Here is a 57,099-nt window from a genome sequence, read left to right on the forward strand (position 1 = left end):
CCCGCGAAGCGCGCGCCGACGGGATAACCGACGTCGTGCAGCTGCGTGGTCGGCAGCTGGGTGGTCATCAGCTCGATCGAGGACGCGACGAGGTCACCGAGGTCGGAGTGGGCCGCGTCGGCGGAGACGACGCGGTAGTCGAAGCTCTGCGCGCCGTTCGACGCGGTGGCGACCAGCGCCGAGCACACGACCTCGGACCCGGCCGAGATACCGAGGGATGTTCGCATGTTCATTCACCTCCCTTCGAGCGGATGATCCTGTGCGGCACGAGCACTCGCCCCTTGCGAGCGCGCTGTGTCGCCGACCATCTCGAATGGACTGCCGGTCGCCGGGTACTCGACGAACGATTCGGATTGCGGAACCGGTGCGGTCCCGTAGTCCGGATAGGTCGCGGGGACCGGCGATGGATCACGTGTGGCTAGCTCTCTGATGCAGCTCTGTGGCGCGGGTACTTCGGGTGACGCTGGTTCTTCTGTGACGCAGGGTGTTCGATGACGCCGGAACTTCGGATCACGCTGAGGTATTCGGTGACGCCGAGCGCTGTAGCGACGTACGTTCTGTGACAACCCCTGGTCTCCGACGGCACTGGTTCGTGACGAACACAGCGGTCGGACAGCGACCGTCGTCAATACTGTCACAATCCGTTATCCGAACGTTACAGTTTTCCCGATCCGATGAAAACCCCTCCGGGCGTGCGTTGGGCGTGTCGGCGACCACGCGTGTCTGTCGGAGCGCTCGCGCGAGCGAATGCGGGAAGGCCGCGCAATCTGAAATTGGCACATCCCGGCCTTGAGCGCTGGCACTCTCATGTATAGAGTGCTAGTCGGCACTGCTGAACGCGTACGGGCGGTTCTTCCGTCCGGCGCACTGTGCTTGTGCCAAGCAGTTTTGACTTCTGAGCAGGGGTCCCGGCACCCGCGACGACGGGGCTATGCGACAGGGTCAGCACCAAAACCTGATACCGATGGTCCGGAACAACAGTTGCGGACGACATCCCCTGAAAGTGGAGGGCTCAACGTGGCGAGCGTGAACATCAAGCCGCTCGAGGACAAGATCCTCGTCCAGGCCAACGAGGCCGAGACGACGACCGCCTCCGGCCTGGTCATCCCCGACACGGCGAAGGAAAAGCCGCAGGAGGGCACCGTCATCGCCGTCGGCGAAGGACGCGTCACCGACAAGGGTGACCGCATCCCGGTCGACGTCAAGGAAGGTGACACCGTCATCTACAGCAAGTACGGCGGCACCGAGATCAAGTACCAGGGCGAGGAATACCTCATCCTGTCGGCGCGCGACGTGCTGGCCGTCGTCACCAAGTGACCCGCGCTCCGCGCGGTCGTTCCGGCGTGAGCCGGGATCGAGTGGTGACGTTCCATGCTCACCCGACCGCCGGGATCGAGTCGTCATGACACTGCCCCGGTTCCCCTGAGCGGGGACCGGGGCAGAGTCGTCTCAGCTCTTAAATCCAAGGAATAGGACTTATGGCAAAGCAGATCGAGTTCGACGAGAAGGCTCGCCGGGCTCTGGAACGCGGTGTCGACAAGCTCGCCGACGCCGTCAAGGTCACCCTCGGCCCGCGCGGCCGCCACGTGGTGCTCGCGAAGGCCTTCGGCGGCCCGACCGTGACCAACGACGGTGTCACCATCGCGCGCGAGATCGACCTGGAAGATCCGTTCGAGAACCTCGGCGCGCAGCTGGTGAAGAGCGTCGCCACCAAGACCAACGATGTCGCGGGCGACGGCACCACCACCGCGACCGTGCTGGCCCAGGCGCTGGTCCGGGCCGGCCTGAAGAACGTTGCCGCGGGCGCGAATCCGATTTCGCTCGGCTCCGGCATCGCCAAAGCGGCCGACGCGGTCTCCGAGGCGCTGCTCGCCGCGGCCACCCCGGTGTCCGGCGAGAAGGCGATCGCCCAGGTCGCCACCGTGTCCTCGCGGGACGAGGAGATCGGTGAGATGGTCGGCAAGGCGCTGACCGTCGTCGGCAAGGACGGCGTCGTCACCGTCGAGGAGTCCTCGACGACGCAGACCGAGCTCGTGGTCACCGAGGGCGTGCAGTTCGACAAGGGCTACCTCTCGCCCTACTTCGTCACCGACACCGACAGCCAGCAGGCCGTGCTGGAGGATGCGCTCATCCTGCTGCACCGCGAGAAGATCAGCTCGCTGCCGGACTTCCTGCCGCTGCTGGAGAAGATCGCCGAATCCGGCAAGCCGGTGCTGATCATCGCCGAGGACGTCGAGGGCGAGGCCCTGTCCACGCTGGTGGTCAACTCCATCCGCAAGACGATCAAGGCCGTCGCCGTGAAGGCGCCGTTCTTCGGTGACCGCCGCAAGGCGTTCCTCGACGACCTGGCCGTGGTCACCGCGGGCACCGTGATCAACCCGGACCTGGGCATCACCCTGCGCGAGGCCGGCCTGGACGTGCTCGGCCAGGCGCGGCGCATCGTCGTCACCAAGGACGACACCACCATCGTCGACGGTGTCGGCACCAAAGAGGACATCGCGGCCCGTAGCGCGCAGCTGCGCCGGGAAATCGAGGCCACCGACTCCGACTGGGATCGCGAGAAGCTCGAGGAGCGCCTGGCGAAGCTGTCCGGTGGCGTCGCGGTGATCAAGGTCGGCGCGGCCACCGAGACCGCGCTCAAGGAGCGCAAGTACCGGGTCGAGGACGCGGTGAGCGCGGCCAAGGCCGCCGTCGAGGAGGGCATCGTGCCCGGTGGCGGCTCCGCGCTGGTGCAGGCGGCCGCCAAGCTGGTCGAGCTGCGCGACTCGCTCTCCGGCGACGAGGCCGTCGGCGTCGAGGTGGTGCGGACCGCACTGTCGGCGCCGCTGTTCTGGATCGCCACCAACGCGGGCGTGGACGGCTCCGTGGTGGTCAGCAAGGTCGCCGAGGGCAAGGAAGGCTTCAACGCCGCCACCCTCACCTACGGCGACCTGCTGACCGACGGTGTCGTCGACCCGGTGAAGGTGACCCGCTCGGCCGTCGTGAACGCGGCGTCGGTGGCGCGCATGATCCTCACCACCGAGAGTGCGATTGTGGACAAGCCCGCCGATGAGGCGCCCGACCACAGCCACCACGGCCACAGCCACTGAGCTGGGACCGAAACCAGAGAAGGCCCTCGGACGTCGAGTCCGGGGGCCTTCGTTTTTCCTAGATCAAGAGGCGACGGGCGGTTGTTCGGCGGCGATGGCGGCGAGCAACCTGGTGCGCAGCGTGGCAGGCGGTGGGGTCGCCGTCGCGGTGGCGAGCACGGCGAGTGCTTCTCTCGTCTGCCCGATCTCCCTGAGGAACTCCGCGCGTAGGGCGGGGTCTTCGGTGTCGAGCAGTTCTTGCACCTCATGGTGGTCTACGTCGTCGATCGATCCGAGCGCGACGGTGTGCGCGAGATCGACCTGGCGTTCGTTCATCTCACGTCACCCCCAAACTTCTTTTGAGTCGTGTCAATCCGTCCCGAATTCGGGACTTAACGGTCGGTAACCCTACTCCGAGGTAATGCGCTACCTCCGCGTAGGTCCGCCCGCCGTAGTAGGCGAGCGAGATGGCCTCCCGCTGGGTCTCGGTCAGTGTCGCGAGTCCCTCGAGGACGGCCTGTTGTTCGAGCCTTCGCTCTACCTCTTCGGTTACTTCATCGAATTCGTTACCGAGCACCCGTATTCCGTAGGCGACCTCGCGTTGGGTGTGCGCCTGCTCGGCGCGAACCCGGTCCACCGCGCGCCGATGGGCGAGCGTCATCAACCACGTCACGGCCGACCCCTTGTCAGCGTCGAAACTGGCTGCGGTGCGCCAGATTTGCAGGTAGACCTCCTGCGTCGTCTCCTCGGCGTAGCCGGGGTCGTGCAGCACGCGCAGCACCAGACCGAAGACGCGCGCGGACGTCCGGTCATATAGCTCGGCAAAGGCTTCCTGGTCGGACTCGCCGCAACGATGTAGCAGGAGGGCGAGTTCGATGCTCTCGGCGGCGCGGGCCGTAACCGCAGAATCCACACCGGGTGGGAAGGCATCTCTTCGGAACGAGTCGCCCTCTGCGGCCGGCTGCCGCGTTGTCACAACGCTCCATTCTGTGTCATCGGTCACCACCGTAGCGTGCCGCTATAACCTCCTTTCGGCTGGGGTGTCGGCAAACCACCTGTGGCCCAGCGACTTTGCGGAAAACTTCGACACGCCAGGTGGCTCTAACAAGAGACACGCCGTGACACGCCGATAGCTAACCGCGAAACGCAGGGCTCGACAGGGTGTGCGGCTTCGGGTGGTCGCCGCCGCAGGCGGGGCGGTGGTGACCGCGTATCGCCTGCCGGTTGTTTGCTAGGGATTCGGCGCACCGCGCCGTATGGATGGGAAGAATTTCAACTAAACCGCCATCCGGCGCCGATTGCGCCGGGCATGCATCTCGCGTTCGGTCTCGGACATGCCGCCCCAGATGCCGTAGGGCTCGCTGACCTTCAGTGCGTGACTGCGGCACTGCATCAGCACCGGGCAGGCCCGGCAGATCTCTTTGGCGCGCATCTCGCGCGCGGTACGGGCTCGGCCACGTTCGCCGTCGGGATGGAAGAACACGGCCGAGTCCTGCCCGCGGCAGGACCCTCGCATCTGCCAATCCCAGACATCGGCGTTCGGCCCGGGGAGGTGGGTCGGCATGGGCATTGTGTGAACTCCTCGTGGTGCGAGCTCGTCAGCGTTGTCGAGCAGTTGTTCTGCAAAGTGTGGTAGGCCACGGCGCTGTGTCGGCGGGTGCCCCTGTGCTCGCCCGTTGCGGTCGCTGCAATTTCGCGCGGCGCCGACCGTGGCGATGAGCTACGTTAGGTCCAGCCGCGAAATTCCGTCAATAGTTCGGCGCAGTAGTTTCCCAAATCTTAGGCTGCGAAATTTAACCTCCGAGCTGTTTACTTTTCGCATTGGTTCCGGCGATACTGATCGGTTGACCAGTGGCCGATGGCTCGGCCCTGCTCCGAAGCAGGACGTATTTCCGCTGGTAGACCCTATTTTCAGGGGCATCGGCTCGGTCAGAGTCCATTGGCCGCCGGGTGGGGGTGGTCACAGTGCCGCACGACGGCATGTGCTGCGAGCAGATCCGAGATGGCGGAAACGGGGCGCAGAGGTTAATTGCGCGAAACGCGTGTGAATTCCGATCGTGAGCGCTCGGGGATTGCCGGGACGAGATTTACCTGATGGAAACATCGCAAAGTGTTGGAAATGCTGAGTGGTTGCCGGTTGGTGGGCTCAGGTCTTTCTCCCGGCCATCTCCTGCGCACCCCGGCTAGAGTTTCGGCCGTGTTCGTACCTGCTCCGCTCGGAGATACCCGATTCGAGATCCTCGCTGAGAGTGCCTTCGGCGCGTGCCCGGGCCGCGCCGCTGCCGAGTTGCCGACGGCGCCCGACGCGCTCGGATCCTGGTATCGAGCGGTGATTCTCGGCGGCCAGGGTCGTTATGCCGCGGCCCGTGCCGAATTGCGCATCGTCCGCGCCCGCAGCACCGATCCGGTGCTGCTTTCGCTGGCCGCGAGCACCGAGGGTTCGCTGCTGCGTCAGCTCGGCTGGCACGCTCGCGCTGCCGCTTGCGACGGGCGGGCCGCGGCCTTGGTCTCGGCGCGAGCGCTGGGTGACCGCGCGGTGGATGCCGTCCGCCCCGAGCTGCCGTTCGAGCGCGGCGACGCGATCAGTGACGCGCTGACCGGTCTCGCGGCCGACGCGCTCGGCATCGGGCGGGTGGCGTTGGCCTGGCGGCTGCTCGCGCGTGGCGAGGCGGTGCGGCCCGCGGCCGAGCTCGGCTGGCGGCCGGCCATCCGCCGACAGTGGGTCAGCGCCGAAACCGCGCTTGCCGCAGGCACTGTCGAGCCCGCGACCGAACATGCGGCGGCGGCGCTCGAGCTCGCCGAGCGCGCGCCGTCGGTGCGGCATCTGGTCAAATCCCGGTTGCTGGTCGCCGCGGCGGCCGCGGCGGCGGACGACCATGACCGGTNAGCCGTGCGGCGACGGGGGGTGAGCGCGGACCCGGAGCTTGGCGCGGGCACTGTCGAGCCCGCGACCGAACGTGCGGCGGCGGCGATCGAGCTGGGCGGGCGCGCGCCGTCGGTGGGGCAGCTGGTGAACTCCCGGTTGCAGGTCGCCGCGGCGGCCGCGGCGGCGGACGACCATGACCGGTCGCGCGAGCTCGCCGGGCAGGTTGCCGAACAGTGCCGCGAACACGGTCTGCTGCCGCTGCGCTGGGCGAGCGCGATGCTGCGTGCGGGGCTGGCCGTGCCGGGCGCCGCCGCGGAGGCCGAGCACTGTGCCGCGACCATCGTTCGACGTGGCGGCCGGTTCCGGCCGAGCACGGCGGGGTAGCGGACCGTAGGGCGTTAAGCCCGGCTGCATCAGGTTGCGCGGTGCCCATGGTTCCAACGGTGACCGTGTTGCCTTGTTCCGGGCGCTGTATCGCTATTGTTAGTTCCGTTCCGCCGCTTCGGCGGAAGCACTGGTCATCACGACCGTGCCACTTGTAACGCCGGGAATCTCTCTGACGATGACGAACATGGGCGAAGAGTTGGACCTCGCCGTCGCTGCGGCTGCGCAGGGCGACAGATCCGCTTTAGCTCAGGTACTGGAGATGATCCGCCCGCTCGTGGTGCGTTATTGCCGCGCGCGGATCGGAGCCGCGGAGCGTGGGCAGCTCTCCGCGGATGATGTTGCGCAGGAGGTCTGTCTGGCTGTGATGACCGCCTTGCCCAGGTATCAAGACCAGGGCAGGCCCTTCATGGCCTTCGTTTACGGAATCGCTTCGCACAAGGTCGCCGACGCCCATCGCAATGCCGCCCGTAACAAGGCGGAGGCAATGGCCGAAGTACCAGATGTCATATCCACCGACCATGGTCCGGAACAACGAGCTCTCGAATCGGAGACGAGCAGGCAGATGAACCGTCTGCTCGCGACACTCCCCGAAAAACATCGAGAGATCTTGATCCTGCGATTGGTCATGGGTTTGTCAGCCGAAGAAACCGCAGTCGCCGTGGGCAGTACGGCGGGGGCGATACGAGTGGCCCAGCACAGGGCACTCGCGAAACTCAAGTCTCAAGTGGCGAGGGCAGGTGAAATGTATGGCTAGGGATGGCGAGCGCGGTCGGGGTGACTGGAAAGCGCGGCTTGGATCGCGAAACAGCGGTCCCTACGCCGACGCGTCCGGAGACACCGGCCCGGTCGATATCGCCGCGGTACGCCGCGACGATGCGTTGATCGACGCCATCGCAAGCGATGGCCCGGTACGGACCGACAGCGCGGAGGAATATCAACTCGCGGCCATGCTCGCGGATTGGCGGGCCGAGATCATCGCACCGCCGATGACCGCGGCGCCGGATCTGGATGCGATCGTTGCCGCGGTGAACCAGGAGATCGGCGCCCGTCAGGTGCGCGTCGGCGCACAGGGCAGTGGTGGCCGGCTGCGGCTGGTTCGCCCGCTGCTCGGCGCCGCGGCGGCACTCGCCCTGGTCTTCGGCGGCGTGACGGCGTTCTCCTACAACTCCGAGCCCGGCGATCCGCTGTGGAACCTCAAGGAGGTCGTCTTCAATCAGGCGGCCCAGAGCACCGTGGCGCAGCGGGCAGACACCGATCTGAACGAAGCGGCGAAGCTGATCACGCAGAACCCGGTGCAGGCCAAGGAACGCCTGGAGCAGGCGCGGGTGAACGCCGATCAGGTCGACAGCCCCGCAAAGCACGACGAGTTGATGCTGGAGTGGAAGCGACTCGTCAGCCAATTGCGTGCCATGGGGTACAACGACCTGGCCGATCAGCTGGACCAGGGCACCTCGACGAAGCCGAGCGACCCGGCGGCGACCAGCACCAACGCCAAGCCGAAGCCGGTCCCGCCGGTCGACACCACGTTGCCGCCGGTGCAGCAGACGAAGCCGGCCGATCCGAGCGACCAGCCGACCGACCCCACCGATCCGCCCACCCCGACCAACGACAAGCCGACTCTGCCGCCGACGGTGACCACACCGCCGCCGACGGTGGAGCCGACCGTCACCCAGCCGCCGCCGACCACCGTGGCCGAACCGACGGCGGTTCAGCCGACCTCGGACAACGGCGGCGCGCCGACTCGGGTACCGACGCAAGGCAATCCGGGCACCACGTTCGTCGTACCCACCGGGTCCGGCGGCGCGGGGACCACCAGTTAGCCGACGGCGCCGGCAACCACCGAGAAACTTTCGAACAGGACGCGAACCGATTGCCAACGGGCAGTCGGTTTTCTGTTTGTCCGGGTGTCACGCCCCCGTGACGGTGCGGTGAAAATCACAGCGTTGTATGCCGCGGTGCGCGAGCCCCGAAGGGCGACGCGTCATCGGTTCGGTGGCTCGAACCTCAGTTGTCGAATCCGTCGAATCCGTCGCCGTGGAAGGCCTCGTTCATCGAGGCATCCGCGTATCCCCGGCAGTAGTCCCAGGTGACATACGCTTCCGGCGTCGGATCGTAGGCGGGCTCGTGCGGGCGCACGGTGCCGTCGACCAACAGTTGAAGTAGGTTGGCGCGCAACATGTCCCAGTCGTGGTAGTGATCCTGCCGACAATCTTCGCAGCTGACCACGAGTCCGCGGATACCGCGGTGCGCTAGTAGCGCCTCGTAGACAGCGAGGTCGGCGAGATCTTCCTCGACCGCAAGGCGCTCGTGGGGATCCAGCGGCTCACCGGGCTCGATGGCGTCGAGCGCGGCGGACGGGTCGGAGGGGTCTCCGGCGAACGGATCCGGCGGCAAGCCAGGTGGTAGATGGTCACGCACATCCCCACGGTACGCAGAACAGGGTGGTCTGCGCCAGCTATGTAGGCCGCAAGTTTCGCCGGTGGGCTCACTTCGTCGATGAGTTTGCGGGACAGATACCATGGTGTCAGGCCCCGGCGAGCACCCGACACGATTCCCGGAGCCACCAGTCCATCCCATCAACTGCGCGCGGCGCCGGTGACCCCGGCGTCGGTCGCTGTCGACGTCCAGGAGGGGTCGATCCGAATGAGTAATCCCGTATCGGGCGAACGCACCGCTGTCCGCCCATCTACGGGTGGTGACGATCCGAACAAGATCGCCATGCTCGGCCTCACATTCGACGATGTGCTGTTGCTGCCCGCCGCCTCGGATCTCATCCCCAGCTCTGTGGAGACCTCCAGCCAGCTGACCAGGGACATCCGGCTGCGGACCCCGCTGGTCAGTTCGGCCATGGACACGGTGACCGAGGCGCGGATGGCCATCTCGATGGCCAGGGCGGGCGGCATGGGTGTGCTGCACCGCAACCTGGCCGCCGCCGATCAGGCCGCCCAGGTGGAGACCGTGAAGCGGTCCGAGGCCGGCATGGTGACCGACCCGGTGACCTGCCGCCCGAACGACACCCTCGCCGAGGTCGACGCCATGTGCGCCCGCTTCCGCATCTCCGGTCTGCCGGTGGTGGACGAGGTCGGCAGCCTTGTGGGCATCATCACCAACCGCGACATGCGCTTCGAGGTCGACCAGAACCGCCGGGTCGAAGAGGTGATGACCAAGGCGCCGCTGATCACCGCGCAGGAAGGCGTGACCGCGGAGGCCGCGCTCGGCCTGCTGCGCAGGCACAAGATCGAGAAGCTGCCGATCGTCGACGGCAACGGCAAGCTGCGCGGGCTCATCACCGTCAAGGACTTCGTCAAGACCGATCAGTACCCGAACGCCACCAAGGACCGCGACGGCCGCCTGCTGGTCGGTGCCGCGGTCGGCGTCGGCGACGACGCCTGGTCGCGCGCCATGACGCTGTCCGACGCGGGCGTCGACGTGCTCATCGTCGATACCGCGCACGGCCACCAGGCGCAGGTGCTGCAGATGGTCACCAAGGTCAAGGCCGAGGTCGGCGACCGGATCCAGATCGTCGGCGGCAACGTGGCGACCCGGGCCGGTGCGGCCGCGCTGGTCGAGGCGGGCGCGGACGCGGTGAAGGGGGGCGTCGGTCCCGGCTCCATCTGCACCACCCGTGTGGTCGCCGGTGTCGGCGCGCCGCAGATCACCGCCATCCTCGAGGCCGTCGCCGCGTGCAAGCCCGCCGGTGTCCCGGTGATCGCCGACGGCGGCATCCAGTTCTCCGGCGACATCGCCAAGGCGATCGCGGCCGGCGCGTCCACCGTGATGCTCGGCTCGCTGCTCGCAGGCACCGCCGAGTCGCCCGGTGAGCTGATCCTGGTAGGCGGCAAGCAGTTCAAGAGTTACCGCGGCATGGGTTCGCTCGGCGCGATGCAGGGCCGCGGCCAGGCCAAGTCCTTCTCCAAGGACCGCTACTTCCAGGACGACGTGCTGGCCGAGGACAAGCTGGTGCCCGAGGGCATCGAGGGCCGGGTGCCGTTCCGCGGCCCGGTCAACCAGGTCATCCACCAGCTCGTCGGCGGCCTGCGCGCGGCCATGGGCTACACCGGCTCCCAGTCCATCGCGCACCTGCAGGAAGCCCAGTTCGTGCAGATCACCGCGGCGGGCCTCAAAGAGAGCCACCCGCACGACATCACGATGACCGTCGAGGCCCCTAACTACACTGGTCGCGGCTAGCCCGCATGATGGTCCTGCACGAGACCGAAAGGTCCGTGCGGGACCAGACCTGCTCGGGATAGGGCCTACGGCACACGAAGCCGAAGGCCCGTGCCCGGACCAGCCCGCCGACACCCGGCCCCGACCGCGCACGCGACGAGCTGCCACCCGCCGACGGTTAGCCTGAGCCGCAGCCTCCCGTCACGAGCACGGCCACCACAGCGCGAGTCTTACGAGCGCCGTTCGTGGCCCGTCGCGCGTCCGAGTGGCCGAAGCGCATGCGCCGCAGGCGCGAGTCTCGGACGCTCGGACGCGCGACACCCGGGGGCCACGAACACGCCGCGCCCGCGCGGCCAATAGATAGGAGACAGACGTGCGCGACATGGTCGAGATCGGCATGGGCCGGACCGCCCGGCGTACCTACGAGCTGGACGATGTCGACATCGTTCCTTCGCGCCGGACCCGCTCGTCGAAGCAGGTGTCGCTGTCGTGGCAGCTCGACGCCTACCGTTTCGAGATCCCGTTCCTGACCCATCCCACCGACGCGCTGGTGTCGCCGGAGTTCGCCATCGAGCTCGGGCGGCTCGGCGGGCTCGGCGTGATCAACGGTGAGGGGCTGTGGGCCAGGCACGCGGATGTCGCCGCGAAGATCGATCAGCTGCTGGAGCTCGTCGGTAAGGGCGGCTACGAGCGTGCTGTCTCGTTGTTGCAGGAGCTGCATGCCGCGCCGATGCAGCCGGAGTTGCTCGCTGCCGCTGTCGCGCAGGTGAAGGCGGCCGGTGTGACGGTGGCGGTCCGGGTGAGCCCGCAGAACGCCCGTGCGCTCACGCCCGCGCTGGTGCAGGCCGGGGTCGACCTGCTCGTGGTGCACGGCACCATCATCTCCGCCGAGCATGTCGGCGACGGAGAACCGTTGAACCTCAAGACCTTCATCGCCGAGCTGGACGTGCCCGTGGTCGCGGGCGGGGTCAGCGATCATCGGACCGCGCTGCACCTGATGCGTACCGGCGCGGCGGGTGTCATCGTCGGTTACGGTTCGTTCCCCGGCGCGACGACCACCCGCGAGGTGCTCGGTATCGGCGTGCCGATGGCCACCGCGATCGCCGATGCCGCGGCTGCGCGCCGTGATTACCTCGACGAGACCGGCGGGCGCTACGTGCACGTCATCGCCGACGGTGACATCGAAACCTCCGGCCAGCTCGCCAAGGCGATCGCCTGTGGTGCGGATGCCGCGATGCTCGGCGTGCCGCTGGCGCTGGCCGCCGAGGCGCCCGGGCGCGGCTGGTACTGGCCGTCCGCCGCCGCGCACCCCTCGGTGCCGCGTGGTTCGCTGCTCGGCGTCGAATGGGAGCTGGAGGAGGGCACCGGCGACGCGGTGCGCCCCAGCCTGGAGCAGGTGCTGTTCGGGCCCTCGGACGACCCGTTCGGCTCGCTGAATCTGGTTGGCGGGCTCCGTCGTTCGATGGCGAAGGCGGGTTACTCCGACCTCAAGGAGTTCCAGAAGGTCGGGCTCAGCGTCCGCGCGTGAGCCTTACCGGGCGTGCGAGGGTGTGATTCGCTCGCGCAGGAACTGCCGCATGGCGACGTTCACCGGCTCGGGGTGCGTCATGGTGACCGCGAGCCGGGCGCCCGCGATCTCGACGTAGCTGGCGCCGGTGAGCCCCTCCGTCAGCTGCTTGGCCCGGTCGGGCGGGATGCCGCTGTCGGTGGCGTGGATCACCAAGGCGGGGCAGGTGATTTCGGACAATCGCTCCAGCACCGAGTCCCGGCTGAGCAGGCAGCCCGCCGCGACCTCGATGCCGCGGCAGTCGCGCAGCATCCAGCGGGTGGTCCAGATGGTCCGGTACCACTTGTCGTCGCCGATCAGCCAGGACGCCAGCTGATTTGCCGCCTGCTGGCGGGAGCCGTCGTCGTACCACTGCTCGAGGAACTGCTGGGTGGCGTCGGACTGTTCGGGTGTCGGGCCGTTGGCCTCGGTGCTGATCAGGATCAGCGCCGACACCCGTTCCGGCGCGATGAGCGCGGTGCGCAGCGCGGTGAAGCCGCCCTGGGCGGTGCCGCCGACCACGGCACGTTCGGCGCCGAGGTGGTCGAGCACGGTCAGCGCGTCGCGGGCCGCGGTCCAGTAGGTGAACGGCAGGCCCTCGTCCCTGGTGCGGCCGTGGCCGCGGGCGTCCCACGAGACGATCCGGAATTCCGGTGCCAGAGCGGCCATCTGAGCCGCGAACATCGTCCGGTCCATGAAGAATTCATGTGCTAGCAGCACCACCGGGCCGCTCCCGCCGCTGTCCTCGTAGTGGATGTCGGCGTCGATCGCGCGGGCGAATGGCACGAGCACGAGGATAGCCAGCGGCGCGGGGGCGGGTGGGGCGATTTGCTGGCTCGCCTTTTTGCTTGCTGGAGCTGGGCTCGACGTCGGTGCTGTGCCGATGGCTCGGGCCCAAAGCGTGCTCACTAAACTGTGGCCGTGGCAGATACACAGAGACCGGTCCTCGTCGTCGACTTCGGCGCGCAATACGCACAGCTGATCGCCCGGCGGGTCCGCGAATCGAGTGTGTTCTCCGAGGTGATTCCGCACACCACCACCGTCGAGGAGATCGCCGAGAAGCAGCCGCTCGCGGTGATCCTGTCCGGCGGCCCGTCCAGCGTGTATGCCGAGGGCGCACCACAATTGGACGCGCGGCTGTTCGATCTCGACGTGCCGGTCTTCGGCATCTGCTACGGCTTCCAGGCGATGGCGCAGGCGTTGGGCGGCACGGTCGCGCACACCGGCACCCGTGAGTACGGCCGCACCGAGATCAATATCGACGGCGGCGTGCTGCACGGCGGACTGCCCACCCTGCAGCCGGTCTGGATGAGCCACGGCGACGCGGTCACCGACGCGCCCGAGGGTTTCGAGGTCACCGGCACCACCGCGGGCGCACCGGTCGCCGCGTTCGAGAACCGCGCGCGCCGCCTGGCCGGCGTGCAGTACCACCCCGAGGTCCTGCACTCGCCGCACGGACAGCAGGTGCTCAGCCGCTTCCTGCACGAGATCGCGGGCATCCGCGCCACCTGGACCCCGGCCAATATCGCCGACTCGCTGATCACCGCGGTCCGCGAGCAGGTCGGCGACGGGCACGCGATCTGCGGGCTGTCCGGCGGTGTCGACTCCGCGGTGGCCGCCGCGCTGGTGCAGCGAGCCATCGGCGATCGACTGACCTGTGTGTTCGTCGACCACGGCCTGCTGCGGGCGGGGGAGCGCGAGCAGGTGCAGCAGGACTTCGTCGCCGCGACCGGTGCCAAGCTGGTCACCGTCGACGCGGTCGAGAAGTTTCTGGGTGAGCTGAAGGGCGTCACCGACCCGGAGGAGAAGCGCAAGGTCATCGGGCGCGAGTTCATCCGGTCCTTCGAAGACGCGGTCTCCGAGGTCGTCGTCGAGCAGGGCGGCGGCACCGTGCCGAAGGTCGAATTCCTGGTGCAGGGCACGCTTTACCCGGACGTCGTCGAGTCCGGCGGTGGCAGCGGCACCGCGAACATCAAGAGCCACCACAATGTCGGCGGCCTGCCGGACGACCTGGAATTCGAATTGGTCGAGCCGCTGCGTCTGCTGTTCAAGGACGAGGTGCGCGCGGTCGGCCGCGAGCTCGGGCTGCCCGAGGAGATCGTCGGCCGCCAGCCGTTCCCCGGACCCGGTCTCGCCATCCGCATCGTCGGCGAGGNCGAATTGGTCGAGCCGCTGCGTCTGCTGTTCAAGGACGAGGTGCGCGCGGTCGGCCGCGAGCTCGGGCTGCCCGAGGAGATCGTCGGCCGCCAGCCGTTCCCCGGACCCGGTCTCGCCATCCGCATCGTCGGCGAGGTCACCGAGGACCGGCTCGTCACGCTGCGCCAGGCCGACGCCATCGCGCGCGAGGAGCTCACCGCGGCGGGGCTGGATCGGCAGATCTGGCAGTGTCCCGTGGTGCTGCTCGCGGACGTGCGCAGCGTCGGCGTGCAAGGCGACGGCCGCACCTACGGTCACCCGATCGTGCTGCGCCCGGTGTCCAGCGAGGACGCGATGACCGCCGACTGGACTCGGCTGCCTTACGAGGTGCTCGAGCGGATCTCCACTCGGATCACCAATGAGGTGCCGGAGGTCAACCGGGTCGTCCTCGATGTGACCAGCAAGCCGCCGGGCACCATCGAATGGGAGTGAATCCCTGCTAACGCAACAAGAATGGCCCGTCCGATGGACGGGCCATTCTTTGTTTCGCCTCGATCAGCCGCGTTTGCGCGGGGAGACCACCAGCACGATGCCGACGATGATGGCGGCGAGCACCACGATCCAGCCGACCGGGACCACGCTGGTCGTCGGCCACGACGACGGGCCGACGAAGGCCCAGGCGCTCACGCCGAGGGCGAGCAGTCCGACGATCAGCAGTGAGGCGGAGGGGCCGCGGCGGGCCTCGGTGGATTCATTGGACTTGTCAGCCACGGTGCACCTCCGCGTTTCCGGCTCGGACATTGATATTCAGATCGAGCACGGGCGCACCCTCGGTGGTCGGGCCGGTCAGGCCGTTGACGCACTGGACCTCACCCATGGTCTGGGTGCACTGGGTGTCGACCTTCATGTTGTTCGGCAGCCACACCTGGAAGTCGCCCATCCGGACCTCGACATCGACGGTGCGGTTCTCGGTGAGGTTCAGCCGGCGCAGATCCAGCGTGCCCGATCCCATGTTGACGGTGTAGTGCGACTGCAACTCGCTGACCGTGGTCGGTGTCCAGTCGTGTTGGCCCATCGCGCCGCGGTCGAAGTCGATCGGTCCGATCGCCGAGGCGAGCAGGACGAATCCGGCCAGCGGAGCGGTCAGCACCAGCAGGCCGTACCCGCGTCGCAGGAACGCGCCGAGGACCAGGCCGAGCCCGATCACCGCCAAGGCGGCCGCCGCGATCCGGCCGGGCGTCATCCACTCGACACCCGAGGCGGCCAGTGCGCCCGCACCGGCGGCGGCGAGAATGGCCAGGCCGAGCACCACCGGCGTCAGCCGGGAGCGTGGCCGCCGCGGCGGCGGCGCGACGATGGTGCGCACCGGGGTCGGCTCGGGCAGATCCCAGGCGAGTGGGGCGACGCCGAGCGGATCCCAGGATGGCGGGGTCGTGCGGCCGAGGGTGGCCGGGGTCGGCGGCTTCAGCACGGCGGAGGTGTCGGCGCCGGACGATCGCAGGGTGCTGCTCGGTGCCTCCTTGCTGAGCGACGGAGTGTCGGTGTCGGCCCGGCCGGGCGCGGCGGAAGCCGTTGGGCCTGCGGCAGTTCCAGGGTCGATGACCTCGGTGGTGTTGCCGCCCTTGTCGAGTCGGACAGTGTCCGGTGTCGCGTCGTATCCGCCTGGTGCGTCACCCTTTTCGGACCGGGTCGCGGAATCGCTTGCCGCAGAGCCTTGATCGCTCGCCTCTCGCTTACGCAGCAGGTCCGTGTCGGCCTCGTGCACCTGGCCGGTGTCGCTCACCTGGTGCGGCAGCACGGTTTCGGTGCTCGACGTTTCCGGTACATAGGCGTCCGGCAGCTTGGTGTACGGCGTGTACACGCTGGTCGGCGGCGCATAGACGTCGCTGGTAGTGCGCGGCGCGCCCTGCGGGAAGACCGCACCGGGGTAGCCGGTCGCCATGATCCCGTTGTCCGCGATGTACCCGCTGAACTCACTGGTGGTCCCCGGCGGTGGCTCCGGATTGCGCAGGTGCATCATCCACCAGCCGGCCAGCATCAACGCCATGCTGATCAGTCCCGACCCGCCGAGGCCGACCCCGACCGGGCCCATCGTGCTCACCGCGATGGCGAGCGCGACGATCAATACGATCGTTTTGGTCTGCGACTGCGAGCTGTGCCCCTTGCCGACCAGCGACTCCGCCGCCGACGACTCGTCACCGGCGGCGCTGAACAGCAGCCAGGCCAGCAGATAGAGCACGACTCCGGAGCCGCCGAAGATCGCGGACACCACGAAGGCCACCCGCACCAGTACCGGATCGACGTTGTACCGCTGCGCGAACCCGGCCGCCACGCCGGCGATCGGTCCCTGCCGAGGCAATCGCGCCGGGCGCGTACGCCAGATCTGCTGGAGCTGATCCCCGAAGCTCGTTTTCGTCATGGTTCCCATAGTGTGCCTGACCAGCACATCCGCACATCGGGGATAACCCTGAAGAATTTACTGATCCTTTTGGACTCGCCCGGTCAGGTCGTCATCCGGGCACAGGCAGAAGATCAGGGGGATTCCTGATGGCTAGCTGTCGGCGGATCGTGCCACTATCGAATGCATGTACCCGTCTGCGCCCTCGTTCGACACCCGAGGGTTCGATACCACGCGGGGGTTCGAGGCCGCGCGCGGTTTCGGGCCCGCGCCGGTGTTCGATCCCGGGCCGCCGCCGCACGCCCGGATGGTGCGGCGTTCGGGCGGCCGGATCATCGGCGGCGTGGCGGGCGGCATCGCCGATCACCTCGGCGTCGACGTGTTCAAGGTCCGGATGGCGTTCGTGCTGCTCGCCGCGGCCGGGGCGGGCTTCGTCGCGTACGGGTTGCTGTGGATCTTCACGCCCGGCGGCTCCGATGTAGCGAAGGCGCCCGGTTCCGAGCGACGGCAGGCCATCGGTCTCGCCATGCTCGGGATCGGTCTCGCCATCGGGGTGTCTTGGCTGTTCAGCGGCACCGCGGCGAGCGTGATCGCGCCCATCATCGTGGTCGCCATCGGTGCGGCGCTGGTGTGGCGGGAGTACGACGCCGACGGCCCCAGGTCGCTGCTCGGTCTGCCCGCGCGCCCCTCGGTGGTGACGTGGGCGCGCATCGTGGCGGGCGGCACGCTGATCGTGGCCGGGCTCGGGGTGGTGGTGCTGGCCAGGATCGATCTGAGCTCGCTCGGGTCCGCGCTGATAGCGGTGGCCGTCACGCTGGTCGGCGCCGGGCTGCTCACGGTTCCGCTGTGGCTGCGGATGATGCGGGCGCTGAACGCCGAACGCTCCGCGCGCATCCGCAATGAAGAGCGCGAGGAGATCGCCTCACACCTGCACGATTCGGTGCTGCAGACGCTGGCCCTGATCCAGCGCCAGGCCGGTGACCCGCAGGAGGTGGTGCGGCTGGCCCGCAGCCAGGAGCGGGAACTGCGCAAATGGTTGTTCGAGGATGCCGGTCCGGCGCAGTCGAGCCTGGCCGCCGCGCTGCGCACCATCGCGGGCGAGGTGGAGGATCAGCACGGCGTGAAGGTGACCCCGGTGACCGTCGGTGATGTGTCGATGGATATCGGCGAGACCGGTTCCGGCCTGCCCAAGGAACATTTCACCGCGCTGCTCGGTGCCACCAGGGAGGCACTGGTCAATGCCGCCAAACACGCGGGCGTCCCGGAGATCGACCTGTTCGCCGAGACCGAACCGCACCAGGTGAGCATTTTCGTGCGCGACCGCGGCGCCGGTTTCGACACCACCGCCGTGCCGCAGGACCGGCAGGGTCTGGCGAAATCCGTCCGCGGCCGGATCGAACGCCGCGGCGGCCAGGTGGAGATCCTGTCCACTCCCGGTCGCGGCACCGAGGTGCGAATCATGATGCCGCGCACGGATTCCGGTGAGCCGGAGCACCCGGCGGCGGAAGCGGCCGAGGCGGCCGTCGACCCAGAGCAGGTGCCGGTTCATCCCGGGCAGTGACCGTTGTTTGCAGTGAGTTCGGTCGACTCACGGCCATATGTGGTACCGATGGGGTGTGGGCGGCCCGTGGGCGGCCCGCGCGCCAGGGTGGGTCGATCCACCGACAGTTGAGGAGAAGCAGGGTGGCCGTGCGGGTCTTTCTTGTTGATGATCACGCAGTGTTCCGGTCGGGTGTGCGGGCGGAGTTGAGCCGAGAGACCGACATGGAAGTGGTCGGTGAGGCCGGGGGAGTCGCCGAGGCGATCGCCGGGATCAAGGCGACCAAGCCGGATGTCGTGCTGCTCGACGTGCATATGCCTGATGGTGGTGGCGTCGCGGTGCTCGCGGGTATCGAAGAGGGACCGGTGTGTCTGGCGCTCAGCGTCTCCGATGCCGCCGAGGACGTGATCGCGGTGATTCGCGCGGGTGCGAGAGGGTATGTGACCAAGACGATTTCGGGCGCCGAACTGGCCGATGGTATCCGCCGGGTGTCCGGCGGCGACGCGGTGTTCAGCCCGCGGCTGGCCGGGTTCGTGCTCGACTCGTTCACCGGCAAATCGCAGGTGCCCGAGCCACCGCTGGACCCGGAGCTCGATTCGCTGACCCCGCGGGAACTGGAGGTGCTGCGGCTGCTCGCGCGCGGCTACACCTACCGCGAGATCGCCGAAAACCTGTTCATCTCGGTGAAGACCGTGGAAACCCACGCGTCCAATGTGCTGCGCAAAACCCAGCAGTCGAACCGGAATGCGTTGACCCGCTGGGCCCATCACCGGCGCATCGACTGATCTGCGCCGGGATTACATCACCGCGATGATGACGGCGATGATGATGACCAGACCGATCAGCAGTCCGATGGCGATGGCCAGCGGCGCGTTGCTGGCCTGCGGTGTTTTGGTCCGCTGCGGCGCGGGGGCCGCGGCAGCAGCGCCCACCGGGGCGCGGTGCGGGCGCGGCAGCGGGGTCGAGTGCGGACTGCGCAGGCCGGACGCCGAATTGCGCGCCGCCCACGCCGGAATGGTGCCGTCCTCGGTACGCACCGGCGCGCCGATGATGTAGGGCCCGGTCCCGGGACCGAAAGCCGCGGTGAGGATTTCATCCCTGGCCTCGGCCATCGTCGGCCGGCGCTGCGGCGCGGGCTCGAGCATGTGCAGCAGTGCGTCGGTGAGCATTCCGCTGCGCGTCGGCGGAATGATCTGCGCCATGGCCGCGCGATGCACCAGCACATCGCTGTCCTCGTCGAGACCGAACGGCGGCTGCCCCTCGATCGCGGTGTACAGCGTGGCGCCGAGGGAGAATACGTCGCTGGCCGTGGTCGGCTGCGCGCCGCGGGCCACCTCCGGCGGCAGGTAGGCGGGGGTGCCGCCGATCACACCGTCGGGATCGTCGGAGTGCTCGCCCGCGCCGCGCGAGATGCCGAAGTCACTGAGCTTGGCCATGCCGACGATCGGACCGCGGTCGGCGACAAGGATATTGCCGGGTTTGATGTCGCGGTGCGTGATGCCCGCCGCGTGCGCGGCGGCCAGTGCGTCGGCGACCTGCGCGCCGATCTGCGCCACCTCGATCGGGGGCAGCGTGTCCACCAGCGCGAGCGCCTTGGCCACGTTGCGCGAGGGTAAGTGCTCCATCACCAGCCAGGGCTCGCCCGCCTCGAGCACCACGTCGTACACGGCGATCGCGTGCTCGTGCGAGAGCTTGGCCGCGACCCGGCCCTCGTGCATGATCTGGCTGCGGATCTCGTTGGCCTCTGCTTCCGGCAGCCCGGCCGTCGAGAGGACCTGTTTGATGGCGACGTCCCGGTCGAGCAGCCGGTCGTGCGCGAGCCACACCGCGCCCATGCCACCGCCACCCAGCTTCGACTGCAGCCGGTAGCGGCCGGCAACCAGATAGTCGGGGCCGACAATGGGACGAGCGCGTTCGGTCACGGTGCGAGGGTAGCGGAAAACAAGGTGCCCTACGGAGTTTGCTGACACGAACCGCGCCCTGGTTTTTGCCGACCTCGAACGCCGGTGCCGCCCTTGGTAGTCGATCTGTCTGCCGCCTCGTGGGTCGTGGTCGGCGGCCGTCGTCACTGTGACATCCGCTCGCGGGCGGGTCCTGACTCGCTGCCGCGATAACGACTGCGTACAGACCGAGCCGCGGTTTACAACGGCATCATTTCGAAATCGCGGGCGCGGGGGTGGGCTCTTGACGGAACCCGGGGGTCGGTTTCTACTGAGCAGATATCGAACGTATATTCGATACGGATCGATAGCTGAATCGGTGCTGACCCCTGTATCTGGGGGTTCGTTCCGTGGCGTCGCCTCGGGTCCATCGTGGGAAGTAGGTGGTAGAGATGGGTTCGGATGCGAAATCGCAGGAGGGGGCACAACCGCAGGCGGTGCCGCGCGGGATAGCTCGGGAGAGCCCGCCCACGGTGGCTGAGCTGCGCAGAAGAATGGCGGCGATACCCGGTCGCGGCGAAGCGGCGGCCGAGCGTATTCCGCTGGACGCCGAACTGCGCCGGGAGTCGCTCGCGGTGCCGCCCGCGCTCGCCGCGCTGTTGCCCGGTGGTGGCCTGACGAAGGGGTCGGTCGTGTCCTACACGGGCGCCCGGTCGCTGCTGGCCGGCCTGCTCGCCGCGGTGACCGAGGACGGTGGGCACGCCGCGGTGGTCGGGGTGCCCCGGCTCGGCCTGCTCGCCGCGGTGGAGATGGGCGCGCAGCTGGAGCGGCTGGCTGTGATCCCCGATCCGGGCCCGGACCCGGTGGAGGTGGCCGCCGTCCTGCTCGACGGCCTCGACCTGGTGGTGCTCGGCCTCGGCGGTACCGCCGTCGCCCCGGCGCGCACCCGGGTGATCGCCGCACGCGCCCGCAGCAAGGGCGCCACTCTGGTGGTCACCGACGGCCGCTGGCCCGGCGCCGCCCTGCACCTCGACGCGCGCATCGCCGGTTACTCGGGCCTCGGGCACGGCCGCGGCCGCCTGCACTCCCTCGGTCTCGAGGTCGAGGTGCGCGGCAAAGCGGGCCCGCCCCGGCGCGGCCGCCTCGACCTCCGTTCGAACGCCGGCCGGGTCGAGTGGGCGGCGCACGAAACACCTACGCGCACCGCCGCACCGGTCGACGCCAGGGAAGCGGCGTCGTGAGGGCCGAGGTGCTTGCCTCGGCTACCTCGAGCGGCGCGGCACCGAGCTCGGCGGGCCTGCCGATCGATGCGGCCGCAGGCGGCGGAGCCGATATGCGCGGTGCGGCACCGTGATCCTGCCCAGCCGAGCGAAGGGCGCGGCGCGGGTGTTGGCGCTGTGGTGCCCGGATTGGCCCGCGGTCGCCGCCGCCGCGGTGGCTGGGCTGCCCGCGAACCAGCCGGTGGCCGTGCTCTTCGCCAACCGGGTGATCGCGTGTTCGGCGATCGCGCGCGCCGACGGGGTGCGGCGCGGGCTGAAGCGGCGGGAGGCGCAGGCGAAGTGTCCCGATCTGTTTCTGGCGCAGGCGGATCCGGATCGGGACGCGCGGTTGTTCGAGCCGGTGGTGGCGGCCGTGGACGCGACGGTGCCCGGGGTGGAGGTGCTGCGGCCAGGGCTACTGGTGCTCGGCGCGCGCGGTGCCGCCCGGTTCTTCGGTTCCGAGGAGACGGCGGCCGAGCGGCTCGTCGACGCGGCGGCCGCCACCGGGGTGGAGGCGCAGATCGGCATCGCCGACGAGTTGTCCACGGCGGTGATCGCCGCCCGGCGCGGCGCGATCGTGCCCGTCGGGGCGGGTGCGCGGTTCCTCGCGCCGATGCCGGTGCGTGAGCTCGCGGTCGAGCCGAGCCTGGCCGCGCCGGAGCGCGACGACTTGGTGGATCTGTTGCACCGCTTGGGTTTACGCCGCATCGGTGATTTCGCCGCGCTGTCGCCCGCCGAGGTCGCCTCGCGGTTCGGCGCCGACGCCGTGCTGGCGCACCGGTGTGCGCAGGCCCAGCCGGAGCGCCCACCCTCCGCGCGGCAGCCACCCAAGGATCTGACGGTGCAGTATCCCTGCGACCCGCCGATCGAACGGGTCGACGCCGCCGCCTTCGCGGGCCGCATGCTCGCCGCCCAACTGCACGCCGAGCTGTCGAACGCGGGCCTGGCCTGCACCCGATTATCGATCTTCGCGGAAACCGATGCGGGGGAGGAACTTTCGCGGATCTGGCGGTGTGCCGAACCGCTGACCCCGGACGGCACCGCCGACCGGGTGCGCTGGCAGTTGGACGGCTGGCTCACCCGGCGCGACCGGCCCACCGCGCCGATCACCCTGCTGCGCCTGGAACCGGTCGAGGTGGTGGCGGCGGGTGCGCTGCAGCTCGGGCTGTGGGGTGGTGTCGGCGAGGAAGAAGAGCGGGCCCGGCGCGCGCTGGTCCGGGTGCAGGGTCTGCTCGGTGGCGAAGCGGTGCGGGTCGGCGTGCTCAGCGGCGGCCGCGGGCCCGTCGAGCGCATCACGCTGGTCGCGCTCGGTGACGAACCCGTGCCCGCCGCCGACCCGGCCCAGCCGTGGCCGGGCCGGTTACCCGAGCCCGCCCCCGCGCTGCTTCTGCTCAATCGGCCGCAGGTCCGGCTGGAAGCGGTGGACGGCACGCCGATCCAGGTCACCGAACGTGCCCTGTTCAGCGCCGACCCGGCCCGCCTGCACTGGGGCAGCAGGCAGTGGCGGCTGACCGCCTGGGCGGGGCCGTGGCCGGTGGACGAACGCTGGTGGGTGCCGGAGCCGACCGAGAACGCCGACGCCCCAATCACTTTCACCGCACGCGCGCAGGTCCAGCTGGACGGTGCGCCGCCCGACGTCCGGGTGCTACTGCTCGTCTACCACGACGAGATCTGGCGCGCCGAAGGACTTTACGACTGAGCGGGCCGCGACCACACCGTCGCCATGGTGAAGGGCTGCCCGCGCAGGTCCCGCCACTTCGGCTTGGCCGCGAGCCAGGTGTCGTCGATCAGCGTCTCGGTGAGTTCGGCGAGCACCCAGCCCGCGTCCAGCGCCGCCGTCACATGCTCACTGAGCAGGTGCAGGTTCGTGCTGATCGCCACCGGCTCGCCACCCTGGGGCGTGTAGTGCGTCGGCATCCCGGTGGTCATCATGAATTGCGGGTGGAAGCTGACCAGGACGCACAGCGCGCCGGGCGCGGCCAGCCGCCACGCCTCGGCGTAGAACGGCGCCAACTCGGGCAGGTGCTCATCGATCAGCGAGGCGATCACCAGGTCGTAGCTGCCGTCGGCCAGCCCGGTGGCGCGCACGTCCGCCTGGGTGAGCGTGGTGTGGGCCCCGCGTGCCGCGGCCCGCTCCAGCATGCCCGCGCTCACATCGACACCGTCGATATGGGACACCCCCTGCGTGCGCAGCCAGGCGCCGGTCCGCCCCGTCCCGCACCCCAGGTCGGCGGCGCGGCCTATCCGTGGCCACTCCGGACGCCGCAGCCGGGCCAGCAGCGCGAGATCCATCTCGTCCATGACGGTCTGCTCGTAGGTCGGCGCCCATCCGTCGTAGCCGGTGGCCACATCGACGGTGCGGTAGTTTCGGCGGTCGTAATCCGCGAATGACGGCATGCGCGGAGTATTTCGCGGCTCCTCGGGATTCGCCAGGCAATTTCGGGTGCCGCACGTGATCCGTGCGACAAGTCGCAGGTCGGAAGCGGACAACCCCAGTACTCTCGAAGATCGTGGATCTCGCGGTAACCAGACTGGCCTTCGGTGACGTGCGGATCGCCTACCGGGATTCGGGGGCGACCGCGGCTGCCGACGTGCCCGTGGTCCTGGTGCACGGCATGGGCGGGGACGGGCACACCTGGGACCGGTTCGCCCGTGCGCTGGTGCAGGCGGGCCGCCGGGTCATCATTCCCGACCTGCGTGGCCACGGCCGCAGCTCACACACCGACTCGTACCGGTTCGACGAATTCGGCGCAGATGTACTGAAACTGTGCGACCGGCTGGAACTGTCCACGGTTGATCTGGTCGGCCATTCGCTGGGTGGCTACGCCGTCTCCTGCGTCGCGCAGGAGCGCCCGGAGCTGGTGCGCCGCCTGGTCATCGAGGAGTGCCCGCTGCCGTTGCAGTCCGGCGCCGAAGAACTGCGGCTGACCCGCCGTTTCCCGACCGTGCCCGAGCTGTGGCACGCCACGAGCAGCCTGGCCAGGCATCCGCGCGCGGTGCTGGCCTTCGACCGGTCCATGACCAGGACCGCGTTGGAGCAGTTCCGCAAGCCGAACCCGGAGTGGTGGGACCGGCTCTGCGACATCACCGCGCGCACACTGGTGCTGCGCGGCGGCCCCGGCGGCATGGTCGATCCGGCGAAGCTGGCGCTCATGCGCGCCGCCATCGCCGACTGCACGGTCACCGCCTTCGCCTGCGGTCACAGCATCCACCGCGACCGCTACCGCGACTTCGCGGCCGCCGTTCATCCTTTCCTCGCGGCGTGAACACCGGTTTCGAGGGGATGCTCTGCTCCGCCGCCGCGGCGCAAACCCCGCTGGCCGGCAGCGCCACCGAGGTGACCGGCTGGTTGTGCATCGAACATCCCGGCGCCTGGGGTCGCGATGTGATCGGCGACGAGGTGCTCGGCCCGGAGATCACGCCCGAGCTGGCGGTGCGGACCGCCGCCGCGCACGTGCGCCCGACCTTGATCCGGCGCCCTGGCCGTAATGAATTCACCGGCACCCGAACGGTTTTGATCGCCAGCTCGCGTCCGGCGGGGTCCTGGTGTGAGCGTTTCGAGATCACCGATCTGAAGCAGCTACTCGATGTCGACCTGACTCTGCTGGCCGGTCCGCCGCCCGGAATCGGTGTGCCCGTTGCCGAACCGCTGGTGCTGGTGTGCGCGCACGGCAAACGCGACCAGTGCTGTGCGCTGCTCGGCCGCCCGATCGCCGCGGAACTCGCGACGAAATACCCTGGGCAGGTGTGGGAGTGCTCGCACACCGGCGGTCACCGCTTCGCGCCCGCCTTGGTGCTGCTGCCGTCCGGGCTCACCTACGGGCGGCTCGATGCCGCCTCCGCCGCGGAGATGGTCGAAGCTGCCCGGCGCGGCGCGGTCTCGAACACCGGCCTGCGTGGCCGCAGCTGCTACTCGCCGGTCGGACAGGTCGCGGAAGTCGCGGTGCGCGAACAGATTTCCGCCGCCGTCGACGATCTCACGGTCACCCTCGACAACGACACCGCCGCGCTGGTCACCCACCGCGACGGCCGTCGCTGGCGGGTTACCGTGCGCACCATTGCTTTTCCGGCACGTCAACCCAGCTGCAACGCCGCTCCCAAGGCGGTGACCGCCCTCGCGGTGGACACGATTCAGGCCTTGCCCGTCGGCTGACCGCGACACCACTGAGCATCCACTTGGCCGGTGCCGCAACGATGTCCCGTTCGGTGCCGAACCGCCGCAGCTCGCTGCTCTGCTCGGGCGACCTGGTACGGCGAGCCTGACATCACCGGGCTCACTCGGCCGATGTCGTGACTACCAGTGGGTGCCGGGGACCCAGCGGGCGGCGCGGCGCAGCGCGGTGCCGGTGACCCGGCGGGCCGCCGAGCGTGGACGCGGGGCAGGTTGGGGGACAGCGGGTTCCGCGACTTCTTCGGTGTCTTCCACCTGCTCGCCCTTGGCGGCGGGGGAGTCCGGCAGGGCGCGGTAGTAGCGGTGCAGGATGCGGTCGCGGAACTTGGGGGTGAGCAGGGCGCCGTATTCGGCGAAGGTGCCCAGCGGCACGTCGATGCGCTTGGGGCGCTCGGTCAGCGCGCGCACGATCGTTGCCGCCGCCCACTCGGGGGATTCGGACGGGCCCTGGTCGCCGCTCGGGGTGATCATCGGGGTGCGCACCAGTGGCATGTGGATGGTGGTGAAGGTGACGCCGTCGGCCATCGTCTCGACCGAGGCCACCTCGGCGAACTTGTCCAGTGCCGCCTTGCTGGCCAGGTAGGCCGCGAAACGCGGCGTCGCCACCTGCACGCCCGCGCTGCTGATGTTGACGATGTGGCCGAACTTGCGCTCGCGCATCTGCGGCAGCAGGGCCAGCGTCATCCGCAGCGCGCCGAAGTAGTTGACCGCCATGGTGCGTTCGAAGTCGTGCAGCCGGTCGGTGGAGCGGTGGATGGCGCGGCGGATGGACCGGCCCGCGTTGTTCACCAGCATGTCGACGTGGCCGTGCTCGTCGAGAATGGTCTTCACGACGTGGTCCACCGAGTCGGAATCGGTGACGTCGCACTGGTATCCGTAGGCGCTGCCGCCCGCGGCCTTGATCTCGTCGACCACCGAGGCGAGTTCGTCGGCGCGGCGGGCGAGCAGGAACACGGTGGCGCCCTTGCCCGCGACGGCGATCGCCGCCGCCTTGCCGATCCCGGAGGAGGCGCCGGTGATGAGCACATGCCGACCCGTGATGTCGCGGCTGCGACGGCCGCGCCGGGTCTCGGGCAGGCCGGCGTCAGCGGATGCGTCAGTCATCGCTGCTCCTTTGCAGGTTGGGTTGGCATGAACTTACTCCGAAGTAAGTTTACCCGCCAAGTGGCACTGCTCACTTTTCGGGGCTGGGGTCGAGGTGGTGAACACGGGTCGAACAACCTCTCGAAATCGATCGAACATATGTGCGATACTCGGCGCATGGCGGACGATCGGATGGCGGACATCTTTGCCGCGGTGCGGCTCGGTGGCGGGGACCAAGCGGCGGCGCGACAGGCGCTGGAGAAGTTGTGGGACGAGATCGGTGAGGGCGGTGATCCCTTGCACCGCTGCGTGATCGCGCATCACCTAGCCGATCTGCAGGACACCGCCGCCGCCGCGCTGCTCTGGGACCGGCGGGCGCTCGCCGCGGTGTTCGGCCCCGGCATCCCGCTGGACGAAGGGCTCCGCAGTTTCCTGCCGTCGCTGTACCTCAACCTGGCCGACAGCCACCGGCGAGTCGGCGACTTCGAGGCCGCCCGCATGCAGCTGGCCATCGCCCGCGGGCACCTCGATGTCCTCGCCCACGACGCCTACGGCGCCCTGATCCGCGCGGGCCTCGACGATGTCGAAGCGGCGCTCGCCGAGGGCTCGACGGCGCCCCTGCCGACCAGCTGACATATGAGGAGGTGAGCCACGGTGGGGTGGAGCAACGGTCCCCCTACCTGGTCCGAGCTGGAGCGGGTGCTGTCGGGGCGACCCGGCCGGACGAACCCGGACGCGATGTACCCCGGCGACGGCGGCGACAGCCCGGCCTGGTCCCGCAAGCGCGGGGAGTACCTGGCCGGGCCCGCGCTGCCCGCCGACGGGCCGACGGTGCCGTACGCGGAGCTGCACACGCACTCGGCGTACAGCTTCCTCGACGGCGCGAGCCAGCCGGAGGAGCTGGTGGAGGAGGCCGTGCGGCTCGGCCTGGAGGCGATCGCGCTCACCGATCACGACGGCTTCTACGGCACCGTGCGGTTCGCGGAGGCGGCCAGGGAATGCGGGATGCCGACGGTCTTCGGGGCCGAGCTGTCGCTGGGCACGCAGGCGGAGTCGACCCCGCGCCGCGGACCTGCGACCACCCCGGATTCCATGCCGCGCACCGGATCTCCCGATCCCGCCGGGCCGCACCTGCTGGTGCTGGCTCGCGGCCAGGAGGGCTATCGCCGGTTGTCGCGGGAGATCGCGACCGCTCACATGGCGGCAGGGGAGAAGGGCATCCTCCGCTACGACTTCGACGCGCTTTCCGCGGCCGCCGAGGGACACTGGCAGATCCTGACCGGTTGCCGGAAGGGCCATCTGCGTCAAGCGCTCGAACACGACTTACGTTCGGGCAGTATGCGTCTCGTGCGGTCCGAGGCCGCGCTGCGTGACCTGACGGAGCGGTTCGGCGCCGACCGGGTGAGCGTGGAACTCACCCACCACGGCATTCCCGAGGACGACGAGCGCAACGCCCATCTCATCACGCTGGCCGACCGCCTCGGGTTGCCCGTATTGGCCACCACCGGAGCGCATTTCGCCGGGCCGGGCCAGCGTCGCCGGGCCATGGCACTCGCGGCGATCCGGGCCAGGCAGAGCTTGGACGAGATCGCCGGCTGGCTGGCCCCCACCGGCGGCGCGCACCTGCGCTCCGGCGCGGAGATGGCGCGGCTGTTCGCCGACTGCCCGCAGGCGGTACACAACGCGGTCGCGCTGGCCCGCGAATGCGCCTTCGACCTGAAGCTGATCGCGCCGAAGCTGCCGCCGTTCGACGTGCCCTCGGGCCACGACGAGAAGTCCTGGCTGCGGGCGCTCACCCTCGCGGGCGCCGCGGCGCGTTACGGCCCGCCGGAGCGAAACCCGCAGGCGTACCGGCAGATCGAGCACGAGCTCGCGGTGATCGACGAGCTGGAATTCCCCGGCTACTTCCTGGTGGTGCACGACATCGTCACCTTCTGCAAGGACAACGACATCCTGTGCCAGGGTCGGGGCTCGGCGGCCAACTCGGCCGTCTGCTACGCGATCGGCATCACCAATGTCGACCCGGTCAGCAACAACCTGCTGTTCGAACGCTTCCTCTCGCCGGAGCGCGACGGACCCCCCGATATCGATGTCGACATCGAATCCGACCGCCGTGAGGAGGCCATCCAGCACGTCTACACCAAGTACGGCCGCGAGTACGCCGCGCAGGTGGCCAATGTGATCACCTATCGCGGCAAATCCGCGGTCCGCGATGCCGCACGCGCACTGGGCTTTTCGCCGGGACAGCAGGACGCGTGGAGCAAGCAGGTGAGCCGGTGGACCGGCGTCGGCAGCGAGACCGGTACCGACATCCCGGCCGAGGTGCTCGGGCTGGCCGCCGAAATCGAGGGACTGCCAAGGCATCTCGGTATCCACTCCGGCGGCATGGTGATCTGTGACCGGCCCATCGCCGACGTCTGTCCGGTGGAGTGGGCGCGCATGCCCGGCCGCAGCGTATTGCAGTGGGACAAGGACGATTGCGCCGCCATCGATTTGGTGAAGTTCGACCTGCTCGGTCTCGGCATGCTCTCCGCGCTGCACTACATGATCGACCTGGTGCGCGAGCACACCGGCGAGATCGTCGAGCTGCACAAGCTCGATCTGAAGGAGGCCGCCGTCTACGAGATGCTCTCGCGCGCCGACTCGGTGGGTGTGTTCCAGGTGGAGTCGCGGGCCCAGATGGCGACGCTGCCCCGGCTGAAGCCGCGCGAGTTCTACGACCTGGTGGTGGAGGTGGCGCTGATCCGGCCCGGCCCCATCCAGGGCGGTTCGGTGCACCCCTATATCCGGCGCCGCAATGGCGCCGAGCCGGTGACCTATGACCATCCGGCCCTGGAGAATTCGCTGGCCCGCACGCTCGGTGTGCCGCTGTTCCAGGAACAGCTCATGCAGATGGCCGTCGACGTCGCGGGTTTCACCGCCGCCGAGGCCGACCAGCTGCGCCGCGCGATGGGCTCCAAACGTTCACCGGAGCGCATGGAAGGTCTCAAGGCACGCCTCTACCGTGGCATGCGCGAATTGCATGGGATCACCGGCGAAGTCGCCGACCGCGTCTACGAGAAGCTCTACGCCTTCGCGAATTTCGGTTTCCCGGAGAGCCATTCGCAGAGTTTCGCCTCGATCGTGTTCTATTCGTCGTGGTTCAAGCTGCATCACCCCGCGGCCTTCTGCGCCGGTCTGCTGCGGGCGCAGCCGATGGGCTTCTACTCCCCGCAATCCCTGGTCGCCGACGCCCGCAGGCACGGCGTCGTGGTGCACGGCCCCGACATCAACGCCAGTCGCGCCGAACCGACCCTGGAGCAGGAGGGCACCCAGGTGCGCCTCGGCCTGGCGGCGGTCCGGCACATCGGCGACGACCTCGCCGAAAAGATCGTCGCCGCCCGGGATCAGGGACCGTACACCTCCTTCCTCGACCTGACCGGACGCGTGGAACTCACTGTCGTGCAAGCGGAATCGCTCGCCACCGCGGGTGCCCTCGGCGGTCTCGGCAGCACCCGGCGCGAAGCCCTCTGGGCGGCGGGCGCCGCCGCGGGGGAACGCGCGGATCGGCTGCCCGGTACCGGCGCCGCCACCACCGCCCCCGTGCTGCCCGGCATGAGCGACCTCGAACTGGCCGCCGCCGACGTCTGGGCCACCGGCGTCTCCCCGGGCAGCTATCCCACCGAATTCCTGCGCCCGCAACTCGACGCGCTCGGCGTGATTCCCGCCGCCGGGCTGCTCGCCGTGCGGGACGGGTCACGCGTGCTGGTGGGCGGCGCGGTGACACACCGGCAACGTCCCGCCACCGCCGCGGGGGTCACCTTCCTCAACCTGGAGGACGAGACCGGCATGGTGAACGTCGTCTGCTCGGTCGGGCTGTGGGCTCGCTATCGCCGCCTGGCGCAGAGTGCGCCCGCCCTGCTCATCCGCGGTCGCGTGCAGAACGCCGAGGGGGCGGTCAGCATCGTCGCCGAACACCTGCGGCGGTTGGACCTGCGCGTCGACTCCAAGTCGCGCGACTTCCGCTGAGCCCCTGAAAAACTCGTCTTCCTACCCGGATATCGCCGCCATATGATGGGGCGTTCTGCCCAGCGCGGCCCCGTCGGAAATCGGGAGACACCATGCCAGCGCATTCGGATGCGGGCTCGCCAGGGCGCGCCACCGCACCAGCCGTGCGTCCTCGTTATCTGGCGATAATCGTGACGGTGTTGCTCGCGTTGCCGACCGTATTGCTCAGCGTCGCAATCATTCTGGTCCTCGGCGCGTGGGCAGGGATCTGGTTGGCGGTAACGGCCGTCGTGGTGTGGGTGTTGTTCGGCGTCAGCCTCTTCGATGCGGCGTGGTTCACGCCCAATCGTGCGAAATTCGCCAAGATGTTCGGGTTTCGGCGCCCGATCCCACCGGAGGACGAGCTCCTCGCGGCGGCATGGGAGCAGGTGACCAGCGCGCCCGGCGTGGACGGGTGGCCGTACTCGCTGTGGGTGGAGCAATCCGATGATCCGAATGCGCTCGCCGCACCCAGTCGCATTGTCGCGGTGACCAGTTCGGCGCTCGCCGACCTCGATGCGCGGCAGCTCGAAGCGGTGCTCGCGCACGAACTCGGGCACCACAGGAACGTCGATCCCAGAGTGCGACTGGTCGACGGGTGGCTCGCCATGCCGGGTCGCGCGCTGTGGGCGGTGTGCAAGCGTCTCGGGCGGATCGCGGGGATCCTCGGTCCGCTCGCACCGTTCGCCCGATTCGTCGCGGCGGTGGGTCTGCTGCCTGTCGTGACCATCGTGCTGGCACCGGTCGTGGGATTCGGCGCCGCTCTCCTGTTCGTTGTCTTGCTGATCGTGGAGCCGTTGACCAGGAGCGCGCAGTGCCACCGCGACGAATACGCCGCCGACCGTGCGGCCGTCGACCTCGGCTATGGCCGCGAACTGGCGGCCGCCCTGCGCGGCTGGGAGCCCGGGACGACTCCCCGTCTGGTCGCGCTGCGTCAACGCCTCTACAGCACGCATCCGCCGCTGGCGTCGCGGATCAGGAAGATCACCGCCCGGCTCGGCGAATGACCTGGCCGCCCACACTTTTAGAGAAGTGTTAGAAGGGTTCTAGAGAACAGTTATGTCGGGCTGTTCGCGCAGTAACAGGGGCTACTGTGCGAATCATGCGGAAGCTTGCTGTGCTGTGCATCGGTCTGCTCGGTCTGACGTTGCTCGTCGGCTGCGGCTCCGGCGACAACGACGCCAAAAGAGCGGCGCCGCCGGGCCGCCCGTCCACCTACGCCACGGTGGAGTCCGCGCCGGCGCCCGCCTCCGTGCCGCCGGGGCTGCGCGATCAGGGAGCCGCCCCGCGTAAAGACAACACCACCACTGAAACCGTCACGGTGCGTAAGGAAGTCGTCACCGGCAGCGTCGAGATGACCGCGGGTGAACCGATCGAGACGGCGGGCAAGATCGCCGACCGGGTGCGCGAAGCGGGCGGCCGGATCGACAGCCGGACCGAACAGCCCGGCACCGAGGACGCCGACCCCAGCGCCACCCTCACCGTCCGGGTGCCCGCGGACAAGACCGACGCGTTCATCGACGGGCTCGGCGGCCTCGGCCGCGTCACCCGGGTGCACACCAACCGCGACGACGTGACGATGCAGTGGGAAGACCTGGACGCCAGGATCCGGGCGCTGCAAGCCTCCGTCGACCGGCTGCGCGGGCTCATTGCGGGCGCGACCAACACCGCCGACCTGCTCAACGCCGAGCAGGCGCTGTCGAGCAGGCAGGGTGAACTCGACAGCCTGACCGCGCAGAAGCGCCACCTCGACGACGACGTCGCGCTGTCCACGCTCACCATCGACGTCACCACCGCGACCACCAAGGCCGAGGAAGACCGCGCCGACAACTTCTGGGAAGGGATCGTCAGCGGCTGGAACGCGCTGGTGGACTGGCTGAAGGACGCGGTCGTGTTCACTGGTAAGGCGCTGCCGTGGCTCGGCTTCCTGGTGGTGCTCGCCGCCGTGGTCTGGGGCATCGTGCGGCTGGTGCTGCGGCGGGGCAAGCGCGGCACTCCGGCAGAATCGACACCGGTGGGTGCCGGTGCCGCTCCGAAGTCCGGTTCCGGCGGCACGGAAAGCGCAGGGGCCGCGGGGAGTACGGCGACGGGAGACAAGAGTGCCGACAACGGTCCGGGCGACCATAAAACCGAACAGCCGTAAGGGCCCGCTCGTCGAAACCCTCGACGACGGCACCCTCCAGCTGTACGTGCGCGCCCCGGCGGTCGAAGGCAAAGCGAACAAGGCTGCCATCGAACTGCTCGCCGAGCATTACGGAGTGCCCAAGAGCGCCGTCCGCCTGGCGGCCGGCGCCACCTCCCGCTTCAAGCGTTTCGAGATCGATCGCTGAATCGTTTGCGTGCCAGGCCTTGTCGCGCACCTTTCGTCGTCCGGGCCCGATCTCGTCGGCAATCCCCGTGCGCCGACCGCGAATTCGTGCGCGGCGGTCACACTCCGCTGTCGAACCCGACCTGCCGCCACGCCTCGTACACCGCGACCGCAGCCGCGTTGGACAGATTCATCGAGCGGCGGCCCGGCAGCATCGGAATGCGCAGCTGATCGGTGACGTGCGGATCCTCGAGCACCGCCGCGGGCAACCCCGTCGGCTCGGTCCCGAACAGCAGCACATCCCCTTCCCGATACGCCACCTCGGTGTACCGGGTCGTGGCTTGCGTGGTGAACGCGAATACCCGCTCCGGCCGCACCGCAGCCCACGCCGCCGCCAAATCCGTGTGCACCGTCACCGACGCCAGATCGTGGTAATCCAACCCGGCCCGCCGCAACTTGGCCTCCGAAAGATCGAACCCCAACGGCTCGACCAGATGCAGCTCACACCCGGTCCCCGCGACCAGTCGAATCGCATTCCCGGTATTTCCGGGTATCGCGGGCTCATGAAACATCAGTCGGAACACGGCAGACAGTCAATCAGGCGGTCGCCGCTGCGCTTCGCCGACCTACCGCCCACCCGATACGCGCAGCCGACTTTGCTCTGCCGACCAGCCGCCGCGGCACGCAACGGGTCCCGCCGCGGCACGCAACGGGTCGGGTGGTGGCACGCAACGGGTCGGGTTGTGGGCGACGCTTCGTTACCGGGGGTCAGGGGAGCTGGATCGGGGTGAGGTCTGTGTCGGGTGGAGGGCGGAGGCGGCGGAGGGTGCCGTCGAAGAGGGTGGTGTAGAGGGCCCAGGTGTTGCCGTCGGGGGCGATGCGGACCGAGCTGGGGCCGGCTTGGCCGATCGCGAGGCCGGCGGCTATGACGCAGGTCGCGCCGGTGGCCGGGTCGACGCGGTGGATCTCACCTGCGGTGTGGGCGGCGACGTAGAGGGTGCCGGAGCGGGATGTGGTCAGGTCGTCGAGGCCGGGGAACAGGCCGGGGATGGTGGCGATGACGGTCCATCGGTCGGGGGCGTCCAGCGGGACGCGGATGACGCGGCCGGTGAACAGGTCGTCGGTGTAGACGGCGCGGTGCTCCGGGTCGAGGGCCAGGCCTTCGGAGCGTGGCACCGGCGACCAGTTGAGGACGGTGGCACCGGTATCGGGTCGATAGCGGGTGAGGCCCTTCGACGGGCCGCCCTCGGTGCCGACCCAGGTGGTCAGCAGATCACCGCCCGGCAACCGCAGCAGCCCGTTGCCGTCGAGCGGCGCCACCGAGGTCAGCCGCTCGGTCCCGGTGTCCAGCTGCCACAACTGGCCCCCGGCAAGGAAATACAGATTCGAGCCGACCAGTTGCAGGCCACGGGGGACCCGCAGGTTCGCCAGCACCGTCCGCACCTGACCTGCGGAATCGAGGTGATAGATCTTCGAGTCCGCAGACATATAGAACCCACCACGACCGTCCGGTTCGAGGTTCTCCAGCTGCTCCAAACCCTGCACAAGGGTGTCGACCTGCCAGCCACCGCAACCCGCCGCACCCACACCCTGCGCGGGTCCCGCCGCGGCACCAGCCCCCGCCGCGATCGCCACCGTGACGCACAAGGCGCGAATGCGTCTGCCCACCATCCCCATTCCGCGCAGCCTATGCGGCGGCCCCGAGCAGGTCGACACCGCAGAACCGTGGGCGCCAGCGCAACGGTCACCGCTACTCGCCCCGGTGATATCGGTCTATTTCGCCCGGCACTGCGGCAGCGCGCACCTGATCCTCCGCGATGCCGGGCGGACCCGGGCACTTGGTTGAGCGGGGCGCGAGTTATGGTGCCGCCGATTCGGCTACCCCACTACCTTTGAGCGAAACCCCTTGTGCGGCAATCGGCCTCATCCGGCGGTTAGGATGCGCGGATGGTGAGCACCTCGCACAATCCGGTAGACACCCAACCACCCGCACCCGGCTTCGCGCACGCGACGTCGGCCACCGGTAGCAGGATCATTCACATTTCCGGGCAGGTCGGCACCGACGCGTCGGGCCAGGTGGTCGAGGGTGGCCTGGCCGCGCAAACCACGCAGGCCTTACTCAACCTGGGCCGCGCGCTCGAGGCGGCGGGCGGTAAGGCCGCCGACCTCGTCAGCGTCCGGTTCTACGTGGTCGATTGGGATCCGTCGAAGTTCGAGGCGCTCGGTGCCGCCGGTGCCGCGGCCCGCGAGCACTACGAGTTCCCCGAAACCGCGGTCACCCTGGTTGGCGTGGCCGCCCTGTTCACCCCGGAGCACCTCATCGAGATCGAGGGTGTCGCGGTCGCCGACTGAGCCCGTCGGCGGCGCAGGGTCGGGGGAGTCTGTCAGAATCGGGGAGTGACCGATGCCGACACGTCCACCGCGGACCACCGGGCAGCCAGCAGCTCCCCGTTCCTGCGCTGCCATCTGCCGATGGTGGTCGTGGCGCTGGTCATCGCGGTGGCGATCGTGTTCGTGGCACAGGACCGGTGGCGCCGCGGCGCACTGTTCTTCGGCGGAGCGACACTGCTGGCCGCCGCATTCCGCCTCTGCCTGCCGACCGCCCAGGTCGGCTTACTCGCCGTGCGCAGCAAGCCCTTCGACGTCGGGGCGCTGACAGTACTCGGCTCCGCCATCGTCTTCATTGCCGCGACCATCAACACCCTCGGCGTCGGCTAGTACCCGAAAACGTTGGCGGCTAACGGTTTCAGCGGGCGTACTGCTCGGTGAAGACCGTCTGATCGCGCGGCCTGCGACCGGGGTGCGGCGGGACGGTGTCGCTGTACCCGACCGCGACCAGCACCGCGATGGCCAGCTCGGCGCGGCCGCCGATGCCGATGGCCTGCTTGACCAGGTCGGCATCCCAGCCGTTCATCGGGGCCGAGGCCAGGCCGAGGCTGGTGGCGGCGAGCATGACGTAGGTGGCCGCGATCATCGCGTTCTTGACGGCGTTCTCCCGGAGCAGGCCGCGTTCGCGCAGCGAATGGAATTCGCTGCGGGAGTCGAACATCGCGGTGAACTCGGCGTTCCATGCCGCGTTGTGGACGGCCAGTTCGGCAATGTCGGTATTGCTGTGCTGCCAGGCCGTGGGGTCGGCGACGAAGACCAAAACGACCGGCGCCTCCAGCGGCTGTGGCTGGCCGAACGCGGCCTTCGACAGCGCTTGCCGCCCATCCTCGCTGGTGACGACGACGATCGAGCGGTCCTGCATGTTCCATGCACTCGGTGCCTGCACCGCCAGGTCCAGCAGTTCATCGAGCAGCTCCGGCGCTACCGGAGTCGGCTGGAAGTGGCGGGTGGTGCGGCGAGCGTGGATCGCGGCGGGTACCGAAAGTGGCTGTGTTTCCATAATTCTCACTATTGGAGAGTGAGGCTCTAATGGGAAGAAGGCACTTTTTAGTGCGTTACTCTCGGAAGGGTGCGCACGCTCATCGAAGGCTCCGGACTGCCCGCTGACATCTACTCGGCCAAATGTCCCACCCGGCAGGTGCTCGACCACCTCGCGGGCAAGTGGACGGTGCTGATCATCGACGCCCTGTCCGACGGCACCATGCGCTACACCGATTTGCGCAAGCGCATCGACGGCATCTCGCAGAAGATGTTGACGCAGACCCTCCGTCAGCTGGAAACGGACGGATTCCTCACCCGCACAGTGCATCCCACCGTGCCGCCGCGCGTCGAATACACGCTCACCGAACTGGGGCACAGCCTGCGCATACCCATTGCGGCACTCCGCGATTGGATAGAAACCAACATCAACCTGATCGAACAGGCACGCCGTTCGGTGGCCCGCTGAACAACCCGCCGCACCCCTCGACGCGGCGGGTTGTCCCGAAACTCAGGCTGGTTCGGCTACCAGCTCGGCCCGCCCGGATCGCCCGTACCGGGCTCGCGCCTCGGCCGGGGTGACCGTCTCGAGCCTGGCCGGCGGCTCCGCGTTGATGTGCTCCTTCAGGATCTGCCCCGCCATCGGCGCGACGAACGGCGCCGCGACCAGCAGGCCGAACGAATTGAATCTGCTGAAGCCCCACACCAGTACCTTGGCGGGCAGCCGGACCGCGAGATCGACGATGCCGAGCCGATCGAAGCGTCCGAGCTTGCGCATCCACTTGGGCAGCGTCGCCACCGAGGCCAGCGAAAGCAGCCTGCTCCCGATGGCATACGAGAGCCCAGCCCCGTTGCGCGGCGAGGTCCACAGCAGGTGGTGCATGCCTTCTTCGGCCCGCTCGGAGGTGCACAGCCGCGGGCGGACCCGCTCGAAGTACGCGCGCACCTCGTCGCGTGAGCGCGGCACGTCCTCGGGCTTGCAGGTCTGCAACTCCGCCGCGATCGCACACTCCTGCCAGAACCGTGTCTCCTCCTCCGGCGTCAGCCCGGGGCCGAACACCTCGTACGCCTTGAGCACGGAATGCCAGCCCGTGATGTGGATCCAGAGCTGTGTCTCGGGGCTGTTCGCGCTGTAGCGGTTTCCGCTGATCGGCTCGATCCCGGTCATCGGCGCGTGGATCCGCATGAGGTGCTCGGCCGCCTGGATGGCGGTGCGCCCGTCGGCGATCGCGGCGATGAGGAAGTAGGAGAAGGTGTGGTCGAGGCGTTTGCGCGGGTCGCTGTAGATGCCGCGGGAGTCGGCGACGGCCGCGGTGAGGAACGGATCGAAGTGCTCGAGCACGACGGCCCGCTGGAAGCCGATGACCGCGGTGGGTGCGGTCCAGACCTTCCAGCTGGGTGAATCGGGGCCGAAGAACCCGTAGTCGTCCCGGCGCAGGGTGGTCGGATCGAACTGCATCACGTGCTCCTTTGCGGTGATCGCCCCGGCACCGGGGGTGAATACAACGCAACCGTAGCAATTGCGTGCAATGAATACAACGGTTGCGTAGCATTTGTGGCCGACGGGATGCGGAATCGCGGCCGCGATGCTGTCAGGATGGAGCGCATGGAGGTGAAGCGGCAGTGACCACATCGCGCACCGCGGCGGACCGGCCGCGCCGGCGTTACGCGCCACGCCTGCCGCCGGAACAGCGCAGGGCGCAGTTGCTCGACGCGGCCTTCGCGGTGCTGAGCCGGGTGGAGCTGCACGAGCTGAGCATGGAGGCGGTCGCCCAGGAGGCCGGCGTCGGCAAACCGGTGCTCTACACCGTCTTCAAAACCCGCGCCGAACTCGTTGCGGCGCTACTGGAACGGGAGCGCGAGCGCGGCCTCGAACAGGTCGCCGAGACCTTGCCGACCGACCTGATGGGGGCCGACCCGGTGGTCGCGGCCTCGGCCACCGTCGAGGCGTTCGTCGGTGTGGCACTGGAGAATCCGACCCGCTGGCGACTGATCCTCGCCGGGCCGGGCAACGCCCCCGACGAATACCGTGAGGCCCTGCGGCATTCCCGCGCGGGCATCTTCGATCAGGCCGAGGCGCTGGTGCGCGTCGGCACCGCCCTCGAACCACGCTGGGCCGGCGTGGATTCCGCGCTGCTCACCAACTCGCTGCTACAGGTCGCCGAGATGCTCGGCAGGCTGGCGGTCAGCGAACCCGACGAGTATCCCCGCGAACGCCTGCAAGGATTCGTGCACGCCATCGTCGGCCTACTGATGGGTGCGCCATCGTCGAAAGACGCTGGCGCATAGAGCATCCACCACAACGCCGCGCGCGAGGCGAATTCAGCTAGCAGGCTGACGACTCTGCTGCGCCAACCGCATCGTCTCGGTCAGCAACTTCGACACCGCCGCAGCCTCGGTGAGGAACCCGTCGTGCCCGTCGCGCGAGTGCACCACCTCGAGTCCATCGCAGCCGGGCAGCCCCTCGGCGAGCTCCTGCTGCGTGCGCAGCGGATACAGCCGGTCGGAGTCGACGCCGCCGACGACGCACGGCACCGGCGTCGCGGCCAGCGCCGCCGCCACCCCGCCGCGGCCGCGCCCGATGTCGTGCCGGTTCATCGCCTCGGTCAGCAGCACATAGGTGGCGGGATCGAAACGGCTACAGAGCTTGTCGGCCTGGTGATCCAGGTAGCTCTGCACCGCGTACCGGCCGCCGCGCCACGGATCCTCGGCGCCCTGCGCGCTGTTCTCGAACCGGTGGTCCAGCTCGTCCTCGGTGCGGTAGGTCAGCTGCGCGATGCGCCTGGCGATGCCCATGCCGGTCATCGGCGCGCGGTCGGTGTCGTGGTAATCGCCGCCCTGCCAGTCCGGATCGGCCTTGATCGCCGCGATCTGGGTGGTCTGCGTGCCGATCTGGTCCGCAGTAGCCCGGGCGCCGACGGCCAGCACCAGCGCGGAGCCGACCCGATCCGGCGCGCCGACCATCCACTCCAGCACCCGCATGCCGCCCATCGACCCGCCGACCACGGCGGCCAGCCGTGCGATGCCGAGCCGATCGAGCAGCGCCGCCTCGGCGGCCACCTGGTCCCGGATGGAAATCTCCGGAAACCGAGAGCCCCAAGGCTTTCCGTCGGGCGCCAGCGTCGAGGGCCCGGTGCTGCCCTTGCAGCCGCCGAGCACGTTCGTCGCGACGACACACCACTCGTCGGTGTCGAGCGGACAGCCGGGGCCGACCATCCCGTCCCACCAGCCGGGCAGCGGATGAATGTCGTCCGGGTGCCCGACCACATGCGAGTCGCCGGTCAGCGCGTGCTCGACCAGCACCACGTTGTCCAGTGTGGGGGAGAGCTCACCCCAGCGCTGCACGGCCAGATGCACCTGCGGAATGACCGCGCCGCTCTCCAGCCGGACGTCGCCGATGGGGATGATGCCGAGCCGCCCGTCCGGGGGCGGCAGGGCCACCCCGGACGAACGGGCCACACTCGGTTCGGTACTCACCTTCACGTCGCCGCCGCCGCGAAACCGGCGCGCAGATCGGTCAGGATGTCGTCGATCCCTTCGATCCCCACCGCCAAGCGGACCAGGCCCGGAGTGACCCCGGCGAGCAGTTGCTCGGCGGGCGTCAGCTGCGAATGTGTGGTCGACGCGGGGTGAATCACGAGGGAGCGCACATCTCCGATGTTAGCCACATGGCTGTGCAGGACTAATCCGTCCACGAACTTCTTGCCCGCATCGACACCGCCGCGCAGTTCGAAGGCGACGATCGCACCGGGGCCCTTGGGCGCCAGCTGCTTGCCGCGTTCGTACCAGGGCGAGGAGGGCAGACCGGCGTAGATGACCTTTTCGACGTCCGGGTGGGTGCTCAGGAATTCGGCCACCGCCTTGGCATTGGCGACGTGCCGTTCGATGCGCAGACTCAGCGTCTCGATGCCCTGGCTGATCAGGAACGCGTTGAACGGCGAGATCGCCGAGCCGAGGTCGCGCAGCAGTTGCACGCGGGCCTTGAGCGCGAACGCGGGCGCGCCGAGATCGGCGAACACCGCCCCGTGGTAGCTGGGGTCGGGGGTGGTGAAGCCGGGGAAACGCGGTTGACCCTGCGCGTCGGTCACCGTCCAGTCGAAGGTGCCGCCGTCGACGATCACACCCGCCACCGCGGCGCCGTGCCCGCCGAGGTACTTGGTCGCCGAGTGCACGACGATGTCGGCCCCGTGCGCCAGCGGCTGGATCAGGTAGGGCGTCGCCACCGTGTTGTCGACGATCAGCGGCAGCCCGGCCTGGTGCGCGACGCCGGCGATACCGGGAAGGTCGAAGATGGCGCTGCTCGGGTTGGCGATGGTCTCGCCGTAGAACGCCTTGGTGTTCGGCCGGATCGCCGCGCGCCACTGGTCCAGGTCGTCGGGGTCCTCGACGAAGGACACCTCGATGCCGAGCTTGGGCAGCGAGTAGTGGAAGAGGTTGTAGGTGCCGCCGTAGAGGTGCGGGCTGGACACGATGTGGTCGCCGGCCGAGGCCAGGTTCAGGATGGCGAACGTCTCCGCGGCCTGTCCGGAGGCCAGCAGCAGTGCGGCGACACCGCCTTCGAGCGCGGCGACGCGCTGCTCCACCACGTCCTGGGTGGGGTTCATGATCCGGGTGTAGATGTTGCCCGGCTCGGCGAGCCCGAACAGCGCGGCGGCGTGCTCGGTATCGCGGAAGGCGTACGAGGTGGTCTGGTAGATGGGCAGGGCCCTGGCACCGGTGGTGCTGTCGGGGGCCTGTCCCGCGTGCACCTGTTTGGTCTCGAAAGACCACTGCGCGGTCGGGTCGACGTCGGCCGCGGGCACGGTGGAATCACTCATGAGCTTTGCTCCAAAGAAAAGGTTGTTCGCCAGAACTAACGGGTTATCGGGTCAACGGCGAAGGACAACAACACATTTCGGGAACCTCCTGGAAAGCGCGCTTGCTCTCGACCTTCGAGAGCCCGGTCATCACCCGGAGCACCCCACCGCTGCTGGAGGGTTGCCGTCCAGCAAGCCGGGGCTTCGCGCTGGCACTCATGACCTGACGGCATCATAACCGGCGCCCGATCGGCGACCGAAATCCGGAGCCGAACTCAGCGGGTCGCGCCGGGCCGCGCGGCGCCACACACCCGCGTGAACTCGTCGAAGGCGGTGGTGAAGGAGTCGCGGCCGGCCGCGGCCGCCGCCTGCGGATTGTCGTAGTCGAACATGCTCTCGCCGCACTCCATCGCGAGGTGGCCGATGAGCTGCCAGGCGCCGAGGATCAGCCGCACCGGCAGCGCGTCGGGGGTGCTGTCGAGTCGTTCGGCAACCACCGCGGCGATCGCGACGTTCTTGCTGTCGGCGTGCTCGAGGCTGCGCGCGCTGACCGCCGGGCTGCTGCGCATGATCCGCTGCATCTGCTGGAACTGCCGGAACGAGACCGGTCCCTCGGCGGACTCGCTCGCGGCGTGGTCGATCACCTGCAGAAACGCCTCGCGGATCGACTCCAGCTCGTTGCCGGTGACGGGGAGGGTGCGCAGGGTCTCCGCGACGGTCTCGCCGAAGTCCTGGATCGGGCCGAGCACGATGTCCTCTTTGCTGTCGAAGTATCGGTTGATCGTGCGCGGCGAGACGTCGGCGGCGTTGGCGATCTGTTCGACCGTCGTCGCGTCGAATCCCTGTGCGTCGCAAAGCTCCAGCGCGACCTCGATGATGCGCAACCGGGTCTTCTGCTTCTTGCGCTCCCGCAGGCCGGGATAGGCATTCGGCCCTGAGTTGGCGGGGGGCTCCGCTGCGGTACGCGCGCTCGTCGGCGTCGGTGACTCGAGCATGTTCACACCCTATCGCAACCTAGTGTTTTCGTGTCTTTAACCGCCAAATGTCGGACTGCGACATTTTTCGCTTGACGCCAAATGTCGTCAGATGCCAGGATAGCCGGACAGTGTCCAAAGGTGAGGAGTCCACGGTGACCGAGACTGCGCAAGCGGTAGAAGTACCGGAAAAACAAGGCGGTTCCGCCCGCTGGTTCGCCCTCGCGGTGATCGCGTTGGCCCAGCTCATGGTGGTTCTCGACGCCACCATCGTGACCATCTCGCTGCCGTTCGCGCAGCACGATCTCGGCATCAGCGACGGCAACAAGCAGTGGATGCTGACCGCTTACACGCTGATCTTCGGCGGCCTGCTGCTGCTCGGCGGCCGCCTGGCCGACTACCTGGGGCGACGCCGGATCTTCATCATCGGTCTGGTCGGTTTCGCCGCCGCGTCGGCACTTGCCGGTCTGGCGCAGAACGGCGCCGAGATGTTCGCCGGGCGTGCGCTGCAGGGTGCGTTCGCGGCCTTGCTCGCGCCCGCCGCGTTGTCGTTGCTGTCGGTGACGTTCACCGAACCTGGTGAGCGCGCAACGGCATTCGGCGTGTTCGCCGGTATCTCCGCCGGTGGCGCCGCGCTCGGTCTGATCGCGGGCGGCGCGCTCACCGAGTACGCCTCCTGGCGCTGGTGCCTGCTGGTGAACACCCCGATCGCGCTGCTCGCCCTGCTCGGCGCGCTGGCGTGGGTGGTCAAGGACGTGCCGACGCCCCGTACCGGCGGCTACGACGTGCCCGGCGCGGTCACCGTGACGCTCGGCCTCATCGCGATCGTGTACGGCTTCAGTCGCGCCGCCGACGACGGCTGGCTGGCGGGCAGCACCCTCGGCCTGCTCGTCGCCGGGACCGCGCTGCTGATCGCCTTCGTGGTGATCGAACGGCGCTCGGCCAATCCGCTGCTGCCGCTGCATATTCCGGGTGAGATCAACCGGGGCGGCGCGTTCCTCGCCGCGTTGCTCGTGCCGATCGCCATGTTCGCGATGTTCCTGTTCCTCAGCTACTACTTCCAGATCACGCTGGGTTACTCGTCGCTGAAGGCGGGCTTCGCGTTCCTGCCCTTCCCGGCGGGCATCGCGATCTCCGCGGGCATCACCAGCGCGCTGCTGCCCAAGATCGGGCCGCGGCCGCTGATGGTCGCGGGTGCCGTGCTCGGCGTGCTCGGTCTGGTGTGGCTGGCGCAGCTGGACTTCGGCGACAGCTTCGCGACGAGCGTGCTGCCCGCGCAGGTGCTGATCGCGCTCGGCATGGGTCCGCTGTTCGTCGGCATGCAGACGGTCGCGCTGCACCAAGTGGAGGAAGAGGATTCCGGCGTGGCCAGTGCGCTGCTGAACGCGGCGCAGCAGGTCGGTGGCGCGGTCGGCACGGCGCTGCTGACCACCATCTCGGTGCAGACGGCCAAGACCTACGCGGAGAATCACCCGACGATCGACAATTTGGTCGCCCGCGCCTCGATCCACAGCTACGACGTGGCGTTCTACGTCGGTGCGGGTTTCTTCCTCGCCGCCGTGCCGGTGATCGCGCTGATGATCCGGGACCGGCCGGAGAACCTGATCGAGGGTTCCGAGGAGGGTGCCCGCCCGGTGCACGTCGGAGTCTGATCGACGCGACCACCCCGCGGTCCGCGTGTCGCCTGCCCGGCGGTGCGCGGACCGCAGTCGTTCGGCGCGGCGACCTGCGAATTGCGCAATGACCTACCAGTCAGTAAGTTCGTGGGGTTTCTCACTCGGGGGGCTGCCCGCACACCACGATCATCGGCAGCAGTACGCTTGTCTTGTTTGCACCACACGTCTCGCGGACAACGCGGGGCATATACGTTGTCTGTTGGAACAGCTGGGGTCCGCTCACAAGCGTGTTCACCTGGCCGTGCAATGAGGGCACCATCCTAGGAGGACACGAAGATCCATGTCCAAAATCAAGGTTGAAGGTACCGTCGTCGAACTCGACGGCGACGAGATGACCCGGATCATCTGGCAGTTCATCAAGGACAAGCTGATCCATCCGTATCTCGATGTGAATCTCGAGTACTACGACTTGGGCATCGAGTACCGGGACAAGACAGACGACCAGGTCACTGTCGACGCGGCCGAGGCGATCAAACGCCACGGGGTCGGCGTCAAGTGCGCGACCATCACCCCGGACGAGGCCCGCGTCAAGGAATTCGGCCTGAAGAAGATGTGGCGGTCGCCCAACGGCACCATCCGCAACATCCTCGGCGGCACCATCTTCCGCGCGCCGATCATCATCTCCAACGTGCCGCGCCTGGTGCCCGGCTGGACCAAGCCGATCATCATCGGCAGGCACGCGTTCGGCGACCAGTACCGCGCCACCGATTTCAAGGTGTACCAAGCGGGCACGGTCACCCTGACCTTCACGCCGGAGGACGGCAGCGAGCCGATCCAGCACGAGGTCGTGAAGATGCCCGAAGACGGCGGCGTCGTCATGGGTATGTACAACTTCAAGAACTCGATCATCGATTTCGCGCGGGCCTCGTTCAACTACGGCCTGCAGCAGAACTACCCGGTGTATCTCTCGACGAAGAACACCATCCTCAAGGCCTACGACGGCATGTTCAAGGACACGTTCCAGGACGTGTTCGATGCCGAGTTCAAGACCCAGTTCGACGCGGCGGGCCTGACCTACGAGCACCGCCTCATCGACGACATGGTCGCCTCCTCCATGAAGTGGGAGGGCGGTTACGTCTGGGCCTGTAAGAACTACGACGGTGACGTGCAGTCCGACACCGTGGCGCAGGGCTTCGGCTCGCTCGGCCTGATGACCTCGGTGCTGCTGACCCCGGACGGCAAGACCTGTGAGGCGGAGGCCGCACACGGCACCGTCACCCGGCACTACCGTCAGCACCAGCAGGGCAAGCCGACCTCGACCAACCCGATCGCGTCGATCTTCGCCTGGACGCGCGGGCTCGAGCACCGCGGCAAGCTCGACAACACCCCCGAGGTGATCGGCTTCGCGCAGACCCTCGAGGATGTCGTCATCAAGACCGTCGAAGGCGGCCAGATGACCAAGGACCTGGCCTCGCTCGTCGGCGGCGACCAGGGCTACCTGAGCACCGAGGAGTTCCTCGGCGCGCTCGACGCGAACCTGGCTCGCGCCCTGCGTTGAGTCGGTGAACACACCCGGCGCTGGAACTGATCCGGCGCCGGGGGATGAGCTCCTCCCGCCCAGGCCAAGACGGTTGGGCACGCTGTTCTGAATGACGGGCACCCGCACCACTCGGTGGTACGGGTGCCCGGATTGTTTCTAGGTGCGGGCGGGACTGTTGAGCAGTAGCGGAACTACTCGCGTCAGGCTGTCTGCGCCGATGCCGTGCTCGACGCCCGCGTCGAACAACCGCAGCAGCGGATCGAGCAGGTCGGTGGGTACGTCCGCGTCGCGGTTCGCGTCCAGCAGCATGCGCAGAATGAATTGATGCTCTTCGACGCCGGCCATGATCGGCGGGAATTCACCGTTATCGATCTGGGCCGCGAGTGCGGGCAAGGTATCGATCACCGAACGCAACCATGGCACCAGCAGCGAACCGGTGGGTTCCGCCGTGTCCCGGTGCGCGCCGCGCAGCATGGCGGCCGCTTGGAAGAAGCCACCGAACAGGCCGTACATGCCTGCCAGCACGGCTAAGTCGTGCACGCCGGCCAGCCCGACGTCCGTCCCCAGATGCTTCGCCGTGCCCAGCTCGGCGATCACCACCTGCTGGTCGGCCTCGGGTGAGCCGCTGTAGATGATCGTCGAGTCCGGCGTGCCCATCGTCTCCGGCATGCCGAGGATCGAACCGTCCAGGAAGCGCCCGCCTCGGTCGGCGATCCAGGCTTCGAGGTCGCGTGCCTCGGCCGGGCGTCCAGTCGAAAGATTCACTACGGTGCGGCCTGCGATTGCTTCCGGTGCGGTGTGCAGGAGGGTGGCCGCGATCGCGGTCTCGGGCACCGAGATGACGATCAGTTCCCCGGCCTGCAGCGCCTCGGCGAGCGAACCCGCCCGGATCGCGCCGAGTGCATCCAGGTGCGGCGCCCGATCGGGACTGCGATTCCACACCGTGACGGGGTGGCCGTTGCGCAGAAAGACCTGGGCGATCGCCGCGCCCATGCGGCCGAGACCGAGCACAGTCAACGGTGTGTGGTCGCTGGTCATGATTCCTCCGTCGATGTCGTACGTGCTGATGAAGTGGGCGCCCGCAGAACAGTTTTCAAGCTGGAGCCGCCGAGGTGTGAGTGGCAGGACTGACCTCGACCGAACGTTTCCTGCCATAAGCTGGCGGCCATGACCGGTCATGTCGTCGCCATCGCCGTCACGCCCGGGGCGCTGCATCCGTGGGACCTCTACGAGCTCGGCGTGATCGCCGCGATCTTCGGCACCCCGCACCCCGACCTTGCCGACCCCTGGTACGAACTGCGGGTGTGCTCGGTGCTGCCCGCCGCGGCCGAGTCGGCGATCGGCGGCGGCGCCTACCTGCGAGCCGAGTACGGCCCGGACGAACTGCTGCGCGCCGACACCGTGTTCGTGCCCTCCATCGCCTACGACTGCGTCACCGGTGACCGCCCGGTGCCCCCGGAACTACTCGACGGGCTCCGCGCGGCGCATCGCGGGGGAGCGCGCATGGTCGCCCTGTGCAACGGCATGTTCGCGCTGGCCGCGGCGGGCCTGCTGGACGGGCGTCGGGTCACCGCGCACTGGGAGCACGCACCGATCCTGGCCCGCCGTCATCCCGCCGTCCAGGTCGACGGCACGGCGCTCTACGTCGATGACGGCGACATCCTCACCAGCGGGGGAATGACCGCAGCCGTGGATCTTTCGCTGCACCTGGTGCGGCGCGACTTCGGCGCCGCCGTCGCCAACCGGCTGGCCCGGCGCTTGGTGACCCCGCCGCGGCGATCGGGCGACCAGGCGCAGTTCGTGGATCTGTCCGTGCAGGCCCGCGCCGAGGCCGACCTCGGTCCGGCGCTCGAATGGGCCGTCGCCCACCTCGACCAGCCGCTCACCGTCGAAGCGCTCGCGGCCCGCGCCACCATGAGTCCGCGCACCTTTCACAGGCGCATGCGGCAGTCCATCGGGGTCACGCCGAAGCAGTGGTTGCTGACCCAGCGGCTGGCTCGTGCGCAGACGCTGTTGGAGTCCACTGACTTCGGCATCGAGCGGATCGGCCGGCTGTGCGGTTTCGGCACCGCCGCGAATCTGCGCCGCCACTTCGCGTCGGTCGTGGGTGTCACCCCTGCCGAGTACCGGCGCACCTTCGAGCAGCGAGAGGCACCTGCCGCCTGAGCCGAATGGCTCGCCGGCGTAAGCGAATCCGATGAGGCTGCCCACATCCGGCCGGTCGGCTACCGGAGCCTCGGCGGGTACGGCATTGTTTCCGAATGGTATTTGCCAGGTCGTGCCACGATAGGTGTCCCTATTGCGCGGTTTTACATTCTGACCTGCACGTTTTCTTTACGCCGACGTGTCTCACCTCACGATTACTCGGGAAGCGAAACCGCCTGCGGAAGCGTTTCATGGATACGTGACCACTCCCCTCGCCGCCCAGGCCCCCGCACGCCCCGAAGCCGCGCGGACGACTTGGCATCTGCCTGCCATGCTCGCGCTGGCACTCGGCGGGTTCGGTATCGGCACAACAGAATTCGTCACCATGGGTTTGCTGCCGGACATCGCGCGCGCCATGAATGTCTCCGAGCCGACCGCGGGGCACGCGGTGTCGGCGTACGCGCTCGGCGTGGTGATCGGCGCGCCGGTGCTCGCCGCCCTGTGCGCTCGGGTGTCCCGTAAGAAACTGCTCATCGCCCTGATGGTGGCGTTCACGCTGGGCAACGTGGCAACCGTGCTCGCGCCGACCTTCCACACCCTGGTGCTCGCCCGGTTCGTGTCCGGGCTGCCGCACGGCGCCTATTTCGGGGTGGCCTCGCTGGCCGCCGCCACGCTCGCCCCGGTCGGACAGCGCGCCAAAGCGGTTGCCGCGGTTATGCTCGGGTTGAGCGCCGCCAATGTCGTCGGCGTTCCCGCCGCGACCTGGCTCGGCCAGCACCTCGGCTGGCGCGACGCCTACGTGGTGGTCGCGGTCATCGGACTGGCGACGGTAGCCGCCCTGATCAGGTACGTCCCGGAGCTCACCGGCATCACCATGACCAACCCGGTCACCGAACTCGGCGCCCTGCGCCGTCCCCAGGTGTTGCTCACCCTGCTGGTCGGTGCGATCGGCTTCGGCGGCATGTTCGCCGTCTACACCTACATCACCACCACCCTCACCGGCGTCGCCGGCATGTCCGCCGCCCTGGTGCCGGTGGTACTGATGCTGTTCGGTGTCGGCATGGTGGTCGGCAACATCGTCGGCGGTGTGCTCGCCGATCGCGGCGTCGACCGGGCCATCTACGCCTCGATGATCGGCATGGCCGTCATCCTCGCCGTATTCGTTGCGGCGGCGCACAACCCGTACACCGCCGCGATCGGCGCGTTCCTGGTCGGCGCGACCGGTGCGTCCCTGGCGCCCGGACTGCAGACCCGGCTGATGGACGTGGCGCACGAGGCACAGACCCTGGCCGCCGCGCTGAACCATGCGGCACTGAACATCGCCAACGCGGCGGGAGCATGGCTCGGCGGGGCCGTGATCGCCGCCGGGCTCGGCTACACCGCGCCCGCCATGGTCGGGGCCGGCCTCGCCGTGGTCGGCGTGCTGCTGTTCGCGATCACCGTCGCGGTGGCCCGTCGGGACGCTCGCCTGGTCGCGGCTGCCGCGCTGGTCGCCTGACACCCGGCGTCAACTGAACATACAGAACTGTATGTAAGTGTAGAATCGCCGGATGGCCAGGATCGAAGTCGCGAAACCGCAGCGCCGCACGCAGGAACAGCGCAGCACCGAGATGCGGACCCGGCTGCTCGACGCGACCATCGACTGCTTGGTCGAGTACGGCTACGCGGGCACGACCACGCCGCGGGTCGCCGAACGCGCCGGGGTCACCCGCGGCGCGCAGGTGCACCACTTCGGCTCCAAGACCGATCTGGTGGTCGCCGCGATCAGCCACCTGGCGCAACTGCGCGCCGAGACCGCGATGCGGGAGATGGCCAAGGTCGAGCGCGGCGACGATCCGGTCGCCGCGGCGCTGGAGTTCCTGTGGGAGCTGCACCAGGGCCCGCTGTTCATCGCGACCGTCGAACTGTGGGTGGCCGGCCGCACCGATCCGGTGCTGGCCGCCGCGATGGAGAAGGTCGAACCGTTCGTCAACAACGCGGTGCTGATGGCCGTCGCCCGGTTCGTGCCGGACGAGATCCGCCGCAAAGAGGCCCGCGATTTCATCTACACCGCGATGGACGCCCTGCGCGGCATCCTGATCTCCAACTTCGTCGACCCGGACAACGAACGCGCGCAACGTCGTTGGCGCCGCGCCACCGCGCACCTGCGCAATATCGCCGAAGCCGCGCTCGCCGACGTCCGCGCGGCCGACTGACGCTATCCGCCGCACAACCCCCGGGCGAGCACCGACTGCGCTTTCGTGGAAAGCTCGGCCACCTGCTCGAGATCGTCCATCCGTATGCCGGGACCGGTAGTGATCGATACCTCGATGCGCGAACTGCCATCGGCCGTGCTGTACGCGTCCGAGTAGTAGCCGGGAACGCCGCCGTTGTGGCCGAGGCCGATACAGTCCGGGCCCAGCTCCAGTTCCATCAACCCGAGGCCGTAAGCCGCGCCCGGCGCGATCGCATGGGTCGCCCGCATCTCCGCGAGCAGCGGTGGCGCGAGCAGGCGGCCGCCGAGCAGCGCGGTCAGGAAGGTGTCGAGATCTCGGGTGGAGGAGATGATTTCACCGGCGGCCCCGGCCCAGGTCGGATTCTGGCTGGTCATATCGGCGGTGATCTCTGTGTCGCCGTCGCCGAAGGAGAGATAACCGTGTGCGTGCGGTCCGATGATCTCCGGCCAGCTGCCCGGCACCAATGTCTCCCAAAGCCCCAGTGGCGCCACGATTCGGCCGTAGATCTGCACGCTGTACGGCAGGCCGGTGAGCTTCTCGATCAGCAGTCCGGCCAGCTGATAGTTCGTATTGGAGTAGGACCAGTCGGCGCCCGGCTCGAACCGTGCCGGTTTGCTCAGTGCCATCCGGATCAGTTCGTCGGGCCGATAATCCCGGCGGACGGCATCCACGGCCGCCTTGCCCGATGTCGGCAGGATGCCCTCTTCGAAGGTGCCGTCGGGCTGCAGCTCGCCGGTGTAGTTGAACAGGCCGCTGGTGTGTTGCAACAACATTCGCACGGTGATGCGCGGGTCGAGGCCGAACTGCGGCAGGTGTCGCTGCACCGGATCGTCCAGCCCCAGTCTGCCCTCGCCCGCCAACTGCAGCAGCACCGTGGCCACGAACATCTTGGTGATACTGCCGATCCGGAACCGGCCGTCCATCGGTACCGGCTCCGGGCGGTCCACCTGCGCTACGCCGGCGGCACCGGTCCACTCGCCGTGCCGATCGTGCACCCGCACTTGGATACCGGCCGCACCGGCGGCGATCAGCTCGTCCATCGCTTGTTGCAGCGGTGCCCGATCGGTAACCGCCGGAGTGGCCACCGCGCCGGTCGCCGCCGAGCCGACCAGCACGATCGCGGATCCCAGTGCAATCACGAACCGCCGCAACAACATCCGACCCCCTGGGTGGGCAATGTGCCATCGACTCTAGCCGAAATCGCAGCGGCAGAACGGCTTGCGACGCCATCGGGACGGTATTGCGCCGACGAAGGGGCATGGCTGCGACATGCGCGGCCATGCCCCTGCTCGGCGGTCAGTGCTGGTGGGGGAGCAGGTGGTGACCTTGTTTGTCGGTCGACAGCGCCAGCGAGCTGATGTACTGAATTTCACCCTCGGGGCCGGGAAGCGCCGAGGCGATCATGTCCGGGCGTTCGAATTCCAGGCCGGTGACGTGGCAGGTGAGGGTTTCACCGGAGGGGTTGCCGTGCTCGTCGTACATCGGCAGGTCGATGCCGTCGTCGCTGCGGCGCAGGTAGTACTTGCCCTTGGTGGCGATCGCGGTGAGCGGGGTGGCGACGAACGCGACCACCAGCGCGACGATCGGTGAGTACGGCTTGAGCAGGTCACCGAAGAGGCCGAAGAACGTCATGATCGACAGCACCGCCGAGAGCCCGAAGCCGACCAGGCCGACCGGGTTGAAGTCGTAGAGCATGCCGCGGCGGAACTCCGGCTGCTTCGGCGAGATCTTCAGCAGGTACTTGTTGACCGCGATATCCGTTGCCACGGTGACGATCCAGGCGATGCCGCAGTTGGCGTAGAAGCCCAGGATGTTGTTGAGGAAGTCGAACATGTTGGCTTCCATCAGGATCAGCGCGATCACCAGGTTCACCGCGAGGAAGATGAGCCGGCCGGGGTAGGACTTGGTGACCCGGGTGTAGGAGTTGGTCCAGGCCAGCGACCCCGAGTACGCATTGGTGACATTGATCTTGATCTGGCTGATCACCACGAGCACCACGGCCAGCGTCATGGCCAGCCAACCCGGCACCATGTCCCGGTAGATCTCCAGGAACTGGTGCACCGGTTGGTTCGCGATGCCCTGCGCGGCAGGCAGATTCGCGATCAGGTACACCGCGAGGAACAGCCCGACCACCTGCTTGAGCGCACCGAAGACCACCCAGCCCGGCCCGGCGAGCAGCATCCAGCCCCACCACTTGCGGGCGTTCTCCGGCGTGCGCGGCGGCATGAAGCGCAGGTAGTCGATCTGCTCGGCGATCTGCGCGATCAGCGACAGGCATACGCCCGCGGCCAGCAGCGTGCCGGAAATGCTTACCCCGGAACCGTTCTCGCCGCCGTAGGCGAAGAACGACGACACCGAGTCGGGGTGGCGCACCAGCAGGAACCCGAACGGCAGCACCATCAGCAGCAGCCACAGCGGGGTCGTCCAGACCTGCAGGGTGGCCAGGGTATTCATGCCGTAGATGACCAGCGGGAAGATCAGCACCGTCGACACGAGATAGCCGAGCCATAGTGGCACGCCGAGGCCGAGTTCCAGCCCCTGGGCCATGATCGACCCCTCCAGCGCGAAGAAGATAAAGGTGAACGAGGCGAACACGACATTGGTGAGCACCGAGCCGTAATAACCGAATCCGCTACCGCGCGTGATCAAGTCGAGATCGAGGTTGTAGCGCGCCGCGTAATAGGCGAGCGGAAATCCGGTCAGCATCACCACGATCGCGAAGAAACCGATTCCGAGCAACGCGTTTCCGGTGCCGTGCGCGATACCGATATTCGCGCCGATGGCGAAGTCGGCCAGGTAGGCGATGCCACCGAGGGCGGAGATGCCGACGACGGCCGGGCTCCATTTCCGATAACTCCGTGGCGCGAATCGCAGGGTGTAGTCCTCGAGTGTTTCCTTCGCCGCGGCGATCCCGTCCGCATTCGACGATCGGGTATCGAGCTCGACCACGTTTACTCCTCATCCCCGCATCAACAACAGCAACCGTTCGACGGTCGTACACGGTTGTGGACGGGGAATTTCCGAACGATTACGCGGCTGTTACGTCATCGAGGGCAGTGAGTCACGTCACAGCAATGCGGTGAACGTCGCGCGCGGGTCGCTGGAAAGGTGTGCGTACCAGCCTGAACTGGCAAGACTTACCCGTTCGGCGGTATGTCGGCGACCAGGTGCTATCACCTGGCTATTCGATATGCGCAACTTCCGGTTACGTTGACAGCCTTGCGTACTTACATACATCTCTGTATGTTTGTTTCAGCTGGATCCGGACGGATCGGTCACCGCTGCCCGCCGGCGGTTCCCGGCGGAATACGCCGGGCAGGCACCAACGTGAGGAGTTCGATGGCGAACAGGGTTTACGTCGTCGGCGTCGGCATGACGAAGTTCGAGAAGCCGGGCCGCCGCAAGAACGAAGACGGCACCGATTGGGACTACCCGGACATGGCGCGGGAGTCGGGCACCAAGGCGCTCGCCGACGCGGGCATCGCCTACGACCTGGTCGAACAGGCCTACGTCGGTTACGTCTACGGCGAATCCACCTCCGGCCAGCGCGCGGTCTACGAGCTGGGCATGACCGGCATCCCGGTGGTCAACGTCAACAACAACTGTTCCACCGGCTCGACCGCGCTCTACCTTGCGGCACAGTCGATTCGGGGCGGGCTCGCCGACTGCACGCTGGCGCTCGGCTTCGAAAAGATGCAGCCCGGCTCGCTCGGCTCCACCTGGGACGACCGCGAGCAGCCGATGGCCAGGCACATCATGGCGCTCGCCGAGATCTCCGAGGTGCTCTTCCCGGTGGCGCCGGGGATGTTCGGCGCGGCCGGTCGCGAGCACATGAAGCGATACGGCACCACCGCCGAGCACTTCGCCAAGATCGGCTACAAGAACCACAAGCACTCGGTGAACAACCCGTATTCGCAGTTCCAGGACGAGTACTCGATGGAGGACATCCTCGGCTCGCGAATGATCTACGACCCGCTCACCAAGCTGCAGTGCTCGCCCACCTCCGACGGCTCCGGCGCGGTGATCCTCGCCAGCGAAGCCTTCGTGGACAAGCACAACCTGGCCGCCCAGGCGGTGGAAATCGTCGGGCAGGCGATGACCACCGACTTCAAGTCGACCTTCGACGAGACCGCCAAGAACCTGGTCGGCTACGACATGACCGTGCATGCCGCGCAGAAGGTCTACCAGCAGTCCGGCCTCGGCCCGGAGGACTTCCAGGCCATCGAGCTGCACGACTGCTTCTCGGCGAACGAGCTGCTGACCTACGAGGCGCTCGGCCTGTGCGGCGAGGGCGAAGCCGGAAAGCTGGTCGACGACAACCTGACCACCTACGGCGGCAAGTGGGTGGTGAACCCCTCCGGCGGCCTCATCTCCAAGGGGCATCCGCTGGGCGCGACGGGTCTGGCGCAGTGCTCCGAGCTCACCTGGCAGCTGCGCGGCACCGCCGACAAGCGTCAGGTCGACAACGTCACCGCCTGCCTGCAGCACAACATCGGCCTCGGCGGCGCGGCGGTCGTGACCGCCTACCAGCGCGCCGACCGCTGAGCACCGCGTCCACCGCACCGAACTCGCACAACGACACTCGACGAGGAGTCATCTCATGGGACACATCGAAGCCACCAAGGACGTCAACGCCACCCCCGAGGCGCTGTGGACGGTCGTCTCCGACCCGAACACCTGGGACAAGTGGTTCACCATCCACGAGCGTTTCATGGAGGAGCCGCCCGCCGTGCTGACCGAGGGCTCGAAGCTGGTCGCCAAGATCGTCATGCTCGGCATGGCGAACAAGCTGGAGTGGACCGTCGTGTCCGTGCAGCAGCCGACCAAGCTGACCCTCGGCGGCACCGGAATGGCCGGGGTGAAGACCGAATTCACCTTCGACATCCAGCCCAAGGGCGACGGCGGCAGCACCATCCTGGTCTCCGGCGACTTCGAGGGCGCGCTGATCAAGGGCGCGCTCGGCAAAGCGGTGGAGAAGGACGGGCTCAAGCAGCTGGACAAGTCGCTCGAGCAGCTCGACGCGCTGGCCTCGGCATGACGTCGGAGACCACCGCGGCGCGGTTGGTCGAGTTCGACGACGCCGGTCTCGAAACCTGGTGTGACGACGAGACGTTCGAGGTGACCGGTGCGCGGATCGGCGAATATGCCGCCGCCACCAACGATCCGATCGAGGCCCACCTCGCGGGCAAGGTCGCGTCGCCGGTCTTCGCGATCGTGCCCGTCTTCGAGGCGATGATGATGCCAGTGATCGAGGTCGCGCCGATGGACATCTTCGGCCGGGTCGTGCACGGCGAGCAGGACTTCCACTTCCACCGGGCCATCCAGCCGGGCGACAAACTGGTCTCGCGCGCCAAAGCGACCGGCTACACCAGCCGGTCCAACGGCACGGCCATCACCATCCTCATCGAATGCCGCACCGAAGACGGGGAACTGGTCAACGAGCAGTATCTGACCGCCTTCTTCCGCAATATCGACGCGGGCAAGACGGTCGGCGCGGCGGCCCCGGCGCACAAGTTCGATGAGAACCTGCGCGCGCAACCGCCGGTGGCCGTCGTCCCGCAGCACGTCGACGACGACCAAACCTTCCGCTACTCACCGGCTTCCGGCGATCCGGTGCCGCTGCACCTGGACGATCAGGTCGCCAAGGATGCCGGGCTGCCCGGCATCATCGCGCACGGGCTGTGCACCATGGCGTTCGCGTCCTGGGCGGTGCTCACCGAGGTCGGCGGGTCGGATGTCAACCGGCTGAAGCGATTCGCCGTGCGCTTCGCCAAGATGGTCTTCCCCGGTGACGATCTGGAGACCCGCATCTGGAAGGTGGGTTCGGCGAACGGCGTCACGACCTACGCCTTCGAGACCGTGCGCGGCGAAGACGTGGTGCTCAGCGACGGACTCGCTGAGATAGCCGACTGACGGCGAAAGCCGATATCCCGTCGCAACATTCAGCACAGACTTCAGGAAGAGGAGACATCGATGGGTGCACTCGAAGGTCGGGTAGCCGTCATCACCGGTGCGGGTCGTGGCATCGGCCGCGAGCACGCCTTGCTGTTCGCCCGGGAGGGCGCGGCCGTGGTCGTGAACGACCTCGGCGGCAGCAACGAGGGTGAGGGCACCGACCTCACCCCCGCACAAGAAGTCGCCGACGAGATCATCGCCGCGGGCGGCAAGGCGATCGTCAACACCGCCAACATCGCCACCTGGGACGGCGCGAAGAACGTTGTCGACCAGGCGATTGCCGAGCTCGGCGGCCTCGACATCGTGGTCAACAACGCGGGCATCCTGCGCGACGCGTTCATCGCGGGCATGGACGAGGCGCAGTGGGACGCGGTGATCGCGGTGCACCTCAAGGGGCACGCCGCCGTGCTGCACCACGCCGCCGCCTACTGGAAAGACCAGAGCAAGGCGGGCAATCAGCCGAACGCCGCGGTGATCAACACCGCGTCCGCCTCCGGAACCACGGTGCCAAACGCCGGCCAGGCCAACTACGGCGCGGCCAAGGCGGGGATTGCCGCGCTCACCCTGGTCGCGGCCGACGAACTGGCCCGCTACGGGGTGCGAGTCAACGCCATCGCGCCGATCGCGCGCACCCGTCTCACGCTGGCCACGCCCGGCATGGGCGCCATGATGGCGGCCGAGGCGGACGAGATCGAAGAGGGCGAGTTCGACGCGTTCAGTCCGGCCAATATCTCGCCGCTGGTGGCCTACCTGGCCTCGGACAAGTGCCCGATCACCGGCAAGGTGTTCGCGGTGCAGGGCGGGGCCATCTCCGAGCTGGCCGGCTGGCACGACGTGAAGACGATCGAGACCGACGGGCCGTGGCTGATCGACGATATCTCCGCACGGCTACCGTGACGTACGGGCGAGAGTAGGAGAACAACGATGTTCGAATGGTCCGAGACCGATGTCATGATCCGCGATGCCGTGCGGACGTTCATCGACAAGGAAATCCGGCCCAACCTGGACGCGCTCGACAGCGGCGAGCTGCCGCCGTATCCGATCATCCGGAAGCTGTTCAGCGAGTTCGGGATCGACGCCATGGGCGGCGAAGCGGTGCAGAAGTTACTCGCCAAGCAGCGCGCCAAAGAGGAGGCGATCGCCGCAGGCGAGCCGTTGCCGGAGAAGAAGCGCGAAAAGTCCTCCGGTGGTAGCCCGTTCGCGGGGCAGGAATCGCTGATGGCGGTGCTGGTCGGCGAACTGTCCGGTGTCTGCATGGGGTTGGTCACCGCGATGGGTGTCAGCCTCGGTCTCGGCGCCACCACCATCATGTCGCGCGGCACGCTGGCCCAGAAGGAGCGTTGGCTCGCCGACATCGTGACCATGAAAAAGGTTGCGGCGTGGGCGATCACCGAGCCCGACTCGGGTTCCGACGCGTTCGGTGGCATGAAGACCTATGTCCGGCGCGACGGCGACGACTACCTGTTGAACGGGCAGAAGACCTTCATCACCAACGGTCCGTTCGCCGACGTGATGATCGTCTACGCCAAGCTCGACGAGGGCGACGGCGGCGACAAGCGCGAGCGCAAGGTGCTCACCTTCGTGCTCGACAAGGGCATGGAGGGGCTCACCCAGGGCAAGCCGTTCAAGAAGATGGGTCTGCACGCCTCGCCCACC

At 68.3% G+C, this 57,099-nt stretch carries 51 protein-coding genes, 3 pseudogenes and 1 riboswitch (1 of these 55 only partly in view); of the genes and pseudogenes, 33 read left to right on the forward strand and 21 right to left on the reverse strand.

The features are described 5' to 3' along the window. Positions 1-227: pseudogene (locus DBO33_RS43865) on the reverse strand (Hsp70 family protein); the annotation flags it as partial. Between the two features lie 790 nt (positions 228-1,017). Here DBO33_RS43865 and groES point away from each other — a divergent pair. Further along, positions 1,018-1,317 (forward strand): co-chaperone GroES, encoded by a 300-nt coding sequence (gene groES / locus DBO33_RS06760; protein ID WP_014981824.1) that lies wholly within the window; start codon positions 1,018-1,020, stop codon positions 1,315-1,317. Positions 1,318-1,478: 161 nt separating this feature from the next. Next, positions 1,479-3,089 (forward strand): chaperonin GroEL, encoded by a 1,611-nt coding sequence (gene groL, locus DBO33_RS06765; RefSeq protein ID WP_107654254.1) that lies wholly within the window; start codon positions 1,479-1,481, stop codon positions 3,087-3,089. A 63-nt stretch (positions 3,090-3,152) separates the two neighbouring features. Here groL and DBO33_RS06770 read toward each other — a convergent pair whose 3' ends face one another. The 3 genes from DBO33_RS06770 to DBO33_RS06780 form a co-directional block, all read right to left on the reverse strand. Then, a complete protein-coding gene (locus tag DBO33_RS06770; protein ID WP_107654255.1) occupies positions 3,153-3,404 on the reverse strand; it encodes an RskA family anti-sigma factor in 252 nt (83 codons plus the stop codon). Between the two features lies 1 nt (position 3,405). Beyond that, a complete protein-coding gene (locus tag DBO33_RS06775; RefSeq protein ID WP_107654256.1) occupies positions 3,406-3,981 on the reverse strand; it encodes a sigma-70 family RNA polymerase sigma factor in 576 nt (191 codons plus the stop codon). Positions 3,982-4,344: 363 nt separating this feature from the next. Further along, the gene (locus DBO33_RS06780; RefSeq protein WP_014981828.1) at positions 4,345-4,638 is read right to left on the reverse strand and encodes a WhiB family transcriptional regulator; all 294 of its coding nucleotides are present in this window, start codon (positions 4,636-4,638) and stop codon (positions 4,345-4,347) included. Positions 4,639-6,496: 1,858 nt separating this feature from the next. Here DBO33_RS06780 and DBO33_RS06790 point away from each other — a divergent pair. After that, entirely contained in the window at positions 6,497-7,075 is a 579-nt protein-coding gene (locus DBO33_RS06790; protein WP_107654257.1) for a sigma-70 family RNA polymerase sigma factor, read from the forward strand. Next, positions 7,068-8,141 carry an anti-sigma-D factor RsdA gene (locus DBO33_RS06795; RefSeq protein WP_107654258.1) on the forward strand — a complete coding sequence of 358 codons (1,074 nt, stop codon included), beginning with the start codon at positions 7,068-7,070 and terminating at the stop codon, positions 8,139-8,141. The genes DBO33_RS06790 and DBO33_RS06795 overlap by 8 nt, the downstream gene beginning before the upstream one ends. Before the next feature lie 184 nt (positions 8,142-8,325). Here the strand turns inward: DBO33_RS06795 and DBO33_RS06800 are convergent, their stop codons facing one another. Continuing rightward, positions 8,326-8,739, reverse strand: coding sequence for a DUF5319 domain-containing protein (locus DBO33_RS06800; RefSeq protein ID WP_022567296.1), 414 nt, complete (start codon positions 8,737-8,739; stop codon positions 8,326-8,328). Positions 8,740-8,964: 225 nt separating this feature from the next. Between DBO33_RS06800 and guaB the strand changes: the two genes are divergently transcribed. Together guaB and DBO33_RS06810 are read left to right on the forward strand one after the other, a co-directional pair. Then, positions 8,965-10,509, forward strand: coding sequence for an IMP dehydrogenase (gene guaB / locus DBO33_RS06805; protein ID WP_107654259.1), 1,545 nt, complete (start codon positions 8,965-8,967; stop codon positions 10,507-10,509). 352 nt (positions 10,510-10,861) lie between these two features. Then, on the forward strand, positions 10,862-12,016 hold the full coding sequence (locus DBO33_RS06810) for a GuaB3 family IMP dehydrogenase-related protein (protein ID WP_107654260.1): 1,155 nt from the start codon (positions 10,862-10,864) through the stop codon (positions 12,014-12,016). Positions 12,017-12,019: 3 nt separating this feature from the next. Here the strand turns inward: DBO33_RS06810 and DBO33_RS06815 are convergent, their stop codons facing one another. Beyond that, positions 12,020-12,820: an alpha/beta fold hydrolase gene (locus tag DBO33_RS06815; RefSeq protein WP_107660035.1), complete on the reverse strand. Its 801-nt coding sequence runs from the start codon at positions 12,818-12,820 to the stop codon at positions 12,020-12,022. A gap of 135 nt (positions 12,821-12,955) precedes the next feature. Between DBO33_RS06815 and guaA the strand changes: the two are divergent. Together guaA and DBO33_RS44660 are read left to right on the forward strand one after the other, a co-directional pair. Continuing rightward, positions 12,956-14,176 (forward strand): annotated as a pseudogene (gene guaA / locus DBO33_RS06820) (glutamine-hydrolyzing GMP synthase); the annotation flags it as partial. 9 nt (positions 14,177-14,185) lie between these two features. Continuing rightward, a pseudogene (locus DBO33_RS44660) lies at positions 14,186-14,662 on the forward strand (GMP synthase (glutamine-hydrolyzing)); the annotation flags it as partial. 63 nt (positions 14,663-14,725) lie between these two features. Here the strand turns inward: DBO33_RS44660 and DBO33_RS06830 are convergent. Together DBO33_RS06830 and DBO33_RS06835 are read right to left on the reverse strand one after the other, a co-directional pair. Next, positions 14,726-14,941, reverse strand: coding sequence for a hypothetical protein (locus DBO33_RS06830; protein ID WP_107654261.1), 216 nt, complete (start codon positions 14,939-14,941; stop codon positions 14,726-14,728). Then, positions 14,934-16,589 (reverse strand): PspC domain-containing protein, encoded by a 1,656-nt coding sequence (locus DBO33_RS06835; protein WP_325050699.1) that lies wholly within the window; start codon positions 16,587-16,589, stop codon positions 14,934-14,936. The genes DBO33_RS06830 and DBO33_RS06835 overlap by 8 nt, the downstream gene beginning before the upstream one ends. Before the next feature lie 166 nt (positions 16,590-16,755). On the opposite strand from DBO33_RS06835, the gene DBO33_RS06840 reads away from it, so the two are divergent. Next, positions 16,756-18,129 carry an ATP-binding protein gene (locus tag DBO33_RS06840; RefSeq protein WP_407670489.1) on the forward strand — a complete coding sequence of 458 codons (1,374 nt, stop codon included), beginning with the start codon at positions 16,756-16,758 and terminating at the stop codon, positions 18,127-18,129. A gap of 128 nt (positions 18,130-18,257) precedes the next feature. Continuing rightward, positions 18,258-18,893: a response regulator gene (locus DBO33_RS06845; RefSeq protein ID WP_107660037.1), complete on the forward strand. Its 636-nt coding sequence runs from the start codon at positions 18,258-18,260 to the stop codon at positions 18,891-18,893. A gap of 12 nt (positions 18,894-18,905) precedes the next feature. On the opposite strand, the gene DBO33_RS06850 is transcribed toward DBO33_RS06845, so the two are convergent. Further along, complete coding sequence (locus DBO33_RS06850; RefSeq protein WP_107654263.1) at positions 18,906-20,030, reverse strand: serine/threonine-protein kinase; 1,125 nt, start codon at positions 20,028-20,030, stop codon at positions 18,906-18,908. A 410-nt stretch (positions 20,031-20,440) separates the two neighbouring features. Here DBO33_RS06850 and DBO33_RS06855 point away from each other — a divergent pair, with 410 nt between their 5' ends. After that, entirely contained in the window at positions 20,441-21,229 is a 789-nt protein-coding gene (locus tag DBO33_RS06855) for a hypothetical protein (RefSeq protein ID WP_107654264.1), read from the forward strand. Positions 21,230-21,338: 109 nt separating this feature from the next. Continuing rightward, entirely contained in the window at positions 21,339-22,946 is a 1,608-nt protein-coding gene (locus DBO33_RS06860) for a Y-family DNA polymerase (protein WP_407670490.1), read from the forward strand. Here the strand turns inward: DBO33_RS06860 and DBO33_RS06865 are convergent. Beyond that, a complete protein-coding gene (locus tag DBO33_RS06865; protein ID WP_107654265.1) occupies positions 22,937-23,644 on the reverse strand; it encodes a class I SAM-dependent DNA methyltransferase in 708 nt (235 codons plus the stop codon). The genes DBO33_RS06860 and DBO33_RS06865 overlap by 10 nt on opposite strands. A gap of 113 nt (positions 23,645-23,757) precedes the next feature. Here DBO33_RS06865 and DBO33_RS06870 point away from each other — a divergent pair, with 113 nt between their 5' ends. After that, entirely contained in the window at positions 23,758-24,513 is a 756-nt protein-coding gene (locus DBO33_RS06870) for an alpha/beta fold hydrolase (RefSeq protein WP_107654266.1), read from the forward strand. A 17-nt stretch (positions 24,514-24,530) separates the two neighbouring features. Continuing rightward, the gene (locus DBO33_RS06875; protein ID WP_107660039.1) at positions 24,531-25,400 is read left to right on the forward strand and encodes a sucrase ferredoxin; all 870 of its coding nucleotides are present in this window, start codon (positions 24,531-24,533) and stop codon (positions 25,398-25,400) included. A gap of 141 nt (positions 25,401-25,541) precedes the next feature. Here DBO33_RS06875 and DBO33_RS06880 read toward each other — a convergent pair whose 3' ends face one another. Continuing rightward, the gene (locus tag DBO33_RS06880) at positions 25,542-26,522 is read right to left on the reverse strand and encodes an SDR family NAD(P)-dependent oxidoreductase (RefSeq protein WP_107654267.1); all 981 of its coding nucleotides are present in this window, start codon (positions 26,520-26,522) and stop codon (positions 25,542-25,544) included. A 156-nt stretch (positions 26,523-26,678) separates the two neighbouring features. On the opposite strand from DBO33_RS06880, the gene DBO33_RS06885 reads away from it, so the two are divergent. From DBO33_RS06885 to DBO33_RS06905, 5 genes are all read left to right on the forward strand, one after another. Further along, positions 26,679-27,134: a hypothetical protein gene (locus DBO33_RS06885; RefSeq protein WP_107654268.1), complete on the forward strand. Its 456-nt coding sequence runs from the start codon at positions 26,679-26,681 to the stop codon at positions 27,132-27,134. Between the two features lie 21 nt (positions 27,135-27,155). Then, a complete protein-coding gene (locus tag DBO33_RS06890) occupies positions 27,156-30,509 on the forward strand; it encodes an error-prone DNA polymerase (RefSeq protein WP_107654269.1) in 3,354 nt (1,117 codons plus the stop codon). A 92-nt stretch (positions 30,510-30,601) separates the two neighbouring features. Beyond that, on the forward strand, positions 30,602-31,534 hold the full coding sequence (locus DBO33_RS06895) for a M48 family metalloprotease (protein WP_107654270.1): 933 nt from the start codon (positions 30,602-30,604) through the stop codon (positions 31,532-31,534). A 95-nt stretch (positions 31,535-31,629) separates the two neighbouring features. Continuing rightward, on the forward strand, positions 31,630-32,670 hold the full coding sequence (locus tag DBO33_RS06900) for a DUF4349 domain-containing protein (RefSeq protein ID WP_107654271.1): 1,041 nt from the start codon (positions 31,630-31,632) through the stop codon (positions 32,668-32,670). Then, positions 32,627-32,857: a DUF167 domain-containing protein gene (locus DBO33_RS06905; protein ID WP_107660040.1), complete on the forward strand. Its 231-nt coding sequence runs from the start codon at positions 32,627-32,629 to the stop codon at positions 32,855-32,857. Before DBO33_RS06900 ends, DBO33_RS06905 begins: the two co-directional genes overlap by 44 nt. 97 nt (positions 32,858-32,954) lie before the next feature. On the opposite strand, the gene DBO33_RS06910 is transcribed toward DBO33_RS06905, so the two are convergent. Then, on the reverse strand, positions 32,955-33,419 hold the full coding sequence (locus DBO33_RS06910) for a tRNA (cytidine(34)-2'-O)-methyltransferase (RefSeq protein ID WP_107654272.1): 465 nt from the start codon (positions 33,417-33,419) through the stop codon (positions 32,955-32,957). Positions 33,420-33,603: 184 nt separating this feature from the next. After that, a complete protein-coding gene (locus DBO33_RS06915; protein WP_107654273.1) occupies positions 33,604-34,512 on the reverse strand; it encodes an SMP-30/gluconolactonase/LRE family protein in 909 nt (302 codons plus the stop codon). A gap of 270 nt (positions 34,513-34,782) precedes the next feature. Between DBO33_RS06915 and DBO33_RS06920 the strand changes: the two genes are divergently transcribed. Both DBO33_RS06920 and DBO33_RS06925 read left to right on the forward strand, forming a co-directional pair. Then, entirely contained in the window at positions 34,783-35,187 is a 405-nt protein-coding gene (locus DBO33_RS06920; RefSeq protein WP_107654274.1) for a RidA family protein, read from the forward strand. A gap of 120 nt (positions 35,188-35,307) precedes the next feature. Continuing rightward, on the forward strand, positions 35,308-35,553 hold the full coding sequence (locus DBO33_RS06925; protein WP_228541161.1) for a DUF3017 domain-containing protein: 246 nt from the start codon (positions 35,308-35,310) through the stop codon (positions 35,551-35,553). Positions 35,554-35,581: 28 nt separating this feature from the next. On the opposite strand, the gene DBO33_RS06930 is transcribed toward DBO33_RS06925, so the two are convergent. Continuing rightward, on the reverse strand, positions 35,582-36,223 hold the full coding sequence (locus DBO33_RS06930; protein WP_107654276.1) for a nitroreductase family protein: 642 nt from the start codon (positions 36,221-36,223) through the stop codon (positions 35,582-35,584). Positions 36,224-36,292: 69 nt separating this feature from the next. Between DBO33_RS06930 and DBO33_RS06935 the strand changes: the two genes are divergently transcribed. Continuing rightward, positions 36,293-36,670, forward strand: coding sequence for a winged helix-turn-helix transcriptional regulator (locus DBO33_RS06935; protein ID WP_107654277.1), 378 nt, complete (start codon positions 36,293-36,295; stop codon positions 36,668-36,670). A gap of 42 nt (positions 36,671-36,712) precedes the next feature. On the opposite strand, the gene DBO33_RS06940 is transcribed toward DBO33_RS06935, so the two are convergent. Beyond that, positions 36,713-37,660: an oxygenase MpaB family protein gene (locus tag DBO33_RS06940; RefSeq protein WP_107660041.1), complete on the reverse strand. Its 948-nt coding sequence runs from the start codon at positions 37,658-37,660 to the stop codon at positions 36,713-36,715. Between the two features lie 164 nt (positions 37,661-37,824). On the opposite strand from DBO33_RS06940, the gene DBO33_RS06945 reads away from it, so the two are divergent. Beyond that, positions 37,825-38,490, forward strand: a complete 666-nt coding sequence (locus DBO33_RS06945) for a TetR/AcrR family transcriptional regulator (protein WP_107654278.1) — start codon at positions 37,825-37,827, stop codon at positions 38,488-38,490. A 33-nt stretch (positions 38,491-38,523) separates the two neighbouring features. On the opposite strand, the gene metX is transcribed toward DBO33_RS06945, so the two are convergent. From metX to DBO33_RS06960, 3 genes are all read right to left on the reverse strand, one after another. Next, a complete protein-coding gene (gene metX, locus DBO33_RS06950) occupies positions 38,524-39,642 on the reverse strand; it encodes a homoserine O-acetyltransferase MetX (protein WP_107660042.1) in 1,119 nt (372 codons plus the stop codon). A gap of 38 nt (positions 39,643-39,680) precedes the next feature. Continuing rightward, entirely contained in the window at positions 39,681-41,018 is a 1,338-nt protein-coding gene (locus tag DBO33_RS06955) for a bifunctional o-acetylhomoserine/o-acetylserine sulfhydrylase (protein ID WP_107654279.1), read from the reverse strand. A gap of 92 nt (positions 41,019-41,110) precedes the next feature. Then, a riboswitch (SAM riboswitch) is annotated at positions 41,111-41,221 on the reverse strand. Positions 41,222-41,272: 51 nt separating this feature from the next. Then, complete coding sequence (locus DBO33_RS06960; protein WP_107654280.1) at positions 41,273-41,992, reverse strand: TetR family transcriptional regulator; 720 nt, start codon at positions 41,990-41,992, stop codon at positions 41,273-41,275. A 134-nt stretch (positions 41,993-42,126) separates the two neighbouring features. Here DBO33_RS06960 and DBO33_RS06965 point away from each other — a divergent pair, with 134 nt between their 5' ends. Both DBO33_RS06965 and DBO33_RS06970 read left to right on the forward strand, forming a co-directional pair. Continuing rightward, positions 42,127-43,623 (forward strand): MFS transporter, encoded by a 1,497-nt coding sequence (locus tag DBO33_RS06965; RefSeq protein WP_107660043.1) that lies wholly within the window; start codon positions 42,127-42,129, stop codon positions 43,621-43,623. 304 nt (positions 43,624-43,927) lie between these two features. Continuing rightward, the gene (locus DBO33_RS06970) at positions 43,928-45,145 is read left to right on the forward strand and encodes an NADP-dependent isocitrate dehydrogenase (RefSeq protein WP_107654281.1); all 1,218 of its coding nucleotides are present in this window, start codon (positions 43,928-43,930) and stop codon (positions 45,143-45,145) included. Positions 45,146-45,283: 138 nt separating this feature from the next. Here DBO33_RS06970 and DBO33_RS06975 read toward each other — a convergent pair whose 3' ends face one another. Further along, positions 45,284-46,165 carry an NAD(P)-dependent oxidoreductase gene (locus DBO33_RS06975; RefSeq protein WP_107654282.1) on the reverse strand — a complete coding sequence of 294 codons (882 nt, stop codon included), beginning with the start codon at positions 46,163-46,165 and terminating at the stop codon, positions 45,284-45,286. A gap of 129 nt (positions 46,166-46,294) precedes the next feature. Here DBO33_RS06975 and DBO33_RS06980 point away from each other — a divergent pair, with 129 nt between their 5' ends. The 3 genes from DBO33_RS06980 to DBO33_RS06990 all read left to right on the forward strand — a co-directional run bounded on the left by DBO33_RS06980 (position 46,295) and on the right by DBO33_RS06990 (position 49,467). Further along, entirely contained in the window at positions 46,295-47,293 is a 999-nt protein-coding gene (locus tag DBO33_RS06980; RefSeq protein WP_107654283.1) for a helix-turn-helix domain-containing protein, read from the forward strand. A 310-nt stretch (positions 47,294-47,603) separates the two neighbouring features. Next, entirely contained in the window at positions 47,604-48,770 is a 1,167-nt protein-coding gene (locus tag DBO33_RS06985) for an MFS transporter (RefSeq protein ID WP_107654284.1), read from the forward strand. Positions 48,771-48,822: 52 nt separating this feature from the next. Continuing rightward, positions 48,823-49,467, forward strand: a complete 645-nt coding sequence (locus tag DBO33_RS06990) for a TetR/AcrR family transcriptional regulator (protein WP_107654285.1) — start codon at positions 48,823-48,825, stop codon at positions 49,465-49,467. 2 nt (positions 49,468-49,469) lie between these two features. Here DBO33_RS06990 and DBO33_RS06995 read toward each other — a convergent pair whose 3' ends face one another. Together DBO33_RS06995 and DBO33_RS07000 are read right to left on the reverse strand one after the other, a co-directional pair. Next, positions 49,470-50,645, reverse strand: a complete 1,176-nt coding sequence (locus tag DBO33_RS06995; protein WP_107654286.1) for a serine hydrolase domain-containing protein — start codon at positions 50,643-50,645, stop codon at positions 49,470-49,472. 139 nt (positions 50,646-50,784) lie between these two features. Beyond that, positions 50,785-52,437 (reverse strand): purine-cytosine permease family protein, encoded by a 1,653-nt coding sequence (locus DBO33_RS07000; protein WP_107654287.1) that lies wholly within the window; start codon positions 52,435-52,437, stop codon positions 50,785-50,787. Positions 52,438-52,827: 390 nt separating this feature from the next. Here DBO33_RS07000 and DBO33_RS07005 point away from each other — a divergent pair, with 390 nt between their 5' ends. The 5 genes in view from DBO33_RS07005 to DBO33_RS07025 are tightly spaced (at most 60 nt apart) and all read left to right on the forward strand, a layout consistent with a single transcriptional unit that may run on beyond the window. Beyond that, a complete protein-coding gene (locus DBO33_RS07005; protein WP_107654288.1) occupies positions 52,828-54,033 on the forward strand; it encodes a lipid-transfer protein in 1,206 nt (401 codons plus the stop codon). A gap of 55 nt (positions 54,034-54,088) precedes the next feature. Beyond that, positions 54,089-54,526 (forward strand): type II toxin-antitoxin system Rv0910 family toxin, encoded by a 438-nt coding sequence (locus tag DBO33_RS07010; RefSeq protein WP_107654289.1) that lies wholly within the window; start codon positions 54,089-54,091, stop codon positions 54,524-54,526. Continuing rightward, complete coding sequence (locus DBO33_RS07015; RefSeq protein WP_107654290.1) at positions 54,523-55,401, forward strand: MaoC/PaaZ C-terminal domain-containing protein; 879 nt, start codon at positions 54,523-54,525, stop codon at positions 55,399-55,401. Before DBO33_RS07010 ends, DBO33_RS07015 begins: the two co-directional genes overlap by 4 nt. A 60-nt stretch (positions 55,402-55,461) precedes the next feature. After that, complete coding sequence (locus DBO33_RS07020; protein ID WP_107654291.1) at positions 55,462-56,340, forward strand: SDR family oxidoreductase; 879 nt, start codon at positions 55,462-55,464, stop codon at positions 56,338-56,340. 27 nt (positions 56,341-56,367) lie between these two features. Continuing rightward, a protein-coding gene (locus tag DBO33_RS07025; protein ID WP_107654292.1) for an acyl-CoA dehydrogenase family protein crosses the window boundary here: on the forward strand, positions 56,368-57,099 show its 5' portion. The gene runs 531 nt beyond the window's last position; 732 of the gene's 1,263 nt are visible here — the first part of the coding sequence; it begins with the start codon at positions 56,368-56,370; the stop codon falls past the right edge of the window.

Origin of the sequence: Nocardia suismassiliense (assembly GCF_900269665.1) — a bacterium.
Classification (GTDB): Bacteria; Actinomycetota; Actinomycetes; order Mycobacteriales; family Mycobacteriaceae; genus Nocardia; species Nocardia suismassiliense.

What these genes read in the sequence shown, in the direction of transcription:
- groL (WP_107654254.1), top strand. Translation starts at nt 1,479, where the DNA reads ATGGCAAAGCAGATCGAGTTCGACGAGAAGGCTCGCCGGGCTCTGGAA.
- DBO33_RS06770 (WP_107654255.1), bottom strand. Translation starts at nt 3,404, where the DNA reads ATGAACGAACGCCAGGTCGATCTCGCGCACACCGTCGCGCTCGGATCG.
- DBO33_RS06780 (WP_014981828.1), bottom strand. Translation starts at nt 4,638, where the DNA reads ATGCCCATGCCGACCCACCTCCCCGGGCCGAACGCCGATGTCTGGGAT.
- DBO33_RS06790 (WP_107654257.1), top strand. Translation starts at nt 6,497, where the DNA reads ATGACGAACATGGGCGAAGAGTTGGACCTCGCCGTCGCTGCGGCTGCG.
- DBO33_RS06795 (WP_107654258.1), top strand. Translation starts at nt 7,068, where the DNA reads ATGGCTAGGGATGGCGAGCGCGGTCGGGGTGACTGGAAAGCGCGGCTT.
- guaB (WP_107654259.1), top strand. Translation starts at nt 8,965, where the DNA reads ATGAGTAATCCCGTATCGGGCGAACGCACCGCTGTCCGCCCATCTACG.
- DBO33_RS06835 (WP_325050699.1), bottom strand. Translation starts at nt 16,589, where the DNA reads ATGACGAAAACGAGCTTCGGGGATCAGCTCCAGCAGATCTGGCGTACG.
- DBO33_RS06840 (WP_407670489.1), top strand. Translation starts at nt 16,756, where the DNA reads ATGTACCCGTCTGCGCCCTCGTTCGACACCCGAGGGTTCGATACCACG.
- DBO33_RS06855 (WP_107654264.1), top strand. Translation starts at nt 20,441, where the DNA reads ATGGGTTCGGATGCGAAATCGCAGGAGGGGGCACAACCGCAGGCGGTG.
- DBO33_RS06865 (WP_107654265.1), bottom strand. Translation starts at nt 23,644, where the DNA reads ATGCCGTCATTCGCGGATTACGACCGCCGAAACTACCGCACCGTCGAT.
- DBO33_RS06875 (WP_107660039.1), top strand. Translation starts at nt 24,531, where the DNA reads ATGCTCTGCTCCGCCGCCGCGGCGCAAACCCCGCTGGCCGGCAGCGCC.
- DBO33_RS06880 (WP_107654267.1), bottom strand. Translation starts at nt 26,522, where the DNA reads ATGACTGACGCATCCGCTGACGCCGGCCTGCCCGAGACCCGGCGCGGC.
- DBO33_RS06885 (WP_107654268.1), top strand. Translation starts at nt 26,679, where the DNA reads ATGGCGGACGATCGGATGGCGGACATCTTTGCCGCGGTGCGGCTCGGT.
- DBO33_RS06895 (WP_107654270.1), top strand. Translation starts at nt 30,602, where the DNA reads ATGCCAGCGCATTCGGATGCGGGCTCGCCAGGGCGCGCCACCGCACCA.
- DBO33_RS06900 (WP_107654271.1), top strand. Translation starts at nt 31,630, where the DNA reads ATGCGGAAGCTTGCTGTGCTGTGCATCGGTCTGCTCGGTCTGACGTTG.
- DBO33_RS06915 (WP_107654273.1), bottom strand. Translation starts at nt 34,512, where the DNA reads ATGGGGATGGTGGGCAGACGCATTCGCGCCTTGTGCGTCACGGTGGCG.
- DBO33_RS06920 (WP_107654274.1), top strand. Translation starts at nt 34,783, where the DNA reads ATGGTGAGCACCTCGCACAATCCGGTAGACACCCAACCACCCGCACCC.
- DBO33_RS06925 (WP_228541161.1), top strand. Translation starts at nt 35,308, where the DNA reads ATGGTGGTCGTGGCGCTGGTCATCGCGGTGGCGATCGTGTTCGTGGCA.
- DBO33_RS06930 (WP_107654276.1), bottom strand. Translation starts at nt 36,223, where the DNA reads ATGGAAACACAGCCACTTTCGGTACCCGCCGCGATCCACGCTCGCCGC.
- DBO33_RS06940 (WP_107660041.1), bottom strand. Translation starts at nt 37,660, where the DNA reads ATGCAGTTCGATCCGACCACCCTGCGCCGGGACGACTACGGGTTCTTC.
- DBO33_RS06955 (WP_107654279.1), bottom strand. Translation starts at nt 41,018, where the DNA reads ATGAGTGATTCCACCGTGCCCGCGGCCGACGTCGACCCGACCGCGCAG.
- DBO33_RS06960 (WP_107654280.1), bottom strand. Translation starts at nt 41,992, where the DNA reads ATGCTCGAGTCACCGACGCCGACGAGCGCGCGTACCGCAGCGGAGCCC.
- DBO33_RS06970 (WP_107654281.1), top strand. Translation starts at nt 43,928, where the DNA reads ATGTCCAAAATCAAGGTTGAAGGTACCGTCGTCGAACTCGACGGCGAC.
- DBO33_RS06975 (WP_107654282.1), bottom strand. Translation starts at nt 46,165, where the DNA reads ATGACCAGCGACCACACACCGTTGACTGTGCTCGGTCTCGGCCGCATG.
- DBO33_RS06980 (WP_107654283.1), top strand. Translation starts at nt 46,295, where the DNA reads ATGACCGGTCATGTCGTCGCCATCGCCGTCACGCCCGGGGCGCTGCAT.
- DBO33_RS06985 (WP_107654284.1), top strand. Translation starts at nt 47,604, where the DNA reads ATGCTCGCGCTGGCACTCGGCGGGTTCGGTATCGGCACAACAGAATTC.
- DBO33_RS06990 (WP_107654285.1), top strand. Translation starts at nt 48,823, where the DNA reads ATGGCCAGGATCGAAGTCGCGAAACCGCAGCGCCGCACGCAGGAACAG.
- DBO33_RS06995 (WP_107654286.1), bottom strand. Translation starts at nt 50,645, where the DNA reads ATGTTGTTGCGGCGGTTCGTGATTGCACTGGGATCCGCGATCGTGCTG.
- DBO33_RS07005 (WP_107654288.1), top strand. Translation starts at nt 52,828, where the DNA reads ATGGCGAACAGGGTTTACGTCGTCGGCGTCGGCATGACGAAGTTCGAG.
- DBO33_RS07010 (WP_107654289.1), top strand. Translation starts at nt 54,089, where the DNA reads ATGGGACACATCGAAGCCACCAAGGACGTCAACGCCACCCCCGAGGCG.
- DBO33_RS07015 (WP_107654290.1), top strand. Translation starts at nt 54,523, where the DNA reads ATGACGTCGGAGACCACCGCGGCGCGGTTGGTCGAGTTCGACGACGCC.
- DBO33_RS07020 (WP_107654291.1), top strand. Translation starts at nt 55,462, where the DNA reads ATGGGTGCACTCGAAGGTCGGGTAGCCGTCATCACCGGTGCGGGTCGT.